The sequence below is a fragment of the Kitasatospora sp. NPDC058162 genome (assembly GCF_042884005.1).
GTDB lineage: Bacteria > Actinomycetota > Actinomycetes > Streptomycetales > Streptomycetaceae > Kitasatospora.
The window spans coordinates 387,472-445,142 of record NZ_JBHVUS010000005.1 but is presented as its reverse complement, the minus strand read 5'-3'; the positions used below and the strand labels follow the sequence as shown (position 1 = coordinate 445,142).

General features: G+C 74.0%; 44 protein-coding genes and 1 pseudogene (2 of these 45 only partly in view). 12 read left to right on the top strand and 33 right to left on the bottom strand.

Going from position 1 to position 57,671, the window contains the following annotated elements; genetic code table 11:
* Nucleotides 1-936: the 3' portion of a CDP-glycerol glycerophosphotransferase family protein gene (locus ACFVXG_RS13655; protein WP_387927108.1), read on the top strand. 1,575 nt of this gene lie to the left of the window's left edge; the window shows 936 of its 2,511 coding nt (coding positions 1,576-2,511); its start codon lies beyond the left edge, outside the window; the stop codon is at nt 934-936.
* Nucleotides 937-956: 20 nt separating this feature from the next.
* Here ACFVXG_RS13655 and ACFVXG_RS13650 read toward each other — a convergent pair whose 3' ends face one another.
* The 6 genes from ACFVXG_RS13650 to ACFVXG_RS13625 all read right to left on the bottom strand — a co-directional run bounded on the left by ACFVXG_RS13650 (nt 957) and on the right by ACFVXG_RS13625 (nt 6,536).
* Nucleotides 957-1,493, bottom strand: coding sequence for a 2'-5' RNA ligase family protein (locus tag ACFVXG_RS13650; protein WP_387927106.1), 537 nt, complete (start codon nt 1,491-1,493; stop codon nt 957-959).
* A 14-nt stretch (nt 1,494-1,507) separates the two neighbouring features.
* Entirely contained in the window at nt 1,508-2,503 is a 996-nt protein-coding gene (gene trpS / locus ACFVXG_RS13645; RefSeq protein WP_350503710.1) for a tryptophan--tRNA ligase, read from the bottom strand.
* Nucleotides 2,504-2,578: 75 nt separating this feature from the next.
* A complete protein-coding gene (locus ACFVXG_RS13640) occupies nt 2,579-3,904 on the bottom strand; it encodes a hemolysin family protein (RefSeq protein WP_350503503.1) in 1,326 nt (441 codons plus the stop codon).
* Nucleotides 3,905-4,009: 105 nt separating this feature from the next.
* Nucleotides 4,010-5,002: a malate dehydrogenase gene (locus ACFVXG_RS13635; RefSeq protein ID WP_387927104.1), complete on the bottom strand. Its 993-nt coding sequence runs from the start codon at nt 5,000-5,002 to the stop codon at nt 4,010-4,012.
* A gap of 234 nt (nt 5,003-5,236) precedes the next feature.
* Nucleotides 5,237-5,662 carry a DUF3017 domain-containing protein gene (locus ACFVXG_RS13630; protein WP_387927102.1) on the bottom strand — a complete coding sequence of 142 codons (426 nt, stop codon included), beginning with the start codon at nt 5,660-5,662 and terminating at the stop codon, nt 5,237-5,239.
* Between the two features lie 19 nt (nt 5,663-5,681).
* Complete coding sequence (locus ACFVXG_RS13625; protein ID WP_387927101.1) at nt 5,682-6,536, bottom strand: bifunctional methylenetetrahydrofolate dehydrogenase/methenyltetrahydrofolate cyclohydrolase; 855 nt, start codon at nt 6,534-6,536, stop codon at nt 5,682-5,684.
* 503 nt (nt 6,537-7,039) lie between these two features.
* Here ACFVXG_RS13625 and ACFVXG_RS13620 point away from each other — a divergent pair.
* Nucleotides 7,040-7,651 carry a hypothetical protein gene (locus tag ACFVXG_RS13620; protein WP_387927099.1) on the top strand — a complete coding sequence of 204 codons (612 nt, stop codon included), beginning with the start codon at nt 7,040-7,042 and terminating at the stop codon, nt 7,649-7,651.
* A gap of 67 nt (nt 7,652-7,718) precedes the next feature.
* Here ACFVXG_RS13620 and purH read toward each other — a convergent pair whose 3' ends face one another.
* The gene (gene purH, locus ACFVXG_RS13615; protein ID WP_387927098.1) at nt 7,719-9,296 is read right to left on the bottom strand and encodes a bifunctional phosphoribosylaminoimidazolecarboxamide formyltransferase/IMP cyclohydrolase; all 1,578 of its coding nucleotides are present in this window, start codon (nt 9,294-9,296) and stop codon (nt 7,719-7,721) included.
* A complete protein-coding gene (purN, locus tag ACFVXG_RS13610) occupies nt 9,293-9,952 on the bottom strand; it encodes a phosphoribosylglycinamide formyltransferase (protein WP_387927096.1) in 660 nt (219 codons plus the stop codon). Before purN ends, purH begins: the two co-directional genes overlap by 4 nt.
* A 378-nt stretch (nt 9,953-10,330) precedes the next feature.
* On the opposite strand from purN, the gene ACFVXG_RS13605 reads away from it, so the two are divergent.
* Complete coding sequence (locus ACFVXG_RS13605; protein WP_387927094.1) at nt 10,331-10,990, top strand: hypothetical protein; 660 nt, start codon at nt 10,331-10,333, stop codon at nt 10,988-10,990.
* 31 nt (nt 10,991-11,021) lie between these two features.
* Here ACFVXG_RS13605 and ACFVXG_RS13600 read toward each other — a convergent pair whose 3' ends face one another.
* Nucleotides 11,022-12,473 carry a DUF6350 family protein gene (locus ACFVXG_RS13600; RefSeq protein ID WP_387927092.1) on the bottom strand — a complete coding sequence of 484 codons (1,452 nt, stop codon included), beginning with the start codon at nt 12,471-12,473 and terminating at the stop codon, nt 11,022-11,024.
* Between the two features lie 132 nt (nt 12,474-12,605).
* Here ACFVXG_RS13600 and ACFVXG_RS13595 point away from each other — a divergent pair, with 132 nt between their 5' ends.
* Nucleotides 12,606-14,363: a LuxR C-terminal-related transcriptional regulator gene (locus tag ACFVXG_RS13595; protein ID WP_387927091.1), complete on the top strand. Its 1,758-nt coding sequence runs from the start codon at nt 12,606-12,608 to the stop codon at nt 14,361-14,363.
* Nucleotides 14,364-14,441: 78 nt separating this feature from the next.
* On the opposite strand, the gene sucD is transcribed toward ACFVXG_RS13595, so the two are convergent.
* The 5 genes from sucD to ACFVXG_RS13570 form a co-directional block, all read right to left on the bottom strand.
* Nucleotides 14,442-15,326, bottom strand: coding sequence for a succinate--CoA ligase subunit alpha (sucD, locus tag ACFVXG_RS13590; RefSeq protein ID WP_350503513.1), 885 nt, complete (start codon nt 15,324-15,326; stop codon nt 14,442-14,444).
* 18 nt (nt 15,327-15,344) lie between these two features.
* Complete coding sequence (gene sucC / locus ACFVXG_RS13585; RefSeq protein ID WP_387927088.1) at nt 15,345-16,517, bottom strand: ADP-forming succinate--CoA ligase subunit beta; 1,173 nt, start codon at nt 16,515-16,517, stop codon at nt 15,345-15,347.
* Nucleotides 16,518-16,820: 303 nt separating this feature from the next.
* Nucleotides 16,821-18,002 (bottom strand): VWA domain-containing protein, encoded by a 1,182-nt coding sequence (locus ACFVXG_RS13580; protein ID WP_387927087.1) that lies wholly within the window; start codon nt 18,000-18,002, stop codon nt 16,821-16,823.
* A 46-nt stretch (nt 18,003-18,048) separates the two neighbouring features.
* Nucleotides 18,049-20,385, bottom strand: a complete 2,337-nt coding sequence (locus ACFVXG_RS13575; protein WP_387927085.1) for a DUF5682 family protein — start codon at nt 20,383-20,385, stop codon at nt 18,049-18,051.
* Nucleotides 20,386-20,458: 73 nt separating this feature from the next.
* A complete protein-coding gene (locus tag ACFVXG_RS13570) occupies nt 20,459-21,541 on the bottom strand; it encodes an AAA family ATPase (protein ID WP_387927083.1) in 1,083 nt (360 codons plus the stop codon).
* A 190-nt stretch (nt 21,542-21,731) separates the two neighbouring features.
* On the opposite strand from ACFVXG_RS13570, the gene ACFVXG_RS13565 reads away from it, so the two are divergent.
* A complete protein-coding gene (locus ACFVXG_RS13565; RefSeq protein WP_387927081.1) occupies nt 21,732-23,030 on the top strand; it encodes an SWIM zinc finger family protein in 1,299 nt (432 codons plus the stop codon).
* A 35-nt stretch (nt 23,031-23,065) separates the two neighbouring features.
* On the top strand, nt 23,066-24,682 hold the full coding sequence (locus tag ACFVXG_RS13560) for a DUF5691 domain-containing protein (protein WP_387927079.1): 1,617 nt from the start codon (nt 23,066-23,068) through the stop codon (nt 24,680-24,682).
* An 80-nt stretch (nt 24,683-24,762) separates the two neighbouring features.
* Here the strand turns inward: ACFVXG_RS13560 and ACFVXG_RS13555 are convergent, their stop codons facing one another.
* Nucleotides 24,763-25,170, bottom strand: coding sequence for a cobalamin B12-binding domain-containing protein (locus ACFVXG_RS13555; protein ID WP_350511272.1), 408 nt, complete (start codon nt 25,168-25,170; stop codon nt 24,763-24,765).
* 342 nt (nt 25,171-25,512) lie between these two features.
* Between ACFVXG_RS13555 and ACFVXG_RS13550 the strand changes: the two genes are divergently transcribed.
* A complete protein-coding gene (locus tag ACFVXG_RS13550) occupies nt 25,513-26,313 on the top strand; it encodes a M23 family metallopeptidase (protein ID WP_387927077.1) in 801 nt (266 codons plus the stop codon).
* A 9-nt stretch (nt 26,314-26,322) separates the two neighbouring features.
* Here the strand turns inward: ACFVXG_RS13550 and pcrA are convergent, their stop codons facing one another.
* The 3 genes from pcrA to ACFVXG_RS13535 all read right to left on the bottom strand — a co-directional run bounded on the left by pcrA (nt 26,323) and on the right by ACFVXG_RS13535 (nt 31,049).
* Nucleotides 26,323-28,953: a DNA helicase PcrA gene (pcrA, locus tag ACFVXG_RS13545; RefSeq protein WP_387927075.1), complete on the bottom strand. Its 2,631-nt coding sequence runs from the start codon at nt 28,951-28,953 to the stop codon at nt 26,323-26,325.
* 82 nt (nt 28,954-29,035) lie between these two features.
* Nucleotides 29,036-29,713, bottom strand: coding sequence for a response regulator transcription factor (locus ACFVXG_RS13540; protein WP_350503523.1), 678 nt, complete (start codon nt 29,711-29,713; stop codon nt 29,036-29,038).
* Nucleotides 29,706-31,049 (bottom strand): PspC domain-containing protein, encoded by a 1,344-nt coding sequence (locus tag ACFVXG_RS13535; RefSeq protein ID WP_387927163.1) that lies wholly within the window; start codon nt 31,047-31,049, stop codon nt 29,706-29,708. The genes ACFVXG_RS13540 and ACFVXG_RS13535 overlap by 8 nt, the downstream gene beginning before the upstream one ends.
* Before the next feature lie 263 nt (nt 31,050-31,312).
* Between ACFVXG_RS13535 and ACFVXG_RS13530 the strand changes: the two genes are divergently transcribed.
* Nucleotides 31,313-32,743, top strand: a complete 1,431-nt coding sequence (locus ACFVXG_RS13530) for a PspC domain-containing protein (RefSeq protein WP_387927073.1) — start codon at nt 31,313-31,315, stop codon at nt 32,741-32,743.
* A complete protein-coding gene (locus ACFVXG_RS13525; protein WP_387927071.1) occupies nt 32,740-32,949 on the top strand; it encodes a hypothetical protein in 210 nt (69 codons plus the stop codon). Before ACFVXG_RS13530 ends, ACFVXG_RS13525 begins: the two co-directional genes overlap by 4 nt.
* Nucleotides 32,950-32,989: 40 nt before the next feature.
* On the opposite strand, the gene ACFVXG_RS13520 is transcribed toward ACFVXG_RS13525, so the two are convergent.
* The 8 genes and pseudogenes from ACFVXG_RS13520 to ACFVXG_RS13485 all read right to left on the bottom strand — a co-directional run bounded on the left by ACFVXG_RS13520 (nt 32,990) and on the right by ACFVXG_RS13485 (nt 45,677).
* Nucleotides 32,990-33,274, bottom strand: a complete 285-nt coding sequence (locus ACFVXG_RS13520) for a ubiquinol-cytochrome c reductase iron-sulfur subunit (protein WP_387927162.1) — start codon at nt 33,272-33,274, stop codon at nt 32,990-32,992.
* Between the two features lie 207 nt (nt 33,275-33,481).
* Nucleotides 33,482-34,009 (bottom strand): annotated as a pseudogene (locus tag ACFVXG_RS13515) (DoxX family membrane protein); the annotation flags it as partial.
* A gap of 172 nt (nt 34,010-34,181) precedes the next feature.
* Nucleotides 34,182-35,750 (bottom strand): glutamine-hydrolyzing GMP synthase, encoded by a 1,569-nt coding sequence (guaA, locus tag ACFVXG_RS13510; protein WP_387927069.1) that lies wholly within the window; start codon nt 35,748-35,750, stop codon nt 34,182-34,184.
* A 1,229-nt stretch (nt 35,751-36,979) separates the two neighbouring features.
* Complete coding sequence (locus ACFVXG_RS13505; RefSeq protein ID WP_387927067.1) at nt 36,980-38,926, bottom strand: hypothetical protein; 1,947 nt, start codon at nt 38,924-38,926, stop codon at nt 36,980-36,982.
* 119 nt (nt 38,927-39,045) lie between these two features.
* Nucleotides 39,046-40,836, bottom strand: coding sequence for a GMC oxidoreductase (locus ACFVXG_RS13500; protein WP_387927065.1), 1,791 nt, complete (start codon nt 40,834-40,836; stop codon nt 39,046-39,048).
* 50 nt (nt 40,837-40,886) lie between these two features.
* Complete coding sequence (locus tag ACFVXG_RS13495) at nt 40,887-42,530, bottom strand: succinic semialdehyde dehydrogenase (protein ID WP_387927063.1); 1,644 nt, start codon at nt 42,528-42,530, stop codon at nt 40,887-40,889.
* Between the two features lie 102 nt (nt 42,531-42,632).
* A complete protein-coding gene (locus ACFVXG_RS13490) occupies nt 42,633-44,426 on the bottom strand; it encodes a protein kinase (protein WP_387927061.1) in 1,794 nt (597 codons plus the stop codon).
* A 162-nt stretch (nt 44,427-44,588) separates the two neighbouring features.
* Nucleotides 44,589-45,677 carry a hypothetical protein gene (locus ACFVXG_RS13485; protein WP_387927059.1) on the bottom strand — a complete coding sequence of 363 codons (1,089 nt, stop codon included), beginning with the start codon at nt 45,675-45,677 and terminating at the stop codon, nt 44,589-44,591.
* Between the two features lie 57 nt (nt 45,678-45,734).
* Here ACFVXG_RS13485 and ACFVXG_RS13480 point away from each other — a divergent pair, with 57 nt between their 5' ends.
* A complete protein-coding gene (locus ACFVXG_RS13480) occupies nt 45,735-46,256 on the top strand; it encodes an SHOCT domain-containing protein (protein ID WP_387927057.1) in 522 nt (173 codons plus the stop codon).
* A 32-nt stretch (nt 46,257-46,288) separates the two neighbouring features.
* Here the strand turns inward: ACFVXG_RS13480 and ACFVXG_RS13475 are convergent, their stop codons facing one another.
* A complete protein-coding gene (locus ACFVXG_RS13475; protein ID WP_387927055.1) occupies nt 46,289-48,283 on the bottom strand; it encodes a protein kinase in 1,995 nt (664 codons plus the stop codon).
* A 252-nt stretch (nt 48,284-48,535) separates the two neighbouring features.
* Here ACFVXG_RS13475 and ACFVXG_RS13470 point away from each other — a divergent pair, with 252 nt between their 5' ends.
* Complete coding sequence (locus tag ACFVXG_RS13470; RefSeq protein WP_387927053.1) at nt 48,536-49,090, top strand: hypothetical protein; 555 nt, start codon at nt 48,536-48,538, stop codon at nt 49,088-49,090.
* 382 nt (nt 49,091-49,472) lie between these two features.
* On the opposite strand, the gene ACFVXG_RS13465 is transcribed toward ACFVXG_RS13470, so the two are convergent.
* The 4 genes from ACFVXG_RS13465 to ACFVXG_RS13450 form a co-directional block, all read right to left on the bottom strand.
* Nucleotides 49,473-50,600: a GuaB3 family IMP dehydrogenase-related protein gene (locus tag ACFVXG_RS13465; protein WP_350503535.1), complete on the bottom strand. Its 1,128-nt coding sequence runs from the start codon at nt 50,598-50,600 to the stop codon at nt 49,473-49,475.
* A gap of 172 nt (nt 50,601-50,772) precedes the next feature.
* Nucleotides 50,773-52,275, bottom strand: coding sequence for an IMP dehydrogenase (gene guaB, locus ACFVXG_RS13460; RefSeq protein WP_350503536.1), 1,503 nt, complete (start codon nt 52,273-52,275; stop codon nt 50,773-50,775).
* 325 nt (nt 52,276-52,600) lie between these two features.
* Complete coding sequence (shbA, locus tag ACFVXG_RS13455) at nt 52,601-53,311, bottom strand: RNA polymerase sigma factor ShbA (protein WP_387927051.1); 711 nt, start codon at nt 53,309-53,311, stop codon at nt 52,601-52,603.
* A gap of 335 nt (nt 53,312-53,646) precedes the next feature.
* Nucleotides 53,647-54,258 carry a response regulator transcription factor gene (locus ACFVXG_RS13450; protein ID WP_014136228.1) on the bottom strand — a complete coding sequence of 204 codons (612 nt, stop codon included), beginning with the start codon at nt 54,256-54,258 and terminating at the stop codon, nt 53,647-53,649.
* A 561-nt stretch (nt 54,259-54,819) separates the two neighbouring features.
* On the opposite strand from ACFVXG_RS13450, the gene ACFVXG_RS13445 reads away from it, so the two are divergent.
* Entirely contained in the window at nt 54,820-55,146 is a 327-nt protein-coding gene (locus tag ACFVXG_RS13445) for a WhiB family transcriptional regulator (RefSeq protein WP_350503538.1), read from the top strand.
* Nucleotides 55,147-55,265: 119 nt separating this feature from the next.
* Here ACFVXG_RS13445 and ACFVXG_RS13440 read toward each other — a convergent pair whose 3' ends face one another.
* Nucleotides 55,266-56,264: a LysR family transcriptional regulator gene (locus ACFVXG_RS13440; RefSeq protein WP_350503539.1), complete on the bottom strand. Its 999-nt coding sequence runs from the start codon at nt 56,262-56,264 to the stop codon at nt 55,266-55,268.
* Between the two features lie 157 nt (nt 56,265-56,421).
* Nucleotides 56,422-57,671: the 3' portion of a chaperonin GroEL gene (groL, locus tag ACFVXG_RS13435; RefSeq protein ID WP_350503540.1), read on the bottom strand. It continues 379 nt past the right edge of the window; the window shows 1,250 of its 1,629 coding nt (coding positions 380-1,629); the start codon falls outside the window, past its right edge; its stop codon occupies nt 56,422-56,424.

Sequence of the window (57,671 nt, the reverse complement as noted above, 5' to 3'; positions counted from 1 at the left end):
CAGTGGTACCGGGCCCTGGCCACCTGCCGGTACCTGGTCGGCAACACCCACTTCCCGGACTTCCTGGAGCGCCGCGAGGGCCAGGTCGTGGTGCAGACCTGGCACGGCTCGCTGCTCAAGCGGATCGCCCACGACGTCGACAACCCCTGGCTCGCCGACCACGGCTACCTGGAGGCGCTCGACCGGGAGACCCCGCAGTGGAGCCTGCTGCTCTCCCCCAGCCCGTTCGCCACCCCGATCCTGCGGCGCGCCTTCCGCTACGACGGCGAGGTGCTGGAGTCCGGCTACCCGCGCGGCGACGTGCTGGCCCAGCCCGACCCGCGGGTCGCCGCGGCCGTCCGCCGCCGGCTCGGCATCCCCGAGGGCAAGCGGGTCGTGCTGTACGCGCCGACCTGGCGCGAGGACCAGCAGCGCGGCGACGGCGACGGCTTCCGGCTCGACCTGCGGCTCGACCTCGACCACGCCCGCCGACTGCTCGGTGAGGACCACGTGCTGCTGGTCCGCCCGCACTCGCACGTGCGCGACCCGCTGCCGGGCGCCGGCGACGGCTTCCTGTTCGACTGCGGGGACTTCCCCGACCCGCAGGAACTACTGCTGATCGCGGACGTGCTGGTGACCGACTACTCGTCGATCATGTTCGACTTCGCGATCACCGGCCGCCCGGTCTACTTCTTCACCTACGACCTGGAGCACTACCGCGACACCCTGCGCGGCTTCTACTTCGACTTCGAGGCGGACGCCCCCGGGCCGCTGGTGCCGGACTCCGCCGAGCTCCTCGGCGCACTGCGCGAACTCGCCGACGGCGGGGCGCAGTTGCCGCCCGGCTACGCCGAGCGCTACCGGCGCTTCCGGGCCGCGCACTGCGCCCTGGACGACGGCGGCGCGGCCGGCCGGGTGGTCGACCGGATGCTCGAACTCGGCCGTACGGCGCGGTAGTCCACCGCGGCGGGGCTAGCTCAACAGAACTGGTAGTCCCGCCAGGGCCGCCAGACCTCGTCCGCGTCGAAGCGGGAGAGCGAGAAGCCCGGCACCAGGAAGGACGCCCGGAACCCGCGCGCCTGCTCGTACGCCTGGTCCAGCACGTCGTCCGGCAGCCCGTGGGCGACCGTCACGTGCGGGTGGTACGGGAAGGCCAGTTCGCGGGCCAGCGGGCCGGAGCGGACGTCCGCCTCCAGCAGCCGGCACTCGTGCGCGCCCTCCTCGACCCGGACGAACACCACCGGGGAGACCGGGCGGAAGGTGCCGCCGCCGCTCAGCAGCATCCGGAACGGCCGGTGCGCCGCCGCCACCGACGCCAGGTGCTCCTCGATCTTCGGCAGTTCCTCGGCCGGCACCTCGGTGGGCGGCAGCAGGGTGACGTGCGTCGGTATCGAGCGGGCCTGCGGATCGCCGAGGCCGGCCCGGGCGTCCTGGACCCGCGCGCCGTGCGGGTCCGGAACACTCACGGACACGCCGATGGTGACGACCTCCGGGAGGTCGCCACCATCGGGCATGCGCGAGAGCGGAGTCACCGCTTGGCGGCCGGGAGGAAGCCGATCCGGTCGTACACGGTCGCCAGCGTCTCGGAGGCCACCGCGCGGGCCTTCTCGGCGCCGATCGCCAGCACCCGGTCCAGCTCGGCCGGGTCGTCCAGGAAGGTGCTGGTGCGCTCCTGGAAGGGGGTCACCCACTCGGTGAACAGCTCGGCCAGCTCGGTCTTCAGGGCGCCGTACATCTTGCCCTCGAAGTGCGCCACCAGCTGCTCGACCGACTGGCCGCTGAGCGCGGAGTGGATCCGCAGCAGGTTGGAGACGCCCGGCTTCTGCTCCTCGTCGTAGGAGACCACGGTGCCGGTGTCGGTGACGGCGCTCTTGAACTTCTTGGCGCTGACCTTCGACTCGTCCAGCAGGCTGACCAGGCCCTTGGCCGAGGAGGCCGACTTGCTCATCTTGATGCCCGGGTCCTGGAGGTCCATGATCTTCGCCGTCTCCTTGAGGATGTACGGCTTCGGGATCGTGAACGTGGGGGCGTAGCGCGAGTTGAACCGCTCCGCGATGTCGCGGGTGATCTCCACGTGCTGGCGCTGGTCCTCACCGACCGGGACGGCGTCCGCCTGGTAGAGCAGGATGTCCGCGATCTGCAGGATCGGGTAGGTGAACAGGCCGACGGTGGTGCTGTCGGCGCCGTACCGGGAGGACTTGTCCTTGAACTGGGTCATCCGGGAGGCCTCGCCGAAGCCGGTGAGGCAGTTCATCACCCAGGCGAGCTGCGCGTGCTCGGGCACGTGCGACTGGACGAAGAGGGTGCAGTGCTCCGGGTCCAGACCGGCGCCGAGCAACTGGGCGGCGGACACCCGGGTGTTCTGGCGCAGGGTCACCGGATCCTGCGGCACGGTGATCGCGTGCAGGTCGACGACCATGTAGAAGGCGTCGTTCTCCTTCTGCAGGTCGACCCACTGGCGCACCGCGCCCAGGTAGTTGCCGAGGTGGAACGAGCCGGAGGTGGGCTGGATCCCGGAGAGCACCCGAGGACGGTCCTTGACCGGACCAGTGACCGCTGCGTTGACCATGCGGGCCATTCTTCCAGTTCCCCCGGTCGGTCAGGAAACCTCTGCCCCAGGTGGCTCCTCCGGTGTGACCGCACTCACCCTCACCCGGGCGATCCGGCGGCCCTCCACCTTGGCCACCGTCAGCAGCACCGCGCCGCCGCCCTCGACCGGGACGCGGGCCTGGTCGCCGTCCCGGGGCAGCCGGCCGAGCGCGGCCACCAGGCAGCCGGCCACCGTCTCGTACGGGCCCTCGGGCAGGGTGACGCCGGTCTCCTCGGTGAAGTCGCCGAGGTTGAGCAGGCCGTCCAGCTCGGTGCCGCCGCCGGCCAGCCGGCGGGTGGGGGCGGCCTCGGGCCGGTCGTACTCGTCCCGGATCTCGCCGATCACCTCCTCGACCAGGTCCTCCAGGGTGACGATGCCGGCCGTACCGCCGTACTCGTCCACCACGATGGCCAGGTGGTGGCCCTCCCGGCGCATCTCGCCCATCGCCTCCAGCACCCGCTTGGTGCCGGGCAGCAGCTTCACCTGACGGGCCAGGTCGCGGACCTTGACGGCCTGCTCGCCGCGGGCGCCGTAGAGGTCCCGGACGTGCACGAAGCCGACCACCGCGTCGGCGCTGCCCTCGACCACCGGGTAGCGCGAGTGCGGCGAGGTCTCGGCCTGGTGCCGTACGGCGGCCAGCGGGCGCTCGGCGTCCAGGAAGGTCACCTCGGTGCGCGGAACCATCACCTCGCGCAGCTGGCGCTCCCCCGCGGCGAACACGTCCGCGATCAACGCCCGTTCGTCGCTTCCCAGTTCGGTGTTGGAGGCGACCAGGCCGCGGAGCTCCTCGGAGCTCATCGAGCCGCGCCCGGCCGCCGGATCGCCGCCGAACAGCCGGACCATCAGGTTGGTGGAGTGGCCGAGCAGCCAGATCACCGGGCGCAGCGCGACCGACATCACGTCCACCACCGGAGCCGCGATCACCGCGATGGACTCGGCGCGCTGGAGGCCGATCCGCTTGGGGGTGAGCTCGCCGAGCACCAGCGAGACGTAGCTGATCAGCAGGGTCAGCCCGACCAGGGCGAGCGCGTCCGCCACCCCCTGGGACAGCCCGGCCTCGACGAACAGCGGGGCGACCTTGCCGGCCAGGGTGTCCGCGCCGAACGCGGCGGACAGGAAGCCCATGCACGTCACGCCGACCTGGACGGCGGCCAGGAAGCGGTTGGGGTCGGCGGCCAGGTGCGCGGCCCGGGCCGAGCGCCGGGTGCCGCGCGCCTCCAACGTCCGGATCTGGCCCTCGCGCAGCGAGATCAGCGAGATCTCGGCGACGTTGAACAGGCCGCCCAGCAGGATGAAGACGAGGACGAGCGCGGCGTCCCCGAGGGTTTCGTTCACAGCGGGCCAGTGTAGGCGCCGCGGACGAACAGCCCCGGGAACAACAAACGGCCCACCACCCCCCGGGCGGGGGCAGCGGGCCGTCGGAAGGCCGTGCGGCGGGGCTCAGATGAGGCCCAGCTCCTGGACCGCGTCGCGCTCCTCGGTCAGCTCCTTGACCGAGGCGTCGATGCGGGCGCGGGAGAAGTCGGAGATCTCCAGGCCCTGGACGATTTCGAACTTGCCGTCCTTGGTGGTGACCGGGAAGGAGGAGATCAGGCCGGCCGGGACGCCGTAGGAGCCGTCGGAGACGACGCCCATGGAGGTCCAGTCGCCCTCGGCGGTGCCGTTGACCCAGGTGTGGACGTGGTCGATGGCGGCGTTGGCGGCCGAGGCGGCCGAGGAGGCGCCGCGGGCGTCGATGATGGCCGCGCCGCGCTTGGCGACGGTCGGGATGAAGTCGTTCTCCAGCCAGGCCTGGTCGCTGCCGATGGCCTCGAAGGCCGGCTTGCCGGCGATCTCGGCCTGGAAGATGTCCGGGTACTGGGTCGCGGAGTGGTTGCCCCAGATGGTGACGCGCTTGATGTCGGAGACCAGGGCGCCGGTCTTGCCGGAGAGCTGGCCGACCGCGCGGTTGTGGTCCAGGCGGGTCATCGCGGTGAAGCGCTCGGCCGGGACGTCCGGGGCGTTGCGCTGGGCGATCAGGGCGTTGGTGTTGGCCGGGTTGCCGACGACCAGGACCTTGATGTCGTCCGCGGCGTGGGCGTTGATGGCCTTGCCCTGCGGGCCGAAGATGCCGCCGTTGGCCTGCAGCAGGTCGCCGCGCTCCATGCCCGCGGTGCGCGGACGGGCGCCGACCAGCAGCGCGACGTTGGCGCCGTCGAAGGCCTCGTTCGGCTGGTCGGTGATGGTGATGTCGCGCAGCAGCGGGAAGGCGCAGTCGACGAGCTCCATGGCGGTGCCCTCGGCGGCCTTGAGGCCCTGCGGGATCTCCAGGAGGCGCAGGTTCACCGGCACGTCGGCACCGAGCAGGTGGCCCGAGGCGATGCGGAAGAGCAGCGCGTAGCCGATCTGGCCGGCTGCTCCGGTGATGGTGACGTTGACGGGGGTGCGGGTCATTTCTACCTTCTCCAGCAAATCGCCAGGTGCCCCAGGCACACCGGCGCACTGGAGCCGAGGATGATCTCTCGACATCGAGAGACCGGCGTCAGGTTATCGCAAAGGGAAGCGTACGCCGCGTGTGCGGACGTGGCTGATGCGTCACAGCGGACTTCGTCCGGGCGGGGCCGGGAGGCCCGGGGCGCACCGCGGCCCCGCCCGGGGATCCGGACGGGGCCGCGGTGGGGGGCGGGCTCAGTGCTTGGGCCGGCCGATCAACTGGCCGATGTTGTCCAGCAACGGGATCTCCAGCCACGGGTTCGGCTGCGCGAGCAGGGTCAGCAGCACGATCGAGGCGCCCAGGAAGGCCAGCACGATCACGTCCGTGAAGCGGCTGCGCACCGCCAGCATCCCGACCTCGGGCAGCACCAGCCGCAGCACCGCGCCGAGCAGCACCCCGGTGCCGAGGATCAGCAGCCCGTACTTGAAGCCGTCCTTGAAGTCGGCGAGCCCGATGACCGCGAGGCCGGCGCCGACCACCGACAGGACCAGCGTTATCGGCCACTGCCGGACCGGCAGGGCGTGGTCGCGCCCGAGGGCCGGGGCCGCCCCCTCGGGCGGCAGGGTGCCGGTGGTCTTGACCGGCCTTTGCCGGGACCGCGCCGGTCGCGGTTCAGTCATGCTCGCCGTCCCTCGGGGGTCAGACGCCGGCGCGGCGCTCGGCCGCCTCGACGATGTTGTTGAGCAGCATCGCGCGGGTCATCGGGCCCACGCCGCCGGGGTTCGGGGAGATCCAGCCGGCCACCTCGGCCACGCCCGGGTGGACGTCGCCGACGATCTTGCCCTCGCTGCGGCTGACGCCGACGTCGAGCACCGCGGCGCCCGCCTTGACGTCCTCCGGCTTGACCAGGTGCGGCACGCCCGCGGCGGCCACGATGATGTCGGCCTTGCGCAGGTGCGCGCCGAGGTCCCGGGTGCCGGTGTGGCACAGGGTGACGGTGGCGTTCTCGCTGCGGCGGGTCAGCAGCAGGCCGATCGAGCGGCCGACGGTGATGCCGCGGCCGACCACGACCACCTCGGCGCCGTCGATCTCGACCTGGTGGCGGCGCAGCAGCTCGACGATGCCCAGCGGGGTGCACGGCAGCGGGCCGTCGATGCCCAGCGCCAGGCGGCCGAGCGAGGTCGGGTGCAGGCCGTCGGCGTCCTTGTCCGGGTCCATCAGCTCCAGGACCGGGTTCTGGTCCAGGCCCTTGGGCAGCGGCAGCTGGACGATGTAGCCGGTGCAGGTCGGGTCGGCGTTGAGCTCGCGGACGACGTTCTCGACGTCCTCCTGGGTGGCGGTGGCGGGCAGCTCGCGCTGGATCGAGGCGATGCCGACCTCGGCGCAGTCCTTGTGCTTGCCGTTCACGTACCAGCGGCTGCCCGGGTCGTCGCCGACCAGGACGGTGCCGAGGCCGGGCGTGACGCCCTTCGCCTTGAGGGCCGCCACGCGGGCGGCGAGTTCGGACTTGATCGCGGCGGCGGTGGCCTTGCCATCGAGAATCTGGGCAGTCATGACCCCATTCTCCCGGATCGCGGCCGCCCCCCGTACCGGGCCCCGTCGCGCCGGGCGGCCCGGCGCGGCCCTTGCCCGGTCAGGCGACCGGACGGGTACGGAAGGTCGCACCACGTTGCGGTTGCGCCACAGTCTTCGCACCACGCCCACAACCGGCTGGACAGCGCGCTGCCGTCCGGTTGACGATATGCGGGCATCCCCTGCCGCGACCCGGCCCGGTGACGGGCCGACGGGTCCCGCAGCAGGGCGTACCCGGGGGAAAGAGCCAGTGATCCGACCACAGCACACCGCGCAGCCCGACCGCCACGGCGCCCTCACCGCGCCGTGCCCGTCCCGGCGTTCGATCACTCCCCCGTCACAGCACTGAGCCGGCCGCGCCCGTCACCGCCGCCGGGCTGTCACCGCGCTCCGATAGCGTCCCGTTCCGTCGGCGACCCGACTCGCCGGCCGCAATCGGGCCCTCCGCATCCCGTCCCCGCGTTCCCAACTGCCCGGAGGCAGCCATGAGTTACCCGCCCGACCCGAACAACCCGTACGGCCAGCAGCCGCCCGCCCCGGGCTACGGCTACCCGCAGCAGGCCCCGCCGCAGCCCGCGCCGGGCTACGGCTACCCGCCGCAGGCCGCCCCGGGTTACGGCTACGCGCCGGCCGTGCCGCAGTCCATGCCGGGCCTGGTGATGACCGCCCGGGTGCTGCTGTTCATCGTGGGCGGCGTGCAGACGATCCTCGCGATCATCTACCTGCTCATCGGTGCGGCCGCCAAGGACGTCACCAACACCGCCAAGGCGACCACCAGCGACAACCCGTTCACCGCCATCGGCGACGCCGCCGCCGGCATCCTGATCGTCGTCGCGATCCTGCTCGCGCTGTTCGCCGCGCTGTCCATCACGCTCGGCGCGAAGTTCGGCAAGGGCGGCAACAACGTCCGCATCACGACCATCGTGTACGGCTCGCTCGGCTGCCTGGTCGGCCTGCTGATCCTCGCGGGCGCCGTCACCGCGGGCACCGCCATCGGCTATGTGATGGCCGGTCTGTGGCTGGCCATCAGCATCATCTGGATCACCGCCATGTGCACCCAGGAGGGCTCCGGCTGGTTCAACCGGCCGCGCTACTGAGCACCCGGCACGACCACGACGAAGCGGCCCGGCCCCCTACCGAGGGGACCGGGCCGCTTCGTGCCGCTCAGTGGAAGAAGTGGCGCGCGCCGGTGAAGTACATCGTCACGCCGGCCTTCTGGGCGGCCTCGACGACCTGCTCGTCACGGATCGAACCGCCCGGCTGGACGATCGCCTTCACGCCCGCGGCGATCAGGATCTCCGGGCCGTCCGGGAACGGGAAGAAGGCGTCCGAGGCGGCGTACGAGCCCTTGGCCCGCTCGCCGGCCCGCTCGACCGCGAGCTTGCAGGAGTCGACCCGGTTGACCTGGCCCATGCCGACGCCGACCGAGGCGCCGTCCTTGGCCAGCAGGATCGCGTTGGACTTGACGGCCCGGCAGGCCCGCCAGGCGAAGGCCAGCTCGGCCAGCTCGGCCGCGGAGAGCGCCTCGCCGGTGGCCAGCGTCCAGTTCGCCGGGTCGTCGCCCTCGGCCTGCACCCGGTCGGCGTCCTGGAGCAGCACGCCGCCGGAGATCGGGCGGACCTCCTGGCGGTTGGCCGGGGCCCCGGGGGCGACCAGCACCCGCAGGTTCTTCTTGCGGGCCAGCACCTCGACCGCGCCGTCCTCGTAGCCGGGGGCCACGACGACCTCGGTGAAGATCGGGGCGATCTGCTCGGCCAGCTCGACGGTGACCGGGCGGTTGACCGCGATCACGCCGCCGTACGCGGAGACCGGGTCGCACTCGTGCGCCCTGCGGTGCGCCTCGACGACGTCGGCGCCGGTCGCGATGCCGCACGGGTTGGCGTGCTTGATGATCGCGACGGCCGGCTCGGCGTGGTCGTACGCGGCGCGGCGGGCGGCGTCGGTGTCGACGTAGTTGTTGTACGACATCTCCTTGCCGTGCAGCTGCTGCGCACCGGCCAGGCCGCCCGGGCCGTCGCTGTACAGCGCGGCGCCCTGGTGCGGGTTCTCGCCGTAGCGCAGCACGTTCTGCCGCTCCCAGGTGGCGCCCAGGAACTCGGGGAAACGCTCGTCGCTGGGGGCGTAGCCGGCCTCGAACCAGGAGGCGACGGCCACGTCGTAGGCGGCGGTGTGGGCGAACGCGGCACCGGCCAGGCGCTTGCGGGTGGCCAGGTCGAAGCCGCCCTCGCGGGCGGCGGTCAGCACGTCGGCGTAGCGGGCCGGGTCGACCACGACGGCCACCGAGGGGTGGTTCTTGGCGGCGGCGCGGACCATGCTCGGGCCGCCGATGTCGATCTGCTCGACGCACTCGTCCGGGGTGGCGCCCGAGGCGACGGTGGCCTTGAACGGGTAGAGGTTCACCACGACCAGGTCGAAGGGCTCGACGCCGAGCTCGGCCAGCTGCGCGCGGTGCGACTCCAGGCGCAGGTCGGCGAGCACGCCGGCGTGCACGCGGGGGTGCAGCGTCTTCACGCGCCCGTCCAGGCACTCCGGGAAGCCGGTCAGCTCGGAGACCTCGGTCACCGGGACGCCGGCGGCGGCGATCCGGCCCGCGGTGGAGCCGGTGGAGACGATGGCGACCCCGGCGGCGTGCAGGCCCTGGGCCAGCTCCTCCAGACCGGTCTTGTCGTACACGCTGATCAGCGCACGACGGATCGGACGGATGTTCTCGGAGACAGGGGGGGTGGTGGAGCTGGCACTCATGCCGGGATCCATACCTTTCGGTCCTCGATGCGGTGACCTTCGCGGGCCAGCCGGCCCACGACGTCGACGAGCAGCTTGCGCTCGACAGTCTTGATGCGCTCGTGCAGCGCGTCGCCGCCATCGGCGTGGTCCGCGTCGAGCACCTCGACGACGCCCTGCGCGATGATCGGCCCGGTGTCCACACCGGCGTCGACCAGGTGGACGGTGCAGCCGGTGACCTTCACCCCGTACGCCAGCGCGTCGGTGACGCCGTGGGCGCCGGGGAAGGACGGCAGCAGTGCGGGGTGGGTGTTGACGATCCGACCCGCGAAGGCCGCGATGAACTCGGGGCCGAGGATCTTCATGAAGCCGGCCGTGACCACCAGGTCGGGCTGGTGGGCGGCGACGGAGGCGGTCAGCGCGCGGTCCCAGGCGGCGCGGTCCGGGAAGTCCTTCACCCGGTGGACGAAGGTCGGCAGGCCCGCCCGCTCGGCGCGCTCCAGGCCGGCGATCCCGTCGCGGTCCGCGCCCACGGCCAGGATCTCGGCACCGTACGCCGGGTCGGCGACGGCGTCGATCAGCGACTGGAGGTTGGTGCCGGAGCCGGAGACCAGCACCACCAGGCGGGCCGGTCCGGGCGTACGGGGCGGGAAGAGCTGGGCGGGGGCGGCGGCCACTGCGCGATTCTCCGTAGGTCGGGCGCCGCCCGCTGGTACGTCCACCGGCGGTGGGGCCACTACGAACGGCAGGTCGAGCGAGGGGGAACACCAGGAGAACCCGCCGCGACGCGGGCCCCGGGGAACCCCTGGGAGCTGCTGACCGTCACCACGATAACGGCTGGTCGGAGGGCCCCCACACCCCGCCTGCGGCGCTACGCGCGTAGTTGAGACGGGGATCTCCTCGGGCCCGCCGCACCGGAGTTGCGCACCGCCCGCACCGGTGCGGGCAGGCCCCCGACGGGCGCTCGAACGCTTGCGGGATCATTGGGGCGGAGGAGACCGCCCGCGGGCGCGACCCTCCGCACGAGCCCCGACCGAGAAGGAACGGCTGAACCCATGAGCAGCGGCGACGACCCCGACGAGCGCAACCCCTTCGCGCCGCCGCCCGCGGACGCCCCGGACCAGCCGTGGCGGCCGCGCAGCCCCTGGCCCGGCCAGGGCCAGGACGGCAACGGCGGCCAGGCCGGCGGCCCGGGCGGCGAGCAGCACGGTGACCGCCCGCCGTTCCCGCCGCAGTGGGGGCAGGGCCCCGGCGAGGGCGGCCCCGGCCGTCGCCCGCAGGCCCCGCCGCCGCCCCGGCTGGACCCGACCGACCCGGCCCACCGCAAGGCCCGCAACGCCGCGCTGGCCGGACCCTTCGCGCTGGTCTGCCTGTTCGCGGGCTTCCACTGGATCGCGCTGCTGGTCGGGCTGCTCGGCATCGCCTGGGGCGTCGGCGCGCTCCGGGCCAAGCGGCCCTCGACCGCCCCGGCGCCGGCCGTGGCCCTGGGCGGCCCGGTCGGCGCCCCGGCCCCGAACCCGCTCACCCCGGCCGCGCTCGCCGGGATCCTCACCGGCGCGATGACCGTCGTGGTCGCCACCTCGGTGATCGGGCTGAGCATCCACTACCGGGACTACATGACCTGCGTGCGGGACTCGCTGACCAACGTCGGCGCCGAGAACTGCGACCGGTACGCGCCGCAGTGGTACGTGGACTTCAGCGGGAACGCGGAGTAGCGGGACAGTCCGGCTCGGCCCGGTCAGCGGGTCAGTCGGCGGGGCGCCGACCGGACAGCCACAGCACCAGGACGTAAGCCCCGGCGCGCAGCCGCAGGACGCTCCGGTGCGTACGGATCGCGAGCCGGGCGTACGCGCCCCGCCCGGCCGCCGGGGCCCCGGCCGGGCCCGCCGCCCCGGACGGGTCCTCGACCGGATCCCCGGCCGGACCGTCGACCGGATCCCCGGCCCGGCCCCCGGCCGCCGCGGGGCCGAGCACGCGGTACCGGACCAGCAGGGCGCCCGGCACCGCCACCAGGGCGAGCCAGCCCGCCGCCGCCAGGCCCGTCCACCACGGCACCGGCCCCAGCCGGGCCATCCGCTCGGCCGCCAGCGCCCCGCCGGACAGCCAGCCCAGCACCGCCGCCCCGGCACCGACCAGCAGCGCGGCCGCCAGGGCCGCCGTCGCCGTCGCCGCGGGCGGCCACGGCTCGGCGCCGTCCGCCGCACCCCGGCCGCCCGCCGCCGCGCGGCCCAGCAGGACCGCGGGCACCAGCCCCGCCAGCAGCGGCAGCAGCAGCGCCGCCAGCCGCCAGCCGCCCGGGCCCTCCTGGGGCAGCAGGGCGAACAGCGGGAAGTCCGGCACCGGGCCGAGCCGCGTCCCGCCCGGCGACACCAGCGACCCGGCGCCGACCTCGAAGCCCGGGCCCAGCGCGTACGCGGCGCCCCACAGCACCGTGTTCGGCAGCAGCGCCACGGTGACCAGCAGCAGCCCGACCAGCGCGGCGGGCCCGCCCCCGAGCAGCGCCGTCCCGCGCCCGCCGCCGACCACCGCGTCCAGTACCGCCGCCACCGCCACCAGCACCCCGCCCGCCGCGACCAGGCCCGCCCCGGCCGCACCCGCCGCCCGGACCACCACGGACGTACCGCCGGTCGGCCGCCAGCCCGGCGGGAGCCGGTCGAACAGCGGCTCGGCGTCGATCCCCGACGGACCGACGGACCGTACGCCCGCCGCCGTCGCCAGCGCGGCCAGCAGGCCCACCACCAGCAGGTCCGGCAGCACCCGGCTGTGGAACAGCCCGGGGCCCGCGCAGTGCAGCGCGACCGCGACCGCCACCGCGCAGTACCCCGCCCACAGCGCCAGCGGGCCGCCCCAGCGCGAACGCAGCCCCCGCCGCGCCGCCACCGCGGCGCCCGCCCGGTACAGCCGCAGCACGGCCAGGGCACCGAGCAACAGCGGAGTGACCGTCAGCGGGGCGTCCGCGGCGCCGCGCAGCACCGGCGCGCCGTGCCCGAGCAGCCAGAGCGCACCCGCCAACCGGGTGGCACCGGCGGCGTCGGAATCCGCGTACGGCGTCGCCACCCAGAGCCCGAGCACCGGCACCCCGACCACCGCGAGACCGACCAGCGCCGTCCGCACCCCCGCCAACAGGTCGGCCAGCACCGGGCGTCCGCCCAATTCGCCCGACACTTCCAGGAGCGGACGGCCCATCAGCTGCGTCATGCGCCTCATGGTGCCAAGGCGACTCGCCATGCTCCGTGAACCGGCAAACCGCCGCCGTGTCCCAGATTATTGTCTTATGCGCCTTTTCAGACCCTGCCCCCAAGCCGCCACCACCCCGGCCCGGAGCGTCTGATGACCACGCCACCCACCCGCGCCACCGACCCGCTGGGGAAGCTGACCCCCCGTGAGACCCAGGCCCTCGCCCACCTGGCCGCCGGCCACGGCCTCGATCACACCGCCGCCGCACTCGGCGTCACCACCGCGACCGCCCGCAGTTATCTCCACCGGGCCATGCGCAAACTCGGCTGCCCCACCGAAGCCGCCGCCATCGCCCTGATCAGGACGGCACCCCCCACCGGCCCGGGCAGGCGCCCCCCGGCCGCCCCCACCGACAGCAACCGCACGCGAGTGGCCCCCACAGCCCCGGGAGAACGCAGCGGCATGACCAAGACCACCCCGACCGGCGGGAAACCCGGCACCGACGGCGACCGACGCCACCGCTCCCCCGGCGTGGGCACCGGCCCCGGCCGGTCCACCACGAACGGCGAACCCGGCGCCCCGGCGGCGCCCGGGACGGGCAACCAGCAGGGCCGGCGCCGCCGTCCGGCGGACGGCGCGCGCGGACCGCAGCCGAAGCCGTCCGCCGTCGCCGCTACCACTCCCGCAGTCGCTTCCGCGCCGGAGAAGCCCGAGAGACCGGAGAGACCGGAGAGACCGGAGCAGCGGCGCCCCGCCCGGCCCGAGCCGCCCCAGACGTCGCCCCCGGCCGACCTCCGGGAACCCGCGGACGCCGACCCCGGGACCACCCCCGAAGCCCGCGAGCGGATCAGCGCCGCCCTCACCGAGGCGGGCCACGGGCGGGACCTGACCGAGAGCTTCGAGGAGCTGTACGAGGCCGCGCACACACGGCTGGTGCAGCAGGTGTTCCTGCTGACGGCCTGCCGCCACCGGGCGGTGCACTGCGTGCGGCGGGCGTTCGGGGAGGCCCGGCAGGACTGGGGCGGGGTGGTCGGGTCGGGCGATCCGGAGGGCTGGGTGCGGGTGCGGGCCTGCGAGCTGGCGCTGTCGCCGTGGCACCGGGGCGGGCCCCGGCGGGCGCACGCGTGGACGCTGCCGCACCGGCGGATCCGGGTGCGGCCGGCCGACGAGGCGCAGTCGGTGCTGCCGGACCACGACCGGCTGACCGACCGGGACAAGGCGCTGCTGAAGGCCCTGCGGCGGCTGTCGCGGCCGCAGCGCCGGGCGCTGGTGCTGCACGACGGGCTGGGGCTGCCGGCGGCGGCGGTCGCGGTGGAGGTGGAGTCGACGCTGGCGGCGGCCGAGGGCCGGGTGTGGGCGGCCCGGGCGGCGCTGGCGCAGTGGGTGCCCGAGCTGGTCGGGCCGGATCCGGAGGCACCGGGGTTCCCGGACGGGCTGAGCGGGCTGCTGCACCGGGCCGCGGTGCGGGGCTGCCCGGAGCCGCACCGGGCGCCGGTGCCGGTGCTGCGGGCCAAGCACCGGCTGGGGACGGCGAGCCGGACGGGCGCCGCGGTGCTGCTGACGGTGGCGGTGGGCGGGGCGACGGTGGCGACCCTCGCGGGGCTGCGTCCGGCGGCACTGTTCCACCGGCCGGAGCAGCCCGTCCCCGCGCTCTGCGTGCCGGCCCCGACGGCGGAGGTGGAGGTACCGGGCGTGCCGCTGCTGCCGGGCGGGGCGCCGAACGGCATCACCAGCCTGTGGTGCAGTCCGACGCCGGGGCTGGAGGCGGTGGTGGCGGAGCCGCAGGCGCAGGCGGTCGCGCGCTGGGAGCTGCCGGTCGCGGCCCGGGGCGCGGCCCCGCCGCCGCAGCAGGGCCCGGCGGCCTGCCCGGCCTGGTCCCCGCTGCCGTGTTCCACCGGGCCGGGGCACTGACGCGCCGGTCGGCGCCGGAACGACGAGCGCCCCCGCCCCTCAGGGGGGCGGGGGCGCTCAGCGCGCGGGTGACCTGGGTCAGCCGGCGATGATCTCGCGGGCCAGGCGGGCGGTCTCGGACGGCGTCTTGCCGACCTTGACACCGGCGGCCTCGAGGGCCTCCTTCTTCGCCTGGGCGGTGCCCGAGGAACCGGAGACGATGGCGCCGGCGTGGCCCATGGTCTTGCCCTCGGGGGCGGTGAAGCCCGCGACGTAGCCGACGACCGGCTTGGTGACGTGCTCGGCGATGTAGGCCGCGGCACGCTCCTCGGCGTCGCCACCGATCTCACCGATCATGACGATGATCTCGGTCTCCGGGTCCTCCTGGAAGGCCTTGAGGGCGTCGATGTGGGTGGTCCCGATGACCGGGTCACCGCCGATGCCCACGGCCGAGGAGAAGCCGATGTCGCGCAGCTCGTACATGAGCTGGTAGGTCAGGGTGCCCGACTTCGAGACCAGACCGATCTTGCCCGAGGTGGTGATGTCGGCCGGGATGATGCCGGCGTTCGACTGGCCGGGGCTGATCAGGCCGGGGCAGTTCGGGCCGATGATCCGGGTCTTGTTGCCCTTCGAACCGGCGTATGCCCAGAAGGCGGCGGTGTCGTGCACCGGGACGCCCTCGGTGATCACGACGGCCAGGCCGATCTCGGCGTCGATGGCCTCGATGACGGCGGCCTTGGTGAAGGCCGGCGGCACGAAGAGGACCGAGACGTCGGCGCCGGTCTCCTTCATCGCCTCGGCGACGGAGCCGAAGACCGGGATCTCGGTGCCGTCGACGTCGACCGTGGTGCCGGCCTTGCGCGGGTTGACACCGCCGACGATCTGGGTGCCGGAGGCGAGCATGCGGCGGGTGTGCTTCATGCCCTCGGCGCCGGTCATGCCCTGGACGATGACCTTGCTGTCCTTGGTAAGGAAGATAGCCATGGTGTTAAGTCCCCTTCCTTACTTGTTGGCCAGCTCGGCGGCGCGGTCAGCGGCGCCGTCCATGGTGTCCACGCGCTGGACCAGCGGGTGGTTGGCGTCGTCGAGGATCTTGCGACCCAGCTCCGCGTTGTTGCCGTCCAGGCGGACGACCAGCGGCTTGCTGACGTTCTCGCCCTTGCTCTCGAGGAGCGCGAGGGCCTGCACGATGCCGTTGGCGACCGCGTCACAGGCGGTGATGCCGCCGAAGACGTTGACGAAGACCGACTTGACGTCGGGGTCGCCCAGGATGATCTCCAGGCCGTTCGCCATGACCTCGGCGGAGGCGCCGCCACCGATGTCGAGGAAGTTGGCGGGCTTGACGCCGCCGTGGTTCTCACCGGCGTAGGCGACCACGTCGAGGGTGCTCATGACGAGGCCCGCGCCGTTGCCGATGATGCCGACCTGGCCGTCGAGCTTGACGTAGTTCAGGCCCTTGGCCTTGGCAGCGGCCTCCAGCGGGTTGGCCGCGGCCTTGTCCTCGAGCGCCTCGTGCTCGGGCTGACGGAACTCGGCGTTCTCGTCCAGGGAGACCTTGCCGTCGAGCGCGATGATCTTGCCCTCGCCGGACTTGATCAGCGGGTTGACCTCGACGAGGAGGGCGTCCTCCTTGATGAAGACGGTCCACAGCTTCTGGAGGACGTCGGCGACCTGGTCGGCGACCTCGGCCGGGAACTTCGCCGCGGCGACGATCTCGGCGGCCTTCTCCGGGGTGCAGCCCTCGTTGGCGTCGACCGGGATCTTGGCGAGCGCCTCGGGGTTCTGCTCGGCGACGACCTCGATCTCCACGCCGCCCTCGACGCTGGCCATCGCCAGGAAGGTGCGGTTGGTGCGGTCCAGCAGGAACGAGACGTAGTACTCGTCCTTGATGTCCGCGGTCTGGGCCAGCATCACCTTGTGAACGGTGTGGCCCTTGATGTCCATGCCGAGGATCTGCTCGGCCTTGGCGACGGCGTCGGCCGGGTCGGCGGCGAGCTTGACGCCACCGGCCTTGCCTCGGCCACCCACCTTCACCTGAGCCTTGACGACGGCACGGCCGCCGAAGCGCTCCGCGATGGCGGCAGCGTCTGCGGCGGTCTCGATGACATCGCCGTCAAGCACGGGCACGCCGTGCTTGGCGAAGAGGTCCCTCGCCTGGTACTCGAACAGGTCCACGTGTTTGTCCTTGTTCGTGGTCGCGGATTGTGTCTCTACGAGCGTGCCACGGCAGGATCTTCGCTGCGGGTCGTCGAAGCGGTGCGGGTACGCAGAGGTACGGCCTTGCGGCCCACACAGCCACGGGCGCACACGTCAATCAACACGCGCGTCACGTCCGTCTGGCAGGTTATCCCCGTGGGACGGGACTGTTCCGCCCGGGGCCTGTCCGTCATGGGTGAGAACCGTCACAGATATCCCCCCGGCCGTCGGACTGACCCCGCGGTCCACCGATCGAGTGATTCACACGTTCGAGTGAAGTCGTCACACCCCCTGGTCAGCGCCCTTCATCAGCCGCTGCGGGATCGGTCGCTTCTCGATCGCCGCCGCCATGATCTCGGGGAAGGCGTCCGGGGTGCAGGCGAAGGCCGGGGCGCCGAGCGCGGCCAGCGCGGCGGCGTGGGCGTGGTCGTACGCGGGGGCGCCCTCGTCGGAGAGCGCGAGCAGCGCGATGAACTGGACGCCGGCCGCCTTCATGGCGGCGACCCGCCGCAGCATGCCGTCCCGGATGCCGCCCTCGTACAGGTCGCTGATCAGCACCACGACGGTCTCGGACGGCCGGGTGATCCTCGACTGGCAGTAGGCGAGCGCCCGGTTGATGTCGGTGCCGCCGCCGAGCTGGGTGGCGAACAGCACGTCCACCGGGTCGGTCAGCTGCTCGGTGAGGTCGACCACCGAGGTGTCGAAGACGACCAGCCGGGTGTCCAGGCTGCGCATCGAGGCGAGCACCGCGCCGAACACCGCCGAGTGGACGACCGACGGCGCCATCGAGCCGGACTGGTCGATGCAGAGGATGACGTCCTTCTTCACCGCGCGCTGGGCGCGGGCGTAGCCGACCAGCCGCTCGGGCACCACGGTGCCGTGCTCGGGCAGGTAGTTCTTCAGGTTGGCCCGGATCGTCCGGTCCCAGTCGATGTCCCGGTGGCGCGGCCGGTTCACCCGGGCGCTGCGGTCCAGGGCGCCGCCCAGGGTGGCCCTGGTCCGGTCGGCCAGCCGGCGCTCCAGGTCGGCCACCACCTTGCCGACCACGGCCCGGGCGGACTCCCGGGTGGTCTCGGGCAGCGCGTGCTTGAGCGACAGCAGGGTGCCGACCAGGTGCACGTCCGGCTCGACGGCCTCCAGCATCTCCGGCTCCAGCAGCAGCCGGTCCAGGCCGAGCCGGGAGATCGCGTCCTGCTGCATCAACTGGACGACGGTGGACGGGAAGTACTCGCGGATGTCGCCCAGCCAGCGGGCCACCTGCGGGGCCGAGCCGCCCAGCCCGGCACCGCGCCGGCCGCCGCGGGGCGCCCGGGCGCCCTCCTCCGGGGCGCCCCGGTAGAGCGCGGCGAGGGCGCCGTCCATCGCGGCGTCGCGGCCGCGCAGGGTGCAGCCGGTGCCGTCGGCCTCGCCGCCGAGCACCAGGCGCCAGCGGCGCAGCCGTTCGTCGGTCGGGGTCGCTGCCATCGGGTCCTCCTGGTACGGCGGATGGGTCGGGGTGGGCCGGCCGGGGTCAGGTGTCGCGGCCGGTGGCCTGGCGGGGGATCCGGGGACGGACCCCGAGCAGCAGGGCCAGCACCGGGACGGCCGCGTCGGCGCGGTCCGGGTCGAGGGCGCCGACCGCCTCGGGCGGCGCCGGGGCGGCGTCCAGCGGACCGGCCGCGACCCGGCCGCCGATGGTGGTGCGCACCCCCGCCTCCAGCCCGGCGAAGGTGCGCCGCAGCAGCGGCAGGACGTCGGTGAAGACCTCGCCGCCGACCCCGCTGAGCCACTCGTCCAGCAGGGCGAGCAGCCGGGGGTCGTGCAGCAGCAGGGCGCCGCCGCCGGTGAGGAAGCCCTCGACCCAACCGGCCGCGTCCGCCGGGGCGTTGGCCACCGACAGCACCAGCCGGAGTCGGCGGCCGGCCTCCTCGGAGTCGAGCCGGCCGTCGTCCAGCAGCAGCCGGACGGCGCGGCCGCGCAGCAGGCCGGGGGCGCCGGTGGCCGGCCCGCCGGCGGGCTCGCGGCGGGCCAGCGAGCGCAGGGCGGCGGCCCAGCGGTCGGCCAGGCCCTCGGTGCCCGCGGCGTCTGCGGCCGGGTCCGGGCCGAGCAGGGCGATCGCGCCGTGCACCTCGTCGATCCGGGCCCGCATCGCCGCCGCGCTCTCGGCGTCCAGACCGACGCAGGCGGGCGGCAGCCCGACGCAGACCCGCTCGGCCAGTCCCGCCGCGGCCCCGGCCAGCGCACCGTGGTCGGTGCCGCGCACGTCGCCGTAGCGCAGCGCCCGGACCAGCGCGGGCAGCGCGCCGGCCAGGTGCGCGACGTCGGTGTCCAAGGCCGCGCAGTCGGCCAGCACCCGCATCACCACAGGCAGCGCACCGGACAGCCCGGCCAGCAGGCAGGTCTCCACCAGGCCGGTCAGCTCGGCGAGTTCGACGGCCGCGCGGGCGGTGCCGACCGCCTTGCCGACGGCGGCCTCCTCCACCGTGGTGCCCCACTGGGCGGCCTCGGCGATCCGGACCGCGAACTCCGGCTGCCAGCACAGCCGCCAGCTCTCCCGGAAGGTCCCGGTGGAGTGGACCGACGAACGGGCCGGCACGCCCCACTCGACGCCCAGCAGCCGCAGCCGGTGCAGCAGCCGGGAGCGGGCCGCGTCGGTGTCCTTGCGCAGGTCGAGGTCGAGGTCCCGCGGCGCGGCCTCCGGCTTGAGCCGCAGCGAGCGCTGCAGCCGGGCCAGGTCGCGCTGCAGCGGCACCGCCGGGGCGGCGTCCGGCACCTCGCCGAGCGCGTCGCCGACCACCAGGCGGTCCCGGACGAGTTCCAGGGCGACGTCCGAGCCCTCGCAGAGCACCGCGCGGACGGCGTCCAGGGTCTCGGTCAGCCCGGCCAGCGGGCGGCCGCGCAGCACCGCGAGGGTCTCGGCGAGCCGGACCGCCTCGATCACGTGGGCGGAGGAGACCGGGTGGTCCTCGGCGCGCAGCAGTTCGGCGGCCCGGGTGAGCCAGCGCGGCACCGGGTCGCCCTCGGTGCTGAACAGGTGGTGGTACCAGCCGGGCGACTGGACGCCCGCGCCGTAGCCGGCGGCCTGGGAGAGCCGGCGGTGCGTCCACGGGATCCAGGTGATGTCCGTGCGCACCTTCTTCGGCAGCCCCGCGAGCAGCGCCCGGTCATGGGCGACGGTGGGCATGGCCGCCAGCGCGGGCACGTGGAAGGCGCCGCAGACCACGGCGATCCGGCGGTGCCCGGCGCGCCGGGCGGCCCGGATCTGCTGGCGCATGTGGGCCTCGCGCAGATCGTCCCGGCGGGACTCGCCGAGCCCCTCGGCGCGCAGTGCGGCCATCGCCTCGGCGACGGCGGCGAACGGCGCCAGCGCGTCCGCGCCCGGGGCGCGGTGCTCGACCACGTCCTCCCACCAGCGCTCCGGGTCGTCGTGGCCGGCGGCCTCGGCGAGCAGCGCCAGCGGGTCGGCGGGCAGGTCGGCGGCGGTCTCCTCGGGCTTCTCGGCCTGCTCGTCGGCCTGTTCCTCGGCGGCCTGCTCGCCGGCGGCCGGCGCGAAGCCGTACGCGGCGGGCAGGTCGATGAAGCGGACCGGCAGGTCGTGGTCCACGGCGTGGCGGATCGCCACCCACTCCGGGGAGAACTCGGCGTACGGCCAGAACGCGGCCCGCGACGGGTCGTCCACCGCGTGAGCGAGCAGGGCGACCGGCGGCACCAGGTCCTTCCCGGCCGCGAGGTGGACCACGGCGTCGGCCTCCGACGGGCCCTCGATCAGCACCGCGTCCGGCTGCCACTGCGCCAGCGCGGCGGCCACCGCCCGGGCCGACCCGGGGCCGTGGTGCCGGATGCCCAGCAGGGCGACCTCCGAGGTCACGCCTCCACCTCGCTTCGCTCGGCGGGCGCTCCCCGCAACCGGCACCTCACATCGGTTCGCTCGCTCCGCTCGCTCACGCCGTCACCTCGCGGGCCGCGCGGTAGAAGTCCTTCCAGCCGTCGCGCTCGCGCAGCACCCCTTCGACGTACTCGCGCCACACTGCCCGGTCCGCCACCGGGTCGCGGACGACCGCGCCGAGGATGCCGGCCGTCACGTCCCCGGCGCGCAGTACGCCGTCGCCGAAGTGGGTCGCCAGGGCGAGTCCGTTGGTCACCACCGAGATCGCCTCGGCGGTGGAGAGGGTGCCGCTCGGGGTCTTGACCTTCGTCCGGCCGTCCACGGTGAGGCCGGCCCGCAGCTCCCGGAAGACCGTCACCACGCGCCTGATCTCCTCGGCGCCGCCCGGCAGTTCGGGCAGGTCGAGGGAGCGGCCGAGCTGGCCGACCCGGCGGGTGACGATGTCCACCTCCTCCTCCAGCGAGCCGGGCAGCGGCAGCACCACGGTGTTGAAGCGGCGGCGCAGCGCGCTGGACAGCTCGTTGACGCCGCGGTCGCGGTCGTTGGCGGTGGCGATCACGTTGAAGCCGCGCACGGCCTGGGTCTCGCCGCCCAACTCCGGTACCGGCAGCGTCTTCTCGGACAGGATGGTGATCAGGCTGTCCTGCACGTCGGCCGGGATGCGGGTGAGCTCCTCGATCCGGGCGAGCTTGCCGTCCGCCATCGCCCGCATCAGCGGCGAGGGCACCAGGGCGTCCCGGCTGGGGCCGTGGGTGAGCAGCTGGGCGTAGTTCCAGCCGTACCGGACGGCCTCCTCGGGGGTGCCCGCGGTGCCCTGCACCAGCAGCGTGGAGTCGCCGCTGATCGCGGCGGCCAGGTGCTCGGACACCCAGGTCTTCGCGGTGCCGGGCACGCCGAGCAGCAGCAGCGCGCGGTCCGTCGCCAGGGTGGTGACGGCGACCTCGACGACGCGGCGCGGGCCGATGTACTTGGGGGTGATCCGGGTGCCGTCCGGCAGTTCGCCGCCGAGCAGGTACGTCGCCACGGCCCACGGCGAGAGCTTCCAGCGCTCTGGGCGCGGACGGTCGTCCTGCGCGGCCAGCGCGGCCAGTTCGCCGGCGAACGCGTCCTCGGCGTGCTGCCGCAGAACGTCGGTCATGGGGGCTCCTTGAGGTCGGCCGCCGGGTACACGGGTGCCCCGGTGGCAGGGTGATCGGGGGGAGCCAGGTCGGCGTCCCGGCCTGTGGGAACCACCTTGCAACGCGGCACTGACAACCGCCGGACGGGCGGCGGGCGGGCCGCGGACGGGCCGTCAGCCGCTGTCAGTGCCCCCGCCTACCGTCGGTCGCATGGAGGAACGCTGGAGCACCGAACACGTCCTGTCCCTGGCCCCTGACGCCGCGTCGCAGAAGGCCGCGGGCAAGCTGTCCTCGCCCGCGCCCTGGTCCGGGACGGGCACCGACGGCACCGCCCTGTGGGGCGAGTGCCGGGGCAGCGGCCGCACGCCGTACCGCACCGTGATCGAACTCGCCACGCCCGCCTACCAGTGCAGCTGCCCCAGCCGGAAGTTCCCGTGCAAGCACGCGCTCGGACTCCTCCTGCTGTGGAGCGGCGCCCCCGAGGCCGTACCGGCCGGCCCGCCCGCCGACTGGGCGGACGAGTGGCTCCGGGCCCGCCAGGAGCGGGCCGAGAAGCGCGCGAGCGCCCCGGTCGACCCGGAGGCCGCCCGCCGCCGGGCCGAGAAGCGCGCCGCCCGGGTCGCGGCCGGCGCGGCCGAACTGCGGCTGCGGCTCGCCGACCGGATCCGGCACGGCTTGGCCGACCAGTCCACGGCCGGCCCCTGGGAGGAGGTCGCGGCCCGGATGGTCGACGCCCAGGCCTCCGGACTCGCCACCCGGGTACGGGAGTTGGACACCCTGCCGGAGGACCGGCTGCTGGAGGAGTACGCACTGCTGCACCTGCTCGCCACCGCCGCCACCCGGGTCGACGAACTGCCGCCCGACCTGGCCGCCACCGTCCGCGCCCGGGTCGGCTACACCGTGGACGCCGCCGAGGTGCTCGCCGGGCCGACCGTCCGGGACCGCTGGCTGGTGCTCGGCAGCCGGGACACCGCCGACGAGCGGCTCACCACCCGCCGGGTCTGGCTGCGCGGCGCCAAGACCGGCCGCCCCGCCCTGCTGCTCGCCTTCGGCCGCCCCGGCCAGGCCCCCGACCTCGCCCTGCCCACCGGCCACCTGCTGGAGGCCGAACTCGCCTACCACCCGGGCGCCCGCCCGCTGCGCGCCGCGCTCGGCACCCGCTACGGCGCCCCCGGGCCCGGCCCGGCCGCCCCGCCCGCCGGGCTCACCGTCGCCGAGGCGGTCGCCGGGTACGGCACCGCGGTGGCCGACGACCCGTGGCTGGACAGCTGGCCGACCGTGCTCGCCGGGGTCGTCCCGGTCCGCACCCCGGACGGCTGGCACCTGACGGACGGCCACCACACCGTCCCGGTGCGCCCCTCGGCCGTCCCCGAGGCCGCGCTGTGGCGGCTGGTCGCGGTCTCCACCGGCCGCCCGCTGACGGTCTTCGGCGAGTACGGCCACCAGGGCTTCGCCCCGGTCACCGCCTGGACCGCCGAGCACCGCCCGGTCGGCCTCACCTCCGCCTAGGACATGGAGAACCCGACGTTTCAGGAGAACCGACGATGACCATCACCCAGGACCCGTGGGAGCCGCTGCGGACCAGCGCCCTGCTCGGCACCGACCGGCGCCCGCTCCCGGCCACCGCCCTGCCGCTCGCCGACACCGTGGACCCCTCCGACCCGGCCACCGCCCTGCTGGAGCTGGCCGCGCTGGCCACCGTCCGCCGCCGGGCCGGCGCCCTGCCCGTACCGGCCGCCGAGCCGCCCGGGCCGCCCGCACCCCGGGACCCGCGCCCGGAGCTGCCCGAGGCCGCCGCCCGCCGACTGGCCGTCCTGCTCGCCGGCCGCACCGGCGGCAGCGGCGGCGGCACCCTGGCCAACCTGGCCGAGCTGCTGCCGCAGTGGCTCGCCACCGCCCGGGACGCCGGCCTGCGGCCGCCCGCCGCCCTGATACCCGTGCTGCTCGACGCCGCCCGCGCGCGCAGCGAACTGCGCTTCGACGCCGTCGCGTTGGCCGGCCCGCTGGGCCGCTGGTTGGCCGCGCAGAACCCCGACTGGCGGTTCGTGCTGCGCACCGGCGCCGCCGAGCCGGCCCGGCAGCCGGACGACCCCGCCGACCACCGGCTCTGGCACGAGGGCCTGTTCGCCGAGCGGGTCACCCACCTCACCCTGCTGCGCCGCCGCGACCCGGCCGCCGGACTGGAGCTGCTGCGCGGCACCTGGTCCACCGAGCGCGCCGAGGACCGGCTGCTCTTCCTGGACGCCCTCCAGGACGGCCTCTCCCCCGCCGACGAGCCCTTCCTGGAGGCCGCCCTGGGCGACCGCAGCAAGAACGTCCGCGCCACCGCCGCCGAACTGCTCTCCACCCTGCCCGGCTCGGCGCTCGCCGGACGGATGGCCGAGCGGGCCGAGGCCGCCGTCCGGCTCGCCGACAGCGGCACCCACCTGCTGGTCACCCCGCCCGCCGAGTGCGACGAGCGGATGCAGCGCGACGGCATCGCGCCCAAGTCCCCCACCGGGCGCGGCGAACGGGCCTGGTGGTTCGGCGAGGTGGTGGCCGCCGCGCCGCTGTCGCTCTGGCCGGCCGGGACCGGCCTGACGCCCGAGCAGCTGCTCGCCCTGCGGGTCGGCGACAGCGTGGACGAGACCAGCAGCAGCTGGGCCGACGACCTGCGAGAGGCCTGGGCGCGCGCCGCCGTGCGCCAGCACGACGCGGACTGGGCGCGGGCGCTGCTCGGCCCGGCCCCCGCCCCGCCCGTCCGGGGCCCCGGGCGGGCCCGGGGCGCGCGGGTCACGGGCGCCCCGGCGAAGCTGCTGGCCGTCCTCCCGCCCGAGGAGCGGGCCGCCTGGACGGCCGCCTTCATCGAGGTGCACGGCCTGGGCGAGGCCTTCCAACTGCTCGGCGCCTGCACCACCCCGTGGACGCCGCCGCTGTCCACCGCCGTGGTGACGGCGCTGGCCCGGGCCGCCGCCTCCGGCGCGTACCCGTGGAGCCACAGCGGGGTGCTCGGGATGACGGAACGCTCGCTCGCCCCGGAGACGGCCGCCGCGGTGGAGGAGCTGGCCGCCGGGGCCTCGCCCGACTCCGCCTGGTCGGAGACCTTCGCCCGGCTGGCCGGGACGCTGCGCTTCCGGGCGGCGATGCTCGACGAGCTGCGCCCGGCCGCACCGGGGGCCTGAACACGCCCGAGCGGGCCGGTCCGCGACGGACCGGCCCGCTCAGCGGGTACCGACGTACCGAAGTACGGAAGTACCGAAGTTCAGCCCGCCGTCCGCAGGTTGGCCTCGACCCACGCCACCACGTCCCGGGTGGGCGTGCCCGGGGTGAAGATGTCCGCGACGCCCATCGCCTTGAGCTCGGCGATGTCCTCGTCCGGGATGATCCCGCCGCAGAAGACCTTGATGTCCTCCGCGTCGCGCTCCTTCAACAGCTCCAGCACCCGGGCGCAGAGCGTCATGTGGGCGCCGGAGAGGATCGACAGCCCGATGCCGTCCGCGTCCTCCTGGATCGCGGTGTCGACCACCTGCTCGGGCGTCTGGTGCAGCCCGGTGTAGATGACCTCCATACCGGCGTCGCGCAGGGCGCGCGCGATGACCTTGGCGCCACGGTCGTGACCGTCGAGCCCCGGCTTGGCGACCACCACACGGATCGGCCCCGACACACTCATCACTGCCTCCTGGACCTCGTCGTCCATCATCCGACCGGACCTCGTGGGCCCACGGGCGCGGTTGACGCGGTTAACGCTCGATAACCAACGACCTGAGGGGAGATTAGCGCCACCCGGCCCACTTGGCCGAGCCCCCTCCCAAGAGGAGGGCAAAGTCACAGGCCCAGGCCTTGCTACCAGTGAGTACTCCCGTCGGAGGGTCCTCCGTACGGGCACGGCGCGCCCCCCGTGCGCCCCCTTGACAACCGGAGGTTTTTCCGGGGTGTCGACCGTGGGGCTACAGTCACGCCTGTTTACCTCGCCCGACGACGTGACCGAGGCCCACCGAGGAGGCAGCCCCCGATGGCTCCCGAAGCAGCCGCCCGCCCGACCCGTGCGGAGCTGCGCCTCGCCGCCCGCGAACAGTCCCGTGCCCAGCGCCGCGGCGCCGCCAAGGCGGCCACCCGGGCCGCGCTGTTCCGGGTCGCGGTGCCCTCGGTGGCCGCGCTCGGGGTCGCCGGGGCGGCGGGCGCCGCGGTGGTCCAGGAGCAGGCCGACCGGGTGCCGCCGCAGGCCTCGGCGGCCGACGTCGCCGGCCGGACGGCCGCGCCGCTGACCGCCCAGCAGGCGCTCGCCCACACCGACCAGAGCCAGGCCTCGCGCGGCGACGCCCGCCAGCCGCTGACCGGCGCCCAGCCCGGCGACGGCACGCCGACCACGGCTCCCACCGCGACCCCGACCGCCCAGCCGACGCCCGAGCCGGTCAAGCCCAAGGTGGTCATGCCGGTCGCCCAGCACGGCCTGGGCGAGCTGTTCGGCGCCTCCGGCGAGCACTGGGCCAGGAAGCACACCGGCATCGACTTCCCGGTGGACGGCGGCTCGGAGGTGTACGCCGTCACCGACGGAACGCTGCGGACGCAGTGGAACCCGTTCTACGGCTACATGTCGATACTGAAGATGCCGGACGGCACCGAGGCCTGGTACTGCCACCTGCGGAGTTACAAGGTCCGCAAGGGGCCGGTGAAGCAGGGCGACGTGATCGCCTTCGTCGGCAGCAGCGGCAACAGCACCGGGCCGCACCTGCACTTCGAGATCAGGCCGGCGGGCAGCGGGCCGGTCGACCCGCTGCCCTGGTTCCTCGCGAACGGGCTGGACCCGAGGTAGCCGGGGTAACTACAGCTTCTCGACCGGCGCGTAGCGCAGCACCAGCCGCTTGCGGCCGCCCGAGCCGAAGTCCACCTCGGCCTGGGCGTTGTCGCCGGCGCCCGTCACGCCCACCACGGTGCCCAGCCCGAAGGTGTCGTGGCTGACCCGGTCGCCGACGGCGAGCGAGGCGACCTCGCGCTCCACCACCTTGCCGCCGCGCCGCACCGACTGCCCCCAGCCCGCCTTCGGCGAGGCCGAGCCGGACGACGAGGACGAGGAGCGCGAACTCCCGCCCCCGGACGAGGACTTGCCCCAGGACGAGCCCGAGGAGAAGCCGCGCTGGATCGGCGCCTGGGCCGCCCCCTTCCGCTTCCACTCGACCAGCGCCTCCGGGATCTCCTCCAGGAACCGCGAGGCCGGGTTGTAGGCCGGCTGCCCCCAGGCGCTGCGCAGCACCGAGCGGGTCAGGTAGAGCCGCTCGCGGGCCCGGGTGAGGCCGACGTACGCGAGCCGGCGCTCCTCCTCCAGTTCCTTGACCTGGTTGAGCGCCCGCATGTGCGGGAAGATCCCGTCCTCCATGCCGGTCAGGAAGACGACGGGGAACTCCAGGCCCTTGGCGGTGTGCAGGGTCATCATCGTGATGACGCCCCGCCCCTCCTCGTCGTCGTCCGGGATCTGGTCCGAGTCCGCGACCAGGGCGACCCGCTCCAGGAAGTCGGCCAGCGAGCCGACCGGCGGGGTGCCCTCCTCGTCGGCGTCCGGCCGCTCGCCCGGGTCCTGCTCGTACTCCAGCGCCACCGACGCGAGTTCCTGGAGGTTCTCCACCCGGGTCTCGTCCTGCGGGTCGGTGGAGGCCTGGAGCTCGGCCAGGTAGCCGGTCTCCTCCAGGACGGCCTCCAGCACCGCCGCCGGGCCCGCGCCCGACTCGACGACCTGGCGCAGCCCGGCCATCAGGACGTTGAACTTCTTGACCGCGTTGGCCGAGCGCGCGGCCATCCCGTACGCCTCGTCGACCCGCACCAGCGCCTGGGCGAAGGAGATCCGCTCCCGGGCGGCCAGCGCGTCGACCATCGCCTCGGCCCGCTCGCCGATGCCGCGCTTGGGCACGTTGAGGATCCGGCGCAGCGGCACGGTGTCCTCCGGGTTGGAGAGCACCCGCAGGTAGGCCAGGACGTCCCGGACCTCCTTGCGCTCGTAGAAGCGCACCCCGCCGACCACCTTGTACGGCAGGCCGACCCGGATGAACACCTCCTCGAACACCCGGGACTGCGCGTTGGTGCGGTAGAAGATCGCGACGTCGCCGGGCTTGGCCTCGCCCTTGTCGGTGAGCCGGTCGATCTCGTCGGCGATGAACTGGGCCTCGCCGTGCTCGTCGTCGGCGACGTAGCCGACCACCTTCTCGCCGTGGTCCCCGGCCGTCCAGAGCTTTTTCTCCCGCCGGTTGGCGTTGCGCTCGATGACGGCGTTGGCGGCGCTCAGGATGGTCTGGGTGGAGCGGTAGTTCTGCTCCAGCAGGATCGTGGTCGCGTTCGGGTAGTCCTCCTCGAACTGGAGGATGTTGCGGATGGTCGCGCCACGGAAGGCGTAGATCGACTGGTCCGCGTCACCGACCACGCACAGCTCGGCGGGCGGCACCTCGGCGAGGTGCGCGGCGGCCGGGTTCACGAACTCGCCGTCCACGGTGCGCTTGGGCGCGGCGGCGACGGAGCCCCCGCTCAGCTCGCGGACCAGCATGTACTGGGCGTGGTTGGTGTCCTGGTACTCGTCGACCAGGATGTGCCGGAACCGGCGGCGGTAGTGCTCGGCGACGTCCGGGAAGGCCTGCAGCAGGTTCACCGTCGTCATGATGATGTCGTCGAAGTCGAGCGCGTTGGCCTCGCGCAGCCGCCGCTGGTAGAGCGTGTACGCCTCGGCGAGCTTCTTCTCCATCGGGTTGGCGGCCTGGTCGGCGAAGGTCTCCTCGTCGATCAGCTCGTTCTTGAGGTTGCTGACCTTCGCCGTGAAGGACTTCGGCGGGAACTGCTTCGGGTCCAGGTCGAGGTCGCGGCAGACCAGCGACATCAGCCGCTGGGAGTCGGCCGAGTCGTAGATCGAGAAGCTGGAGGTGAAGCCCAGCACCTTGGACTCGCGGCGCAGGATCCGCACGCAGGCGCTGTGGAAGGTGGACACCCACATCGCCCGGGCGCGCGGGCCGACCAGCGCCTCGACGCGCTCGCGCATCTCGCCGGCCGCCTTGTTGGTGAAGGTGATCGCCAGGATCTCGCCCGGCTGCACCCCGCGGGCACCCAGCAGGTACGCGATCCGGTGGGTCAGCACCCGGGTCTTGCCGGAGCCGGCGCCGGCCACGATCAGCAGCGGCGAGCCGGCGTGCAGCACCGCCTCGCGCTGGGGGTCGTTCATCCCCTCCAGCAGCTGCGCCGGGTCCACCACCGTGCGCGCGGAGCCGTTGCGGTACCAGGCGTCCCGCTCGGTCTCGGCGGCATGGTCGGTGTGGAACAGCCCGTCCGGGATCGCCTCCTCGTACGCGTCGTACGGGACTTCGTCCTCGTACGGCGGGGGCTCCTCGTCGGCGGTGTCGACGGGCACGGCGGGCTGCTTCGACCCGGCGGCGGGTGCCTCGAAACCGGGGAGCGGGAGGTCGTCAAAGAGGCTACTCATGGCAATGACGAGTCTATGGCCACCCACCGACAAGCCCGCCCGCCCCGGGGGATCCGGGGCGGGCGGGCTCGGCCGGCAGGCGTCAGACCAGGCGGCGGGCGGTGGCCCAGCGGGTGAGCTCGTGGCGGTTGCTGAGCTGCAGCTTGCGCAGGACGGCGGAGACGTGGCTCTCGACGGTCTTCACCGAGATGAAGAGCTGCTTGGCGATCTCCTTGTAGGCGTAGCCGCGGGCGATCAGCCGCAGCACCTCGCGCTCGCGCTGGGTGAGCCGGTCCAGGTCCTCGTCCACCGGCGGGGTGTCGGTGGCGGCGAAGGCGTCCAGGACGAAGCCGGCCAGCCGGGGCGAGAAGACGGCGTCGCCGTCGGCGATCCGGAAGATCGCGTCGACCAGGTCGGTGCCGGTGATGGTCTTGGTGACGTAGCCGCGGGCGCCGCCGCGGATCACGCCGATGACGTCCTCGGCGGCGTCCGAGACGGACAGCGCCAGGAACTTCACTCCGCCCTGCTCGCCCATCACGCCGACCGAGCGGCGCAGCACCTCGACCCCGCCGCCGCCGGGCAGGTGGACGTCGAGCAGCACCACGTCCGGCCTGGTCTCGGCGACCACCCGGACCGCCGAGTCCACGTCGTCGGCCTCGCCCACCACGTCGATCCCGGTCACGTCGGTACGGCCGATCTCGGCCCGGACCCCCGTCCGGAACATCCGGTGGTCGTCCACGAGGACGACCCTGGCCGTGCGCCCCGGCTCTGCCTCAGTCATTCGTTCTCTCCATCTCCAGCTCGACCTCGGTGCCGCCGCCCGCCGCCGGCCGCACCCGCGCGGTGCCGCCGTGCCGCTTCATCCGGCCGATGATCGACTCCCGTACGCCCATCCGGTCCTCGGGCACCGTGTCGGGGTCGAAGCCGGGTCCGTGGTCGCGGATGAACACCGACACCGTCCTCCCCTCCACCTCGGCGTAGACCTGGACCGGTCCCCCGCCACCGTACTTGGCCGCGTTGACGGTCGCCTCCCTCGCGGCCTGCATCTGTGCCGCGATCTTCTCGTCCATCGGGCAGTCGCCGACGATGACGAGCTCGACCGGGACGCCGTGCCGGTCCTCGACCTCGGCGACGGCGGCGCGCAGGGTCTCCGCCATGGTGTCCGGTGCGGCCTCGGCGGCGGCCTCCGGGCGGTACAGCCACAGCCGCAGCTCGCGCTCCTGGGAGCGGGCCAGCCGGAGCACCTCCTTGGGGTCCTCGGCCCGGCGCTGGATCAGGGTGAGGGTGTGCAGCACCGAGTCGTGGATGTGCGCGGCGATCTCGGCGCGCTCCTGGGCCCGGATGCGGGCGGTGCGCTCGGCGCCGAGGTCCTGCCAGAGCCGCAGGCCGTACGGGCCGAGCAGCACCAGCACGCCGGCCAGCACCGCGAGCGAGGCCTCGATCACCGAGCCGAGGGTGGAGCCGCTGCCCTGCATGGCGAGCAGCGCGATGGTGCCGGCCACCGCGAGCAGCACGCCCGCGCCGACCCGGGTGTAGGCGCTGCGGCGCTTCTCGCCCTCCTCGATGCCGAACCAGCGCTGCCAGCGCGAGTCGTCGGCCTGCCGCCAGACCAGCGCGACGCCGACGCCGATCGCCAGCAGCGGCCAGGTGTACGGCTTGGCGGTCTGCCAGCCGAGCACGTTCAGCAGCGCGATCAGGCCGATCACGACCATGACCAGGGCGGCGAGCTGGCCGATGCCGCCCTGCCCGGTCCGGCCGCCGGGCCGGGCGCCGGCCTCGCCCTCGACCTCCGGGGCGGTGCCGACCGGCTCGCCCTGGAGCGCGTGCTGGAGCAGTTCGCGCAGCCGGCCGACCCACCCGCCGCCGCCCGGCTTGGTCAGCGGGGTGCCCGGCCGCAGCCAGGGCGAGGTCGGGACGTAGACGCCGTTGACGTTCACCCAGTGCGTGCCGCCGCGCTGCGAGGGCTCGCCGATGCCGATCGGCACCACGAACCAGAACGCCGCGTACAGCAGCGCTCCGATCCCCTGGGCGAAGAACAGCAGCACGAAGGCCAGCCGGACCCAGCGGACCGGCAGCCCGAGGTGGACCGCCAGGCCGTGCGCGACGCCGCCCAGCATCCGCCCCTGCGGGCTGCGGTACAGCCGGCGGTAGGGGGGCCGCCCGGCTGCGGGCGCGTTGGGGTCGGCGCCGGCCGACGCCGCGGCGTCGGGGGCGAGGGGGCGGGGATCGGTACCGGGTGCTGCCACGCCACCGATGGTTCCACGCGGGCGCCTCCGGGCGCATCAGGGTGTCGCCCCCAGTCCTCTCAGGGACAAGTCAGGGTAGGGACAGGGCCGTACCCGGTTGGGTCCGCCCGCCCCGGGCCGGAAGGATGGTGCCCATGACCGAGGACCACATCCAGGAGGCCGGGCCGACCGCCCCGCCGGAACCGGAACGCCCGCCGCTGACCAGGACCGAGCACCACCGCGTGGTGGCCGGTGTCTGCGGCGGCCTCGGGCGGCATCTGGACATCGACCCGGTGGTGTTCCGGGTGGTCACCGTGGTGCTCTGCCTCTCCGGCGGCCTCGGGCTGTTCCTGTACGGCCTGGCCTGGTTGATCGTCCCGACCGAGGACGGCGCCGACGGCAAGGGCCGCGGCGGGCGCACCGAGCTCCAGCGGGTGCTGACCGGCCGGGTGGACGGCCAGTCGATCGGCGCGGTGCTGCTGACCGTGATCGGCACCGGGGTGTTCTTCTCCTCGATGGGCGACGGCGACCAGCTGTTCCCGCTGCTGCTGCTCGGCGGCCTGGTCTTCCTGGCGGTCCGCTACGACCCGGAGCGCCGCCGCGGTCGCTTCCGCGGCCGCGGGCGCCGGTCCGGCGGCCCGTACGACCGCCACTTCCCCGACGCCGACGGCCACGGCTGGCCGCAGGACGAGGCCGCCCGGGCCCGGCACGCCGCCGACCAGGCCGCCGGGACCGTCCCCGCCGACTCCCCCGCGCCCGGCCCGAGCGGCTACCTGTGGGACCCCCGCCACCCCGAGCGCAATCCGTACGGCGCCGGCGAGCAGGGCGCCACCCCGCCCCCCGGCGCGGGCCCGAAGGTGCCGCCGCCCGGCGGCCCGGCCCAGCCCTGGTGGCAGCGCGCCGACCTCCCGGAGGGCGACCCGCTGCGCAAGGAGCGCCCGGAGCGCCGCCGCGAGCCGGCCGTCGTCCGGCGCCCCAAGGAGCGCTCGCCCCTCGGCTTCTTCGGCTTCCTGCTGGCGATCGGCGCCGCCACCGCGGTCTGGTCCGCCTCGGTCGGCCACACCGACGTCACCAAACTGAGCACCGTCGTGCTGGCCACCGGGCTGCTGGTGATCGGCCTGACCCTGCTGCTGGCCGCGAAGTTCGGCAAGGCCCGCAAGCTCGCGGTGCTGGGCCTGCTGACCACCCTGGCGCTGGCCTTCACCGGCCACTCGCCGCACACCGTGCAGGACGCCGTCGGCGACCGCTCCTGGACGGTCGCCACGGCCGCGGACCTCAAGGACCGCTACAACCTCGGCGCCGGCAACATCCGGCTGGACCTCTCCCGGCTGGACCCGGCGGGCGGCACCGTCGCCACCAAGGTCGACCTCGGCGCCGGCGAACTGGTCGTCACCGTGCCGGCGGACGTCACGGTGGACCTGGTGGCCCGGGTCGGCCTGGGCAACGTCACCGTCCCCGGCGACCGCAACGACGGCACCGGCCGGCACGTCTACCAGCTCGGCCCGCTGGACGGCCGCCCGTCCAAGGGCACCATCGATCTCCAACTCGGCATCGGCATCGGCGACATCAAGGTGGTCCAGCAGTGAGGAAGCACCGGCTCGACCTGTTCTCGCTGATCGCGGGCGGCCTGTTCACCACGATCGCGATCAGCTACCTGGTGGCGGCGCTCAACGACGAGACGGTGAACGGACGCATCGTCGTCCCGGTCACCTTCATCGTGCTCGGCGTCGGCGGCCTGGCCGGCGCGGTCGCGGCGGTGGCCCGGCGGAGCCGGACCGACCGGGACGAGTAGGCGGGCGGACGAGCGAACAAGCAGCGGCCGGTACGGTCGGTCAGCTCTGCTGCGGGCCCAGGGTCAGCTTGTCGCCGTCCTTGCTGACGCCGTACCGGGGCAGCGGCTTGACCGCCGGCCCGTTGACCACCGCGCCGGTCGCGGCGTCGAAGCGGGAGCCGTGGCAGGGGCAGTACAGCTGGCCGTTCTTCGGGGCGTCCACCGCGCAGCCGGAGTGGGTGCAGACGGCGGAGAAGGCGCAGTACTGGCCGGCCTTGGGCTGCACGATGTAGACGGCGTCCCCGGTGGCCGGGTCCTTGACCTGGGCCGAGCCGCCGACCGGCACGCTCGCCGCGGCGACCGTGGGGGCGGGTGCGCCGGCGCCGGGGGCCGGGGCCGCGGACTGCTTGGGCGCGGCCTTGCCGCCCCGGCCGAAGGTGCGGGTGAGCGAGCCGGTCAGCAGCCCGGCGCCGCCGATCGCGACCGCCGCGATGCCGCCGTCCACCAGCGCCCGGCGCTTGACGTGCTCCTCGGTCAGCCCCCGCTCGCGGTCCCGTCCGGCCCGCCCGGCCAGGTAGCCGTCCACCGACAGGTACGGGGTGCCGGCCAGCAGCAGCGGGGTCCAGGCCAGCAGGTAGCCGAGGTCGTTGCCGAGGTAGTACGGCGAGACGCTCCAGCTGACGGTCAGCCACAGGCTGAGGTTGATCAGCGCGCCGCCGAGCGCCGCGATCCGGCCCCAGAGGCCGAGCAGGGTGCCGAGGCCGACCGCCAGCTCGCCGAAGGCGATGGCCAGCGCGGACAGGGTGGGCGCGTCCAGCGCGGGGCCGAGCAGGAAGGCGATCGGGCTGCCGCCCGCCTTGGCGGCCCGGGTCTGGGAGAGGAAGGAGGCCGGGTCGCCGGCACCGGCCAGGAAGTGCGCGTCGGAGAGCTTGTCCAGGGCGGCGTAGACGAAGGTGACGCCGAGGAACAGCCGCAGAGGCAGCAGCGCGTACCTGGACGCGAACGCCCGCCGCCGGGCCGCCCGGTCGGCCCGGCCGGCCGCTCCTCCGTCGATCGCCTCGGAGTTGCTGACCTCCGACATCCCGCACACCTTCCCTCACGGCCTGCCGCTTTCTGACAGGTCCGGTCCGCATTCTGCCCGCTCCTGCCCGCTTTCGGTGGGACGTGCCGGAGCCGTGACCGCGAACGGCCGCGCCGCCGTTCCCTTCACTACGGGAACGACGGCGCGGCCGTTCAGGCTTCGCGGGGAGGGCTCACTCCCACTCGATGGTGCCCGGCGGCTTGCTGGTGACGTCGACGACGACGCGGTTCACGTCGCGGACCTCGTTGGTGATCCGGGTGGAGATCTTCGCCAGCACGTCGTACGGCAGGCGCGACCAGTCGGCGGTCATGGCGTCCTCGGAGGAGACCGGGCGCAGCACGATCGGGTGACCGTAGGTGCGGCCGTCGCCCTGCACGCCCACGCTGCGCACATTGGCGAGCAGCACGACCGGGCACTGCCAGATCTCGCGGTCCAGGCCGGCCGCGGTCAGCTCCTCGCGGGCGATCGCATCGGCGTCGCGGAGCAGGTCCAGGCGCTCCTTGGTGACCTCGCCGACGATCCGGATGCCCAGGCCGGGGCCCGGGAACGGCTGGCGCTGGACGATCTCCTCCGGCAGGCCGAGCTCCTGGCCGACCATCCGGACCTCGTCCTTGAACAGCTTGCGCAGCGGCTCGACCAGCTGGAACTGGAGGTCCTCGGGCAGGCCGCCGACGTTGTGGTGGGACTTGATGTTGGCGGTGCCGGTACCGCCGCCGGACTCCACCACGTCCGGGTACAGGGTGCCCTGGACCAGGAAGTCGACCGACTCGCCGTGCGCGCCGGCCTCGGCGACGATCTCGGCCTGGGCCTGCTCGAAGACCCGGATGAACTCCCGGCCGATGATCTTGCGCTTCTCCTCGGGGTCGGTGACCCCCTTGAGCGCGTTCAGGAAGCGCTCGGAGGCGTCGACGACCTTCAGCTGGACGCCGGTGGCGGCCACGAAGTCCTTCTCGACCTGCTCGGTCTCGCCCTTGCGCATCAGGCCGTGGTCGACGTAGACGCAGGTCAGCCGGTCGCCGATGGCCTTGTTGACCAGGGCCGCGGCGACCGCGGAGTCCACGCCGCCGGACAGGCCGCAGATCGCGCGCTTGGTGCCGACCTGCTCGCGGATCAGGGCGATCTGCTCCTCGACCACGCTTCCGGTGGTCCAGGTCGGAGCGATGCCGGCGCCGCGGTAGAGGAAGTGCTCCAGGATCTGCTGGCCGTGGTCGGAGTGCAGCACCTCGGGGTGGTACTGGACGCCGTACAGCCGGGCCTCGTCGTTCTCGAAGGCCGCGACCGGGACCACCTCGGTGGAGGCGGTGACGGTGAAGCCCGCCGGGGCGGCGGAGCAGGCGTCGCCGTGCGACATCCACACCGAGTGCTCCGCCGGCACGCCCTCGAACAGGGTGGAGCCGGTGCGGGAGACCTTCAGCGGGGTGCGGCCGTACTCGCGGGCACCGCTGTTGTCGACGGTGCCGCCCAGGGTCTTCGCCATCAGCTGGAAGCCGTAGCACATGCCGAAGACCGGGACGCCGGCCTCGAAGATCGCGCGGTCGAGCTGCGGCGCGCCCTCTTCGTAGACCGACGACGGACCGCCGGAGAGGATGATCGCCTTGGGGTTCTTGGCGAGCATCTCGGCGACCGGCATGCTGCTCGGCACGATCTCGCTGTAGACCCGCGCCTCACGCACCCGACGGGCGATGAGCTGGGCGTACTGGGCGCCGAAGTCGACCACCAGGACGGTGTCGTTGTCCGGCACGGACTGGACGGGAATTGCAGAGGACACAGACGGCCTTCCGGCAGCGGTATCGAGGTGTCGCGCGGAGCCGCCTCCCCGACGGAGGGCAGCGGCGGCGGACGGGTGTGGGGTGTCTGGACACCGATTCTACCGGGCTGTCCGGTTTCACTCGTCTGCACGTCCAAAGGACCGTGACCGGTCGGGCCCGCTCTTCGTTGCTTCAGACGACCGCACGGTTCCGCCGCGTCCGCCAGACGCGCCGCCGCCGCCCCCGACCGGGGGCACCGCCGTACGGCTGCAGGACCACGCGTGGAGCTTCACCCCAGTCCACCGGCGCATGTGGCGCCGCCGCCCCGGCCAGCCGGGGAGCGCGGCTCCGTGGGACCGTGCGCGGGTGCCGCGGCCGGCCAGCAGGGGACAGCGACCCCGGCCGCGACTGGGCCGAGAGGTGGGACGGCCGGCTCCCCGGGGACGCCCGGGACCGGCCGTCGCACCGCCCTTCGATCCGGGGCGCACCCCGGGCGCACCACCCCCGCCGTCCCGCGCTGCTACGCGCGTCCCCGTGCGCCGCAGCCCCTCGAACCACTACTCACCGTGATCATTCAGTGCGGTGCCGCCGGTAAATGGACTGTGCCGAACTGTGCCGAACCGGTTGCAGAGCAGCCCCTCCGTCCACCACGATGCTCGGTGTGAACGGTTCTCCCGGCGGCCGGAAGGCCTGCCGTGGAGGCCCGGACCGATGTCTCCGCGGCCTCGACGCCGCACGGCGGCGGCGGTCATCACCTCACGCTCCGTGATCAAGGGCCCGCGCAGACCTGTCCGCCGACCCGCCGCCGCACGGGAGCGCGTGCCCCGCTCCACCGGCCACCCACGCCGGCGCGCGGAGCCACACCACGAGCCGACCGACCCGACGGCGCTCCTCCCCCGGCGCCGTCACCTCCAGCACCGGCGCAGCCCTGACGCCGAGTGCTGAGCGACAAAGGGCCCCGTTCCCCCGCGGGGCCCTTTGCCCTTTCCGCGCCCGGCCTAGGGCGTGTCTGACAATTCCCGCCGGGCGCGCGACGCTCCCCCAGCCTTCGGCCGGGAGGTACCCCCAGGGCACAAGCGCACCTCGCCGCGTTGTCGTCGGTCGCCGATGGCCCCCAGCCTTCGGCCGGGAGGTGCCCCCACCGCATGGACTCCCTCCTCCGCCTTGCGATGCACGCACCCCAACGCCGCGCGCTGATCCGACGCGAATTGTCAGACACGCCCTAGGGGTGGTCGCGCCAGACCGTCGGGTCGACCGGCTCCTGCGCCGGCCGCCGGGCGTCCGGAGGCAGCCCCGTCCCGGCCGCCGGGGCGGGCGGCGCGTCGTGCGAGCCCATCACCTCACTCACCCCGGCCACCTCCGGCGCGTCCGCCACCGGCCCGGCATCCGCCACCGGCCCGGGCGGGTACGGCGCTCCGGGCACCGCGGCCCCCGGCGGCGGCGCCCCGTACGCCGGACCGCCCTGCCCGGGAACCCCGGGCGCCACAGGCGCCCCCGGCACCCCGTAACCCGGCCCGGCCGGGTACGGCACCGCCGGCGGCACCGCCCCGTACGACTCGTACGACCCGTACGGCCCCGCCCCGGGCGGCACCGCCCCGTAGGCCGCGCCGGCGCCCCCGCCACCGAGCGCCGCCAGCAGCGCGGGCACCAGCAGCGCGCCGACCGCCGCCCAGACCACGGCGGCCACCAGGACGCTGACGAACACCAGGCCGATCGAGGTGTCCTGGGTGGTGACCGTGCTGTTCGAACCGCTCCAGCCACCGTCGTCCGGCGCGACGAAGGACATCGCCGCACTGGTCAGCCCGCCGGAGGCCGCCGACAGCCCGGTCAGCAGCGCGGCGTACACGACCGCCAGCCGGAGCCGGTCATTCACGTCCAGCCGCCGCCGGTGGGCCGTCCAGCCGAGCAGGACCGCCGCGGCGAGCGCCAGCAGAGCGGCCCAGCGCCAGTCGGCGGACTGGTCGTGCAGGTCGAAGAAGGAGAACTCCGTGTGCCTGCCGCGGTCACCGCTCCAGCCGGGGGTGTCCCCGCCCAGGTCGCTGCTCCCCCGGACCGTCGCGCCCGAGCCCAGGCCCAGCAGCTCCAGGCCGAGGTTGGGCAGGAAGGCCAGCGAGACCGCCGTCTGCCAGCCCTGGTCGCTGTTGACCGCGACCAGCACGAAGGCCGTCGCCGAGGCCAGGCCCACGGTCAGCGCGAGGGCCTGGCCGGCCGTCAGCGCGGCCACCGCCCAGCCGCGCACCGACCGGCTGCGCCACGCGGCCCAGCGCAGCGCGTCGGTGCCGTACACGGTGAAGGCCAGCAGCCCGCCGAGCAGGACGGTCCAGCCGACCGCCCACAGCCAGCCGGAGTCGGTGCTGATCGACGGCTTCCCGAGGCTCGGCCCGGAGCCGTAGTAGTCGGATTCGCCCTCGGCGCCCTTGGGGTTCCAGCTGGTGCCGCCGACCAGGCCGAGCGCCACGGTCACCAGGCCGAGCACCACCGCGGTGCGCAGCGCCTCGCCGGCCGCCTGGCCGCGGGTCAGCTGGGAGCCGTCGGCCTTGCGCCGCCGCAGTCCGGCCCGCAGGCCGAGCCAGAGGGCCACTCCCCACAGGACGGTGACCGTCATCGGCACCACCCAGAGGGTGACCTCCAGGCCCTCCGAGCGGCTCCGGCTGATCGGGCTCTGGAAGCCGAGCCGGAACGGCGCCCCGAGCGCGTTCAGCGCCATTCCCAGGGTGGACAGCAGGCGGTCGCCGAAGTCGGGCGTCGGGAAGGTCCGGTCGTAGGTGTAGTCGCTCGGGATCGCCGCGATCAGCGCCGCCAGCAGCAGCACCGCGGTCGGGCCGAGGGCCGCCCGCAGCGCCGGGCGCCAGTCGGGGCCGGTCAGCAGCCGCCGGGCGGCCGAGGACGGCTGGTACGGCCGGCCGGCCCCCCAGCTGCCCAGCGCGGGCGGGCCGCCGGCCGCCGGGTAGCCGGGCGGCGGCGGGTAGCCGGCCCCGGGCGGCGGCGGGTGGTACCCGGCCGGCGGGAGGGCCGGCGGCCCGTACCCGGGGGGCGGTGGCGGCGGTGGCGGCGGTGCCGCGGGCAGGGCGACGGCCGTCGGCGGCGGAGGCATCGCCGGCCGGCCGCACGAGCCGCAGACCGAGGCCCCCTCCTCCGAAGTCGCGCCGCACGATGCGCAGTTGGCCATGGACCGGATTCCCCCCGCTCGACGAGTTCCTGGTCCCCCAGGGAGCCCGTTTATCCCATCGGATCCGAACGACTGTCAACCGATAAGCGGCACGGGCTGGTTGGCTGTCGACAGGGGTGTCAGCCGCGCTTCTTCGGGACCTCCGGGACGGGCAGCAGCGGCAGTCGCAGCGCGCCGAACGCGCCCTCCGGCACGGCCGGTCGCACCGGCGCGACCGGGGCCACCGGGCGGTAGGACCCGCCCTGCTCCGGACGCCGGTCGGCCTCCCCCTTGTTGGGCCACATCGACATCGCGCGCTCGGCCTGCGCGGTGATGGTGAGCGAGGGGTTGACGCCGAGGTTGGCGGAGACGGCCGCGCCGTCCACCACACTGATCCCGGGGTGGCCGTACAGCCGGTGGTACGGGTCGACCACGCCGGTCTCCGGGGCGTCGCCGATCGGGCAGCCGCCGAGGAAGTGCGCGGTCATCGGGATGTCGAAGATCTCGCCGACGGTGCTGCCCGCGAAGCCGTTGATCTCGTCGGCCAGCGCCTGGGCGCCCTTCTCGGCGGCCGGGATCCAGGTCGGGTTGGGGGTGCCGTGGCCCTGGCTGGAGGTGAGCCGGGGCTTGCCGAGCGGGCCCTTCTTGAGCGAGACGGTGATCGAGTTGTCCAGCGACTGCATCACCAGGCCGATGATCGTCTTCTCGGACCAGCCCCGCTGGTTCATCGAGCGGCCGAAGGTCACCGGGTGGAGCACCGAGTTACCCAGGTAGCGCAGCCAGCGCGGGGCCTTCCCGCCGCCCTTGACCTGCGCGATCGACAGCGCGCCCATCGCGTTGGAGCCCTTGCCGTAGCGGACCGGCTCGATGTGGGTGTTGGCGTCCGGGTGGATCGAGGAGGTGATCGCCACGCCCTTGGTGAAGTCCGCCTTGGTGCCGTAGCGCCGGTCGGTGGTCTGCGCGCCCACCAGCGCCTCGGAGTTGGTGCGGGTCAGCTCGCCGAGCCGGTCGGAGATCCGGGGCAGGTGGCCGGCGTCGCGCATCCGGTGCAGCAGCGACTGGGTGCCGTAGGTGCCGGCCGCGACCACCACCCGGGCGGCGGTGATGGTCCGGGCGCCCGCCTTGACCCGGTCGGTCCTCGACCGGGAGTCGGTGCGGCGCACGTCCACGGCGTAGCCGCCGCCGGCCTCCCGGATCCGGGCGACGGTGGTGAGCGGGTGGATCTCCGCGCCCCCCGCCTCGGCCAGGTGCAGGTAGTTCTCGGTGAGCATGTTCTTGGCGCCGTGCCGGCAGCCGGTCATGCACTCGCCGCACTCCACGCAGGCCTTGCGGGCCGGGCCGGCGCCGCCGAAGTACGGGTCGGCGACCTCCTCGCCGGGCGCGCCCTTGGCCGTGCCGTCGGTGTCCTTGCCGTCCCCGAAGAAGACCCCGACCGGCGCCATGTGGAAGGTGTCCCCGACGCCCATCTTCTCGGCCGCGGCCTTGAGGTGGACGTCGGACGGCGTGACGGTCGGGTTCAGCCGGACCCCGAGCATCCGCTGCGCCTGGTCGTAGAACGGCGCCAACTCCTGCTGCCAGTCGGTGATGTGGCGCCACTGGCGGTCCTCGAAGAAGGCCTTCGGCGGCACGTACAGGGTGTTGGCGTAGTTCAGCGAGCCGCCGCCGACCCCGGCGCCGGCCAGGATCAGCACATTGGCCAGCAGGTGGATCCGCTGGATCCCGTACAGCCCGAGCTGCGGCGCCCACAGGTAGTTCGGCAGGTCCCAGGAGTTGCGGGGCAGTTCGTCCCGCTCGAAGCGCCGCCCGGCCTCCAGGACGGCGACCCGGTAGCCCTTCTCGGTCAGCCGCAGCGCCGCGACCGAACCGCCGAAGCCGGAGCCGACCACGACCACGTCGTAGTCGAACTCCGCCGCACCGTCGGACTCCACCATCTGCCACTGCTCCTCGGGGGATCGAAGGGAAAGGGGGCGTACGCCGCCCGCTACTTGAACCGCAGCGCCTTGAGCGCCCGCAGCCCGCCGGTCATCACGGCCGCGAACTGCCGGTCGTCCAGCCCGAACGAGGGGGCGATCGGCATCACCCGCTGGGTCGAGACGGTCTGCGCCTCGGTGAAGCGCAGGATGCCGTCGGCGCCGTGCCGCCGGCCCAGCCCCGAGTCGCCCATGCCGCCCATCGGCGCGCCGACCGAGCCGTACGCGGCCGCGTAGGCCTCGTTGACGTTCACCGTCCCGGTGCGCAGCCGGGCCGCGACCGCCCGGCCGCGCCGCAGGTCCCTGGTCCAGACGCTGGAGTTCAGGCCGTACGGCGTGGAGTTGGCGGCGGCCACCGCCTCCTCCTCGGTGTCGAAGCGGTAGACCGCGACGACCGGGCCGAAGGTCTCCTCGCCGCAGACCGCCATCTCCGGGGTCACCCCGTCCAGGACGGTCGGCTCGTAGAAGTACGGGCCGAGGTCGGGCCGGGCCCGGCCGCCGGTGAGCACGGTGGCGCCGGCCTTGACCGCCTCGTCCACGTGCCGGGTGGTGGTGTCCAGCTGCCGGACGGAGACCAGCGAGCCCATGTCGGCGCCGTAGGCCAGGCCGCCGCCCAGGCGCAGCGCCTTGGTGCGGGCGACGAACAGCTCCAGGAAGCGGTCGGCCACCGAGCGGTGCACCAGCAGCCGCTCGATCGAGATGCACAGCTGCCCGGCCGAGGAGAAGCAGGCCCGGACGGCGCCCGCGGCGGCCGCTTCCAGGTCGGCATCGGAGAGCACCAGCATGGCGTTCTTGCCGCCGAGCTCGAGCGAGGCGCCGACCAGCCGGGCCGCGGCGCGCTGGGCGACCTCGCGGCCGGTACGGGTGGAGCCGGTGAAGGAGACGTAGTCGGCGTGCTCCACCACGGCGGGGCCGATCACCGGGCCGTCGCCGAGCACGATCTGCCACAGGTCGGCGGGCAGCCCGGCCTCGATCAGCAGCTCGCGGGCCCACAGGCCGGTCAGCGCGGTCTGGGTGTCGGGCTTGTTGACCACCGCGTTGCCGGCCGCGAAGGCGGGCAGCAGGTCGCCGACGCACAGCTCCAGCGGGTAGTTCCACGGCGAGATGTGGCCGATCACGCCCTTGGGGCGGCGGGCCTCCACGGTGTGGGTGAGCACCGGCAGCGCACCGCCGCGGCGCCGGTCCTTGAGGTAGCCCTGCGCGGCGCGCCCGTAGTGCCGGGCGGCCATCGCGACGGCCAGCACCTCCTCGAAGGCGTGCAGCCGGGCCTTGCCGGTCTCGGCCTGGACCAGGTCCAGCACCTCGTCCTGCCGCTTGAGCAGCAGGTCGTGGAAGCGCAGCAGCACCGCCGCCCGGCGGCGCACCGGCAGCGCGGCCCAGGCCGGCTGGGCGCGGCGGGCCAGCTGGAAGGCGACCTCGACGTCGGCCGGGGTGGACTGCGGCAGACCGGCCAGCCGCTCACCGGTCAGCGGGGCGACGGTCTCCACCACGCTGGGCTCGCCGGTGGCGGTGACCCCGGCGGCCAGCCGCTCGACCAGGGACCGGGGGACGGCCGTCGCGACGGTCCGGCCGCCGCCGGGGGCGGCCGGGTTGCCGTCCGCCGGGGCGGCGCCGGGGTGTTCGGTGGCCACTGCGTCTGCTGTGAGGTCCGACATACGGCGCAGCCTAGGCCTTCGGACCCCGGCGCGGTACCCGTCGGTAACAAGAATCTGCCGCACTCGGGCGAAAGCGGGGCGCTCCGCCCGTACGGCCCGGGCTCAGCGGGTCGGCGTGAAGTGGTTGAGCACCGTGGTGAAGCGCTGCTCGGCCTGCTGCCACTCACCGTCCTTGTCCGGGCTGGACGCGTAGATCGCGTAGGCGGTGCCGTCCTCGTCGAGGAACTCGGTCTCGATCGCCCGCCGGCGCCCGCCCTCCTTGGCCGCGTAGCTGAACTCCCAGGTGGCCGCCTCGTGGCCGTTCACCACGGAGCCGGTCAACCGGTGCTGCTTGTAGTCCTTGAGCGACTTGGAGACGTTGCCCTCCATCTGCCGCATGTGGTCCAAGGGCTTGACCGACTGCCCGACGGTGACCGCGAACTGCAGGTAGTGCACCCGGTTGTCGGGGCTGTAGAAGATCTGGTTGTTGTCCGGGACGCCGAGGCTGCGCTGCCAGGTCGGGCCGCCGGTCGGCAGCGGGAAGCGGAAGCCGGCCGAGTCGTCGACCCAGCGGTAGCCGGCGGGCGCGGATGCCCCCGGGGTGGGGGTGCCGGTCGGTTCCGGATCGGTGGGCTCGGCCGTGTCGGGCTGGGTGGTCGGGGTGGGGTCGGCGGTCGGGGAGCCGACCACGTGCCGGGTGGCGAAGTAGGTGGCCGCGGCCGCCAGCACGCCGACCGCCACCGCGACGGCGACCAGCTTCATCCGCTTGCGGCGAAGGGCCGGCCCGCGCGCGGGCGCACCGGGGTGCGCCACCGGCGCGCCGGGAGCGGTGTGCGCTCCCCCGGGGGCACCGGGCCCGTCGGCCCGGACCTCCGGGACGAACGGTACGGCGGCCGACACCGCGGTCGCCGCCGTCCCGGCCGGACGCGGATCGGTCGGCGCCTCCGAGCCCGAGCCCTCCGGCGAGGAGGCCACGGTCCCGTCCGGCCCCTCCCGGCGGTCCACCACCGGCACCGACTGGGTGGGCGTCCGCACCGGGCCGGCCGTCGGCCCGACCGTCTTGAGCCCCATGGTGTGCCCGGCCTGGACCTCGGCCAGCATCCGGGCCGCCTCGTCCGCGCTCGGCCGGTCGGCCGGGTCCTTGGCCATCAGCGCGGCCAGCACCGGTCCCAGCGGCCCGGCCCGGCGCGACTCCGGCAGCGGCTCGTCGACCACCGCGGCCAGCGTGGTGATCGGCGAGTCGCGGCGGAACGGCGACTGGCCCTCGACCGCCGCGTACAGCGTCGCCCCGAGGCCCCACAGGTCGGAGGCCGGCCCGGGCCGCTCGCCCTGGGCGCGCTCGGGCGCCAGGTAGTCCGGCGAGCCGACCAGGTCGCCGGGCCGGGTCAGCTCGGTCGAGCCCTCGTACTTGGCGATGCCGAAGTCCAGCAGCACCACCCGCCCGGTGCCGCGCTCCAGCAGCACGTTGGCCGGCTTGACGTCCCGGTGCAGCACGCCGAGCTGGTGGCCGCGGTGCAGCGCGGCGAGCACCTGGCTGCCGACCTCGGCGGCGGCGCGCGGCGGCAGGGTGCCGTCCTGGCTGATCACGTCGGCCAGCGAGCGGCCGTCGACCAGCTCCATGACGATCCACGGCCGGCCGTCCTGCTCCAGCACGTCGTGCACGGTGATCACGCCGGGGTGCTTGATCCGGGCGGCGGCGCTGGCCTCGCGCTTCATCCGGGTGTGGAGGATCTGCAGATCCTCCTCCGGCAGGTGGTTGACGGTCAGCTCCTTGACCGCGACCTCGCGGTCCAGCATCCGGTCCCAGGCCCGCCAGACCGTGCCCATCCCGCCCCGGCCGAGCCGCTCACCGAGCTCGTACCGCCCGGCCAGCAACCGCTCCGCTTCGGCCGCCTCCGGCCGGTCCTGCACGCCCATCGGCGACCGCTCCCCCTCTCGATTCCACGCGCCGTCACCGCGACCGAAAGCCCGCTGCAGACCGCTGTTCGAACAAATCCCACGGACACATTAGGCGCACCGTGCCAAGCCCGGTAATCTCGCCCACCCGCCGGACCGGCAGACCGGCGCGAACCGGGGCCGTCAGCCTGCGAACAGGACCACGGCGACCATTCCCAGCACCAGCAGCGCGAACACGCCTCCGACCAGCAGCGGCCCCAGCAGCGCCGGGGGTATCCGCGATTTCCTCCCACCCTCCGCGCCCGCCTCCGCCGACACGGTCTCCGCCCCGCGACCACGCCGACGCGGCCGCAGCGGCACCAACGGCGCCTCCGGCTTCAGCTCGACCTCCCGCGCGGCCCGTTCCCCGTCGGCCGGCTCCGGCGCGCCCGCCAGCAGCGCCGCCAGCTCCTCCTGCACCTCCCGGGCGGTGGGCCGCAGCGTCGGGTCGGGCTGCAGCAGCCGCTCGACCAGCGGCGCGGCCGGCCCGCAGACCACCGAGGGTTCGCGCCGCCCGTCCCGGACGGCCGTCACCAGCTCCGGCACACCCAGCTCCGGGAACGGCGACCGTCCGGTGACCATCCGCTGCAACAACGCCCCGAGCGCCCAGCAGTCCCCCGCCGGGCCGCCGTCCAGCGGCCAGCGCTCGGCCACCGGGCCGACCAGGGTGGCCCGGACCTCGTAGCGGCGGCGCCCGCCCGGCCCGCCGAGGTCCTCGGCCAGCGCCTCCTGCGCCACCCCGCCGAGCAGCCCGCCGAGCAGCGCCGCACCGTCCTCGCAGACCAGCACCGACTCGGCGGTCACATTGCCGTGGGCGAGCCCGGCCTCGTGCAGCGCCCGCAGCGCGCCGGCCAGGTCGGCCGCCAACTCGGCCGCCCGGTACGGCGGGAGCGGCCCGGCGGTGAGCAGCTCGGCCAGCGTCCAACCGGCCGGCCGCTCCTCTACCGTCCACAGCAGCTCGCCCTCGACGAAGGCGCCGACCCCGCGCAGCAGCCGCGGGTGCCAGGTCGGCGCGGCCGCGCCGACCGTCGCCACCCGCCGCACCAGCCGGTCCCCGTGCCCGGGGTTCGGCTCGTCCGGGTCCTGACCCGCGGTCAGCAGCGCGGGCAGCTCCACGGCGCGCAGCAGGACCGTTTCACCGGTCCGCTCGTCCACCGCGGAGGCGCGGAGAAGTTCGGGACGGTCCGTCAGCCGGTACCGCCCCGCCAACAACTGGCCCGGGCCGCCTCGCATGCCAGTTCCTCTCGCTCACCGAGCAGCCTACTGATCGGCTCCTTTACGCTCGGCCCCATGGACTGGACCGATCTGATCGACACCGCCTTCAAGGTGGCGGGCAACAGCAACCAAGCCAACCGGGCCGAGGCCGTCCGCGCGGTCGAGGCGTCCGTCATCGGGGGCGAGGAGCCCGTCGCCTCCACGGCCGGGCGCCATCCCGACCACTTCCGCAAGGGGGTGCTCGTCCTCACCACCCACCGGCTGCTCTTCCTGAAGGACGGGAAGCCGCCGGTACCGGTTCCGCTCACCGCCGTCACCGACGCCACCGTGGCCCGGACCAAGCTCAACGGCGAGGTGCTGACCGTCGTCGCACTGACCGGCTCCCACCGCTTCGAGGACGTGGCCAAGGCCGAGGTCTTCGCCGAACAACTCCGCGAGGCCAGCCGCCTCGCCCGCAGCACCCCACCCCAGGCCCCGGAACCGACCCCCTCCGGCGAGCAACTCCTCAACCAGCTGGAACGCCTGGCCGCCCTCCACACCTCCGGCGCACTCACCGACGAGGAGTTCACCCGCGCCAAGCACCGCCTACTCGGCTGAGCACCTTCCCCGGTCGACCTCCTCGGTCGACCTTACGGCGCCGGCTGGAAACTGTTGAAGACGACATCCCGAACCGGCGCCTGCGCCGCCCACTGCGCGTCCGGCACGATCCAGTAGATCGAGTAGCCGTACTTGGCCGGACTGCCCGTCACGAAGCCCCGGTTCAGCGAGTGGGTCTTGGGCGTGCCGTTGGTCCACTCCCAGTCCGCCGCGTTGCTCCACTGACGGTAGGTGATCGCCGACAGGTTCAGCCGCTGGTAGTTGGTCACCTGACCACGGATGTTGGGCTCGGACTCCTGCCAGTCGGCCAGCGCACTCGCGCCGGGCGAGGTGGTCCACTCGATCCGCAGCTGGCTGCCGTCGGCGGAGTTCTTGAAGATCCGCCGGTTGGGATCCGACCCGGACGGCTGCAGCCAGTCGGGCAGCACGACCGAGAAGCCGCTCGGGTCCTGGTACACGTGGAACCCGGCCGGAGTCTGCACCGGAGCCGACTCACTCGGCGCAGGCGCCGGCGGCTGCGGCTGCGCCGCACTGCTGGTGACCGGCGCCGGCACCGCGGCCGAGGACACCGGCTCCGTCGGCGTCCCCGCCGGCGCCGACTCCCCCGCCGGAGCCGACGCGTCACCCGTCACCACCGGACTCGGACTCGAACTCGAACTCGGACCCGGCGTAACCGCCCCCGCCGACGCGACCGGCGAGGTGGCCCCCGCACTGTGCGTGCCCGCCCCCTTCGCCCCGGTGTCCCCGCTGCCCACCGCCTGGACCACCGCGACGATCCCGGCGATCAGCAGCAGCACCAGCACCACGGTGACCACCGCGAGCCGCCGCCGCCCCTTGCGCGGGTCGGCCCCGGCCGCCTGGGTCGCCCCCATCGTCCACTCACTGGTCACCGGCCGGATCGACTCGGCCCCCGGCGCCGGATCGGCGGACTCCCCGCCCCCGACCTCGACCGCGGCCTCCGCCACCGGCTCCACGGCCTTGGCCCGGCTCCCCACCCGAACCGTCCCCAGCAGCCCACCCACAGTCCGCTTCGGCGCTTCCTTCGGCTCAGCGTCCTCGGCCTTGCCATCCCCCCCGCCCGCCACCGGCTCCACCGACTTCACCGACTTCACCGGCTCTGCCGACTTCACCTTCTCCACCGACTTCACCGACTCCACCGGCATCGCATGCTCAGTGGTCGACTCGGCCTTCACGGTCGCCTCCGCGACCACCCGCTTGAGCATCGACCGGGTCTGCGCCGCATCCAGCCGCTTCGCCGGATCCTTCTCCAGCAGCCCCTCGATCACCGGCCCCAGCGACCCGGCGTTCGCCGGCGCGGTCAGGTCCTCGGTCATCACCGCGGTCAGGGTGGCCAGCGCCGAGCCGCGGTCGTACGGCGGCCGCCCCTCGACCATCGCGTACAGCGTGCCGCCCAGCGACCACAGGTCGGCCGGCGGCCCGGGCTTCTGCCCGCGCGCCCGCTCCGGGGATATGTACGAGGGCGCGCCGACCAGCATCCCGGTGGAGGTGATCGAGGCGTCTCCCTCGACACTCGCGATGCCGAAGTCCGTGAGCACGACCCGGCCGTCCTCGCCGATCAGCACATTGGACGGCTTGACGTCCCGGTGCAGGATGCCCAACGCGTGCGCGGCGATCAGCACGCCCAGCACGTCCAGCGCGATCTCCGCCGCCCGGGCGGGCGCCAGCGGCCCGTCCTCCCTCACGACGTCGGCCAGCGAGCGCGACTCGACCAGCTCCATGACGATCCACGGCCGGTCGTCCTCGTCGACCACGTCGAAGACGGTCACCGCCGAGTTGTGCCGGATCCGCGCGGTCGCCTTCGCCTCGCGCAGCGTCCGGACGATCAGCCGGTGCTTCTCCTCCTCGTCGACGCTGGCGTTCATCCGCAGTTCCTTGACCGCGACGGTCCGGCCCAGCATCTCGTCCTCGGCGCGCCATACGGTGCCCATGCCGCCGCGTCCGAGCACGCCGTTCAGCCGGTAGCGGCCGGCCAGGAGGCGGCCGGTGGAACCCTGCGCCTGGGTCATTCGGAACGTTCCCCCATGTGCTGCTGGCGGTCGTGGTGACGGCGCGTCGGCCCGGCCAGGGCCCGAACGCCCAAGCCTCCATCATCCCCTGTCCGGAGGGGCGACGACCACCCACCCCCCGTCCCAAGCCGGGACGAACCGGAAAGGGTGCGACGCTCTGTGCCCGATCTGTGATCGAAAACTCGCCAAGATCTGCCCGAGGCGCTGCTACCGTACGGCAGCTCATCGTCTTTCCGGGGGGACTCGACGCCCATGACCGCACCCGCACCGGGCGCTGACGGCCCATCGCTCCGGCCGCGCACCGCCCAGCACTACTCGGTCGCCCCGGTCCTGGACACCCCCGAAGGCTACGTCGCCCCCGGCATGCCCGGCGTCCCCGTCACCGGCTACACCCCCGCCGCCCCCACGGCCCCCCGACGCCGCCGCACCACCCTGGCCCTCACCCTCGCCACCCTCGCCACCGCCCTCAGCGGCCTCGCCTACGGCTGCGCCCCCCTGCGCGCCGCCGACAGCCTCGGCTGGCTCACCATCGCCCAGGCCGGCCTGGTCGCCCTCCCCCTCGGCCGCCTCGGCGGCCGCACCCGCTTACTCCCACCCCTCGGCGCCCTCCTCGCAGCCGCCGCCCTCCTCCTCGGCCAACTCACCCAACACCTCCGCCTGGTCCGAGCCACCCCCGGCCCCCACCACCTCCTCCCCGAAACCCTCACCACCTGGCGCACCGACCTGCGCCCCCTCGACCTGGCCTTCTACACCATCGCCCTGATCGGCGGCTTCCTCCTCACCCGCCGCTCCGCCAACCGCACCTGACCCCGGCCCCCGCGCACTCACCCACCCACCACCCCGGCCACCACCCGCACCAACCCACCCACAGCAACCACCCACCCACCCCTCCCCCACCAAGGCGAGAGGGACGCGCTGCGGGAGGGGGCGGTGGAGGGGGTGGGTGCGGAGAGGGGCGTGACGGGTGATTTTCAGACCGCCAACGGTCTCAGCACCCCACCCACAGGGTCGGCGGTCGGAAAATCATCCAGCCCCCGGAGCGCCCACCCCCGGAACCGCCCCCGGCGCCACCCACCCTCCCGAGAGCCCCCACCCCCACACCCAAGCCCCGCGCAGCGGCCCCCACAAACACCAACGACCCGCTCCCCCCAAAGGGAAAACGGGCCGTCAGCCACCCAAAACCCACCCGTCAGCGGTGATCCAGCGCCGGGTTGACCGTCACCTCAACCCGCTGGAACTCCTTCAGCTCCGTGTACCCCGTCGTCGCCATCGCCCGCCGCAGCGCCCCGAACAGGTTCATGGTGCCGTCAGGCGTGTGCGACGGACCGGTCAGGATCTCCTCGGTGGTACCGACCGTCCCGAGGTTCACCCGCTTGCCCCGCGGCAGCTCCTCGTGGACGGCCTCCATGCCCCAGTGGAACCCCTTGCCCGGGGCATCCGTGGCACGGGCCAGCGCCGCCCCGATCATCACGGCGTCCGCACCGCAGGCGACGGCCTTCGGGATGTCCCCGCTGTACCCGACCCCACCGTCCGCGATCACGTGCACGTAGCGCCCGCCGGACTCGTCCATGTAGTCACGGCGAGCAGCGGCCACGTCCGCCACCGCGGTCGCCATCGGCACCTGGATGCCGAGGACCCCCCGGGTGGTGTGCGCGGCGCCGCCGCCGAAGCCGACCAGCACGCCGGCCGCACCGGTCCGCATCAGGTGCAGCGCAGCGGTGTACGTGGCGCAGCCGCCGACGATCACCGGAACGTCCAGCTCGTAGATGAACTGCTTGAGGTTCAGCGGCTCGGCGGCACTGGAGACGTGCTCGGCGGAGACGGTGGTGCCGCGGATGACGAAGACGTCGACCCCGGCGTCCACGACGGCCTTGGAGAACTCGGCGGTGCGCTGCGGCGACAGCGCGGCGGCGGTGACGACGCCGGAGTCGCGGACCTCCTGGATCCGCTGCTTGATCAGCTCGGCGCGGATCGGCGCGGAGTAGATCTCCTGCAGACGGCGGGTCGCGGTGGCCTCGTCGGTGATCGCGGCGATCTCGTCCAGCAGCGGCTGCGGGTCCTCGTAGCGGGTCCAGAGACCTTCGAGGTTCAGCACGCCCAGGCCGCCGAGGCGTCCGATGGCGATGGCCTGCTGCGGCGAGACCACGCTGTCCATGGGGGCGGCCAGGAACGGCAGCTCGAAGCGGTAGGCGTCGATCTGCCAGGCGATCGAGACCTCCTTCGGGTCACGCGTACGCCGGCTGGGGACGACGGCGATGTCGTCGAAGGCGTACGCCCGGCGGCCGCGCTTGCCTCGCCCGATCTCGATCTCAGTCACTTCGAGCCCTTCTGGTTTGTTGCTCATGCCCACCGGGTCACCCCGGCCGCCCCCAGTATCCCGTACTACCGCAGGTGCCGCCCCGACGGCCCGCTCCCCGGACGTGCGGAGGGGCCCGCCGTAGCGGGCCCCTCCGAGGCTCAGCGCGTCACCGGGTCACCGCATCACCGCATCAGCGCGACGAGTAGTTCGGCGCCTCGACCGTCATCTGGATGTCGTGCGGGTGGCTCTCCTTGAGGCCCGCCGAGGTGATCCGGACGAACCGGCCCTTGCTCTCCATCTCGGCGATGGTGGCGGCACCCACGTAGCCCATGGTCTGCCGCAGGCCGCCGACCAGCTGGTAGAGCACGGTCGCGAGCGGGCCGCGGTACGGCACCTGACCCTCGATGCCCTCGGCGATCAGCTTCTCGTCCGAGGCGACCTCGGCCTGGAAGTAGCGGTCCTTCGAGAAGGACTTCGCCTGGCCGCGGGTCTGCATGGCGCCCAGCGACCCCATGCCGCGGTAGGACTTGAACTGCTTGCCGTTGATGAACAGCAGCTCGCCCGGGGACTCCTCGCAGCCGGCCAGCAGCGAGCCCAGCATCACGGTGTCGGCACCGGCGGCCAGCGCCTTGCCGATGTCGCCCGAGTACTGCAGGCCGCCGTCGCCGATGACCGGCACGCCGGCCGCCTGGCAGGCCAGCGCGGCCTCGTAGATGGCGGTGATCTGCGGGACGCCGATGCCGGCGACGACGCGGGTGGTGCAGATGGAGCCGGGGCCGACGCCGACCTTGACGCCGTCCACGCCGGCGTCGATCAGCGCCTGGGCGCCGTCGCGGGTGGCGACGTTGCCGCCGACCACGTCGACCTTGACGGCCGACTTGATCTTCTCGATCCAGGCCAGCGCGTTGTGGCTGTGGCCGTGCGAGGTGTCGACGACCAGGAAGTCCACGCCCGCCTCGACCAGGGCCTGGGCCCGGTCGAAGGCCTCGGCGCTGGCGCCGACGGCGGCACCGACCAGCAGACGGCCCTCGGCGTCCTTGGCGGCGTTCGGGTACTTCTCGGCCTTGACGAAGTCCTTGACCGTGATGAGGCCCTTGATCCGGCCCTCGTCGTCGACCAGCGGGAGCTTCTCGATCTTGTGGCGGCGCAGCAGCGCCATCGCGTCCTCGCCGGAGATGCCGACCTTGCCGGTGATCAGCGGCATCGGGGTCATGATCTCGCGGACCTGGCGGCTGCGGTCCGCCTCGAAGGCCATGTCGCGGTTGGTGACGATGCCGAGCAGCTTGCCGGACTCGTCGGCGATCGGGACGCCGGAGATGCGGAACTTGGCGCACAGCGCGTCGGCCTCGGCCAGCGTGGTGTCGGGGCCGACCGTGATCGGGTCGGTGACCATGCCGGACTCGGAGCGCTTCACCAGGTCGACCTGGTTGGCCTGGTCCTCGACCGACAGGTTGCGGTGCAGCACGCCGACGCCGCCCTGGCGGGCCATCGCGATGGCCATCCGCGCCTCGGTGACCTTGTCCATCGCCGCGGACAGCAGCGGGATGTTGACGCGGACGTTCCGGGAGACCCGCGAGGAGGTGTCGACCTGGTTCGGCAGCACCGCGGAGGCCCCGGGCAGCAGCAGGACGTCATCGAACGTGAGCCCGAGCATGGCGAACTTCTCGGGTACGCCTGCGGCGTTGTAAGACATTTGGGGGTACCTTCCGTGGCCGGCCTTATCCGCTCGCGCCCAGAGGGAAGGGGCGCGTTGATCGCTCACTCGCGCAGACCGCCGAAAGCCGGGTGGTTTGGAGGAACCTACGAAGGAACCCCGTGCGCACCCGCGAAACTTTGGCAACCTGCCCAGGCGCCGATACCCCATGGTACTGGCACCGCGAATGTGCCCTCGTGTGCCCTTGACAACAAGCACCCCCGCCCGCTCATTCCGCTCTGACCTGCGCCTCCACCCCGCGGAAACGAGCTTCCACCCACAGCAGAGCCCGCGCCTCCCCCGTACGAGGAACCCGCGCCTCCGCTCAGGAGGACTCCTCCGCGAGCGCCCGCAGCCGGCTGAGCGCCCGGTGCTGCGCCACCCGGACGGCCCCCGGCGACATCCCGAGCACCTCGCCGGTCTCCTCCGCCGACAGCCCGGCGGCCACCCGCAGCAGCACCAGTTCCCGCTGACGGGCCGGCAGGTTGGAGAGCAGCTCCTTGGCCCAGGCCGCGTCACTGCTCAGCAGCGCCTGCTCCTCCGGGCCGAGCGCCTCGTCCGGCACCTCCGGCAGGTCGTCCTGCGGCACGACGGTCGAGCCGGGCCCGCGCATCGCGGCCCGCTGCAGATCGGCGATCTTGTGCGCGGCGATGCCGTAGACGAAGGCCTCGAACGGCCGCCCCTGGTCCTTGTACCGGGGCAGCGCGCACAGCACCGCGACGCAGACCTCCTGGGCCACGTCGTCCACGTGGTGCCGGGCCCCGCCGGGCAGCCGGACCAGCTTGGCGCGGCAGTACCGCAGCGCCAGCGGGTGGACGTAGGCGAGCAGCGCGTCGATCGCCGGGCCCTCGCCGCGCACGGCGGCCGCGACCAGTTCGCCCACCAGGGGCGAGCCGCCCGTGCCGAGCACCGGCGGACGGCCCGGACCGGACCCGGCGCCGCCGGAGTCCGCGTACGGCGCTTCGTGGCCCGGGTCGGAGGGCTCGGCCTCACCCGGGTCCGCCTGGCCGGCCGCACCGGCGACATCGTCGCGCATCGGTCCATGGTGCCTGGTCGACCGGGAAAACGCGGCACCGCGTCCGGAGTTGTGCACCGGAACGTTATGCGCTGCGCCACCGTGCGGCGTGCCGTGCACCACCGGCCCCTCCTGCACCGTGCCGCCTCCCGCCCCGCCGATGTGGGTGGTCCTGTCCGTCGCGCCGTTCGCCGAGTGTCCTGCGGCCGTGTGGTTCGCCGCAGTGCCTGTCCGCTGGTCCCCGAGGTGCTCCACTCCTCCATGGTGCAACCTCGGGACCGTAACGTCACACGCCCGTGCGGTGCCCGCTCGGGAATTCGACGGCGGCGCGCCGCAACCGGCGGCGCCGCCGGCGGTCAGCGGACCAGGCCCCAGCGGAAACCCAGCGCCACCGCGTGCGCGCGGTCGGAGGCCCCGAGCTTCTTGAACAGCCGTCGGGCGTGGGTCTTGACGGTGTCCTCGGAGAGGAACAGCTCGCGCCCGATCTCGGCGTTGCTGCGGCCGTGGCTCATGCCCTCCAGCACCTGGATCTCACGCGCCGTCAAGGTCGGTGCCGCGCCCATGTCGGGGCTGCGCAGCCGGCGCGGGGCGAGCCGCCAGGTCGGGTCGGCGAGGGCCTGGGTGACGGTGGCCCGCAGTTCGGCGCGCGAGGCGTCCTTGTGCAGGTACCCGCGGGCACCCGCGGCCACGGCGAGCGCGACACCGTCGAGGTCCTCGGCGACGGTGAGCATGATGATCCGGGCACCCGGATCGGCGGACAGCAGCCGCCGGACGGTCTCGACCCCGCCGAGGCCGGGCATCCGGACGTCCATCAGGACGAGATCGGAGCGGTCGGCCACCCAGCGGCGGAGGACCTCCTCCCCGTTCGTCGCGGTGGTGACCCGGTCCACACCGGGTACGGTCGCGACGGCGCGGCGAAGCGCCTCGCGGGCGAGCGGGGAATCGTCGCAAACGAGAACGGAAGTCATGACCGTCGTCCTCCGCAGCTGATCCGCGTCACGTTGAGCCTCCTGGCTGGTACGAACCTCTCCGACACGGCCGATCGGCGACGGACTTCGTCCTGATCGCCCCGACTTGCCCGCGATCGTTCCCGACGTCCGGCGCCCGCTAACCGCCTCCGCACTACCAACGACCGTCACTCGAATGAGTTACGGCCTTCGGGCCATCTCCACCACTGTACGTGGCCAACCCATTACCGATCAGCCGCATCGCGGTGCACACGCCGCAGTTTTGCGCAGCTCGCGCGCGGTGGGCGCACGACCCGCACGCCGGTGCGACGTGTCGCGCGCCCGTCGGCCACCCGATTGCCACGCCCGCGCCCGCCGAACCTCTTGCCCGCTTTGCCCGTTTTTATAGCTTTCGCATGGTCATTGACTGTTGTGCCCGTGTGTGGGTGACTTGTCCATGGAGTTGCCTTAAGTCATATTTCCAGGTGTCCACACCAGCGCGGGACGCCCCGCCGGGCACCGTTCGGCAGCAGCCCGCCGAAACGCCCGGCCGCCGCCGACCGCCTCTGAAGGGAATGAGCCATGGCAGATTTCTCCCGCCTCCCCGGTCCCAACGCGGACCTCTGGGACTGGCAGCTCTCGGCGGCCTGCCGCGGCGTGGACAGCTCGCTCTTCTTCCACCCGGAGGGTGAGCGCGGAGCCGCCCGCAGTTCGCGCGAGACCAGCGCCAAGGAGGTCTGCATGCGCTGCCCGGTGATCGCCGAGTGCGCCGCGCACGCCCTGGCGGTCCGCGAGCCGTACGGCGTCTGGGGCGGGATGACCGAGGACGAGCGCGAGGAGATGCTGGGCCGCTCGCGGCACCGCCTGGTGGAGGTCCCGCTGACCCCGCCGGCGGTCGCGCAGCGTTAGACCCGCCTCCGCGGCGCGCCGTGAAGAAACGTTTCTTCGCGGCGCCTCAGGCCGCTACCGCCCCCTCCGGGGGCTTCGACGGCGGGCCCGGGGGCGACCGGGACGCCGGTCACCGACCGTCAGCGGTCGGCGGCCGCACCCGCCAGCCGCTCCTGCATCAGCGCGACCGCCGGCACCTCGGCCAGGTCCGGCAGGGTCAGCGCCACCACCTGGCGCACCGCCGGCGCACCGGAGGCCGTCCGCACCGGCACCGTCGACACGCCGTCAGGACGCACCGACTGCAGGGCCAGCCGGGGCAGCACCGCCACCCCGAGCCCGGCCGCCACCAGGCCGACCACCGCCGGGTAGTCGTCGGTCGCGAAGTCGATCCGGGGCTCGAAGCCCGCCCCCGCGCACAGCTCCACCAGGTGCCCCCGGCACTGCGGGCAGCCGGCGATCCACTGCTCCCCCGCCAGTTCCGCCAGCTCCACCGGACCGCCCCGCCCCGCCAGCCGGTGGGCGGCCGGCAGCAGGCCCACCAGCGGGTCGTCCAGCAGCGGGGTGACCACCAGGTCGGACCAGTCGGTGCCGGCCGACAGCTGCTGGGCCTCCAGGTTCGCCTCGGCCCGCGCCTCACGCGGCGAGCCGTGCCCGAGCACCGGCGCCACGGGCGCGCCGTCGGACTGCGGGTAGCGGAAGGCCAGCGCGATCTCGCACTCGCCGCCGCGCAGCATCGCCAGCGACTCCGGCGGCTCGGCCTCGACCAGCGACACGCGCACCCCCGGATGGCTGTCCCGCAGGCGGGCGACCGCGGGCGGCACCAGGGTGGAACTCGCGGTCGGGAAGGAGACCAGCCGCACCCGCCCGGCCCGCAGCCCGGCGATCGCCGCCACCTCCTCCTCGGCGGCGGAGAGCCCGGCCAGGATCCCGGTGGCGTGCTTGAGCAGGACCCGCCCGGCCTCGCTGAGCTGCATCCCGCGGCCCGAGCGGACCACCAGCGGGGTGTCCACCGACTTCTCCAGGGCCTTCATCTGCTGGCTGATGGCAGGCTGGGTACACCCCAGCTCGCGCGCGGCGGCGGAGAAGGAGCCGGTGCGGGCGACGGCACGCAGGACGCGCAGATGGCGGGCCTCGATCATGCCTCAGTTATAAGGCAATCTTTGCATTCTGCAAAATTCTACTGATAGTTGAAGCCTCAAACGGACCTCCGCCGCGAGGCCTTCCACAACGCAACAGCCGGAGGCCCGGCCGACTCCCCGAGGGAATCGGCCGGGCCTCCGGTCAGGCGTCGGTGCCTCAGTGCGAGTGGCCGTGGCCGCCGTGCGAGTGACCGGCGTCGGCCTCCTCCTCCTTCTTCTCCACCACGAGGGTCTCGGTGGTGAGGAGCAGGGAGGCGATCGAGGCGGCGTTCTCCAGCGCGGAGCGGGTGACCTTGACCGGGTCGATGACGCCGGCCTTCACCAGGTCGCCGTACTCACCGGTGGCGGCGTTGTAGCCCTGGCCGGCCTCCAGCTCGGAGACCTTGGAGGTGATGACGTAGCCCTCCAGGCCGGCGTTCTGGGCGATCCAGCGCAGCGGCTCGTGCAGCGCCTTGCGGACCACGGCGACACCGGTGGCCTCGTCACCCGACAGGCCCAGGCCGCCGTCCAGCACCTTGGCGGCGTGCACCAGCGAGGCGCCACCGCCGGCGACGATGCCCTCCTCGACCGCGGCGCGGGTCGCCGAGATGGCGTCCTCCAGGCGGTGCTTGCGCTCCTTGAGCTCCACCTCGGTGGCGGCACCGACCTTGATGACGCAGACGCCGCCGGCCAGCTTGGCCAGGCGCTCCTGCAGCTTCTCGCGGTCCCAGTCGGAGTCGGTCGCGGCGATCTCGCCCTTGATCTGGGCGACGCGGCCGGCCACGGCCTCGGAGTCACCGGCACCGTCGACGACCGTGGTGTCGTCCTTGGTGATGGTCACGCGGCGGGCGGTGCCCAGCACGTCCAGACCGGCCTGGTCGAGCTTGAGGCCGACCTCCTCGGAGATGACCGTGCCGCCGGTCAGGACGGCCAGGTCGCCGAGGATCGCCTTGCGGCGGTCGCCGAAGCCCGGGGCCTTGACGGCGACGGCGTTGAAGGTGCCGCGGATCTTGTTCACGACCAGGGTCGACAGCGCCTCGCCGTCGACGTCCTCGGCGATGATCAGCAGCGGCTTCGAGGCACCGCTCTGCAGGATCTTCTCCAGCAGCGGCAGCAGCTCCTGGATGGAGGAGATCTTGCCCTGGTTGATCAGGATGTACGGGTCCTCGAGGACCGCTTCCTGGCGCTCGGCGTCGGTGACGAAGTACGGCGACAGGTAGCCCTTGTCGAACTGCATGCCCTCGGTGAAGTCCAGCTCCACGCCGAAGGTGTTCGACTCCTCGACGGTGATGACACCGTCCTTGCCGACCTTGTCGATCGCCTCGGCGATCAGCTCGCCGACCTGGGTGTCCTGCGCGGAGAGGGACGCGACGGCGGCGACGTCGTCCTTGCCCTCGATCTCGCGGGCGATGGACAGCAGGTGCTCGG

Bases quoted from the DNA above. Each gene is read 5' to 3' on its own strand.
- ACFVXG_RS13650 (WP_387927106.1), bottom strand. From the start codon at position 1,493: ATGCCCGATGGTGGCGACCTCCCGGAGGTCGTCACCATCGGCGTGTCC.
- ACFVXG_RS13635 (WP_387927104.1), bottom strand. From the start codon at position 5,002: ATGACCCGCACCCCCGTCAACGTCACCATCACCGGAGCAGCCGGCCAG.
- ACFVXG_RS13630 (WP_387927102.1), bottom strand. From the start codon at position 5,662: ATGACTGAACCGCGACCGGCGCGGTCCCGGCAAAGGCCGGTCAAGACC.
- ACFVXG_RS13625 (WP_387927101.1), bottom strand. From the start codon at position 6,536: ATGACTGCCCAGATTCTCGATGGCAAGGCCACCGCCGCCGCGATCAAG.
- ACFVXG_RS13620 (WP_387927099.1), top strand. From the start codon at position 7,040: ATGAGTTACCCGCCCGACCCGAACAACCCGTACGGCCAGCAGCCGCCC.
- purH (WP_387927098.1), bottom strand. From the start codon at position 9,296: ATGAGTGCCAGCTCCACCACCCCCCCTGTCTCCGAGAACATCCGTCCG.
- ACFVXG_RS13605 (WP_387927094.1), top strand. From the start codon at position 10,331: ATGAGCAGCGGCGACGACCCCGACGAGCGCAACCCCTTCGCGCCGCCG.
- ACFVXG_RS13600 (WP_387927092.1), bottom strand. From the start codon at position 12,473: ATGACGCAGCTGATGGGCCGTCCGCTCCTGGAAGTGTCGGGCGAATTG.
- ACFVXG_RS13595 (WP_387927091.1), top strand. From the start codon at position 12,606: ATGACCACGCCACCCACCCGCGCCACCGACCCGCTGGGGAAGCTGACC.
- sucD (WP_350503513.1), bottom strand. From the start codon at position 15,326: ATGGCTATCTTCCTTACCAAGGACAGCAAGGTCATCGTCCAGGGCATG.
- ACFVXG_RS13580 (WP_387927087.1), bottom strand. From the start codon at position 18,002: ATGGCAGCGACCCCGACCGACGAACGGCTGCGCCGCTGGCGCCTGGTG.
- ACFVXG_RS13570 (WP_387927083.1), bottom strand. From the start codon at position 21,541: ATGACCGACGTTCTGCGGCAGCACGCCGAGGACGCGTTCGCCGGCGAA.
- ACFVXG_RS13565 (WP_387927081.1), top strand. From the start codon at position 21,732: ATGGAGGAACGCTGGAGCACCGAACACGTCCTGTCCCTGGCCCCTGAC.
- ACFVXG_RS13560 (WP_387927079.1), top strand. From the start codon at position 23,066: ATGACCATCACCCAGGACCCGTGGGAGCCGCTGCGGACCAGCGCCCTG.
- ACFVXG_RS13555 (WP_350511272.1), bottom strand. From the start codon at position 25,170: ATGAGTGTGTCGGGGCCGATCCGTGTGGTGGTCGCCAAGCCGGGGCTC.
- ACFVXG_RS13550 (WP_387927077.1), top strand. From the start codon at position 25,513: ATGGCTCCCGAAGCAGCCGCCCGCCCGACCCGTGCGGAGCTGCGCCTC.
- pcrA (WP_387927075.1), bottom strand. From the start codon at position 28,953: ATGAGTAGCCTCTTTGACGACCTCCCGCTCCCCGGTTTCGAGGCACCC.
- ACFVXG_RS13540 (WP_350503523.1), bottom strand. From the start codon at position 29,713: ATGACTGAGGCAGAGCCGGGGCGCACGGCCAGGGTCGTCCTCGTGGAC.
- ACFVXG_RS13535 (WP_387927163.1), bottom strand. From the start codon at position 31,049: ATGCTGGGCGGCGTCGCGCACGGCCTGGCGGTCCACCTCGGGCTGCCG.
- ACFVXG_RS13530 (WP_387927073.1), top strand. From the start codon at position 31,313: ATGACCGAGGACCACATCCAGGAGGCCGGGCCGACCGCCCCGCCGGAA.
- ACFVXG_RS13505 (WP_387927067.1), bottom strand. From the start codon at position 38,926: ATGGCCAACTGCGCATCGTGCGGCGCGACTTCGGAGGAGGGGGCCTCG.
- ACFVXG_RS13500 (WP_387927065.1), bottom strand. From the start codon at position 40,836: ATGGTGGAGTCCGACGGTGCGGCGGAGTTCGACTACGACGTGGTCGTG.
- ACFVXG_RS13495 (WP_387927063.1), bottom strand. From the start codon at position 42,530: ATGTCGGACCTCACAGCAGACGCAGTGGCCACCGAACACCCCGGCGCC.
- ACFVXG_RS13490 (WP_387927061.1), bottom strand. From the start codon at position 44,426: ATGGGCGTGCAGGACCGGCCGGAGGCGGCCGAAGCGGAGCGGTTGCTG.
- ACFVXG_RS13485 (WP_387927059.1), bottom strand. From the start codon at position 45,677: ATGCGAGGCGGCCCGGGCCAGTTGTTGGCGGGGCGGTACCGGCTGACG.
- ACFVXG_RS13480 (WP_387927057.1), top strand. From the start codon at position 45,735: ATGGACTGGACCGATCTGATCGACACCGCCTTCAAGGTGGCGGGCAAC.
- ACFVXG_RS13475 (WP_387927055.1), bottom strand. From the start codon at position 48,283: ATGACCCAGGCGCAGGGTTCCACCGGCCGCCTCCTGGCCGGCCGCTAC.
- ACFVXG_RS13470 (WP_387927053.1), top strand. From the start codon at position 48,536: ATGACCGCACCCGCACCGGGCGCTGACGGCCCATCGCTCCGGCCGCGC.
- guaB (WP_350503536.1), bottom strand. From the start codon at position 52,275: ATGTCTTACAACGCCGCAGGCGTACCCGAGAAGTTCGCCATGCTCGGG.
- shbA (WP_387927051.1), bottom strand. From the start codon at position 53,311: ATGCGCGACGATGTCGCCGGTGCGGCCGGCCAGGCGGACCCGGGTGAG.
- ACFVXG_RS13450 (WP_014136228.1), bottom strand. From the start codon at position 54,258: ATGACTTCCGTTCTCGTTTGCGACGATTCCCCGCTCGCCCGCGAGGCG.
- ACFVXG_RS13445 (WP_350503538.1), top strand. From the start codon at position 54,820: ATGGCAGATTTCTCCCGCCTCCCCGGTCCCAACGCGGACCTCTGGGAC.
- ACFVXG_RS13440 (WP_350503539.1), bottom strand. From the start codon at position 56,264: ATGATCGAGGCCCGCCATCTGCGCGTCCTGCGTGCCGTCGCCCGCACC.